A 57,671-nucleotide genomic window follows, 5' to 3' on the forward strand; every position below is an offset into this window, starting at 1 on the left:
ACCGTCAGCCACCCGCTCGTGACGGTCGCGGCGGCGTACCCGAGCTTGCGCGCGACCGTCTCCCAGGCGGAGCCGTCCACGACGCGCTGCACGAACACCCCCAGGTGCGTGCGCTCGGCCTCGGGACGCAGCCAGTCGAGCACCGCGATGCCGCCGACGACGAGCACGCCCGCGGCCCCCGCGAGGAGCAGCCGCACCCACGTGACCCGCACGCCCGCGACGCCGAGCACGACGACGAGCCCCGCGGGGACGAGCACGAGCCCGCCGCCGACGTCCGCGCCCAGCGCGGGCCACAGGTCGACGACGAGCGCGACGCCGCACACGGCCGCCGCCACGAGAGTGCCGAGCAGGCGCCGCCCGCGCCGCACGAGCGCGTACCCGCAGACGGCCGCCGTGACGAGCGCGGCGACCACGTAGAACGAGTACGTGGGGTTGCCGAACCCGTAGAACCGGCCGCCGAGCGTCACGGCCGGCCCCTGCGGGCTGCCGCGGTGCAGCGGCGTGCCGAGCACGGCGTCCAGCGTGAGCACGGCGAACGTGACGCCCGCGACGACGCCCGGGCCCGCGGTCAGCGGCCGGCGCGGGACGAGCGCCGCGACGCCGGCGACCACCGCGGTCGCCGCCCCGCACGCGAGCCACATCGTGCGGTCGGGGTCGGCGTAGCGCCACCACGAGGTCGTCGTCATGAGGAACAGCCCGACGGGCAGGGCCGCGAGCACGAGCAGGAGCGCGTCGGCGGTGCGGCGCAGCCGCTCCGCGAGCGCGGGCCGGCGCCGCGCGAGGCGGGGGCCCAGCACCGCCGCGGCGGCCACGACGAGCAGCGCGACGGCCAGGGGTGGCGAGGTCACGGGGGTCGACGTGCCGCGCAGCGCCTGGTCGCGCGTCGTGAGGTCGGCGAGCTGGCGCACGGTCGTCGCGACCGCCGCGGGGCGGTCCTCGCCCACGCGCACGGGCGACCCCGCGAAGTCGTCGGACACCCGCGCCCCCGCGTGGGACAGCAGCGCGACGGGCACGTCCAGCAGCCGGAACACGCCCACCCAGCGCGTCGACGCCGACCCGAGGTACCCCGAGCCCGTGCCCGGGTCCCCGATGCCGACGCCCAGCGCGGGCAGGGCACGCTGCCCCGGCCCGGTGCTCAGGACGAGCACGGTCGCGTCGTCGGGCACCGCGCGCAGCACGCGTGCGACGTCACGGTCGACCTGCCGCAGCGCGTCGGTCGCCGCGTCCTCGCCCAGCACGTCGAGGAGCACCGGGTCGACGGCCGAGGAGCCCGCGTCGACGAGCGTCGTCGGGCACGCGAACGCGTCGGCGGGGTCCGCGAGCGCCTCGTCGACCGTGCGGTAGCGCGCGACGGACCCGTCCGGCTCGGCGAGCGCAAGGGCCGCGCCCGGCCCGACGGCGGTCGCGCACGTGCCGACCGTCGCGAGCCCGGCGCCGAGCGCGCCGAGCCGCGGCCGGAACTCCGAGCGGGACTGCAGCGCGACGAGCTCGTCCCAGTGCTGCACGGTCGCGGAGCCGTCCGCGGGCGTCACGCCCCACGACGCGCACGACCACGTGCCGTGCTGCGTCGTCCCGGCGACGGGTGCACGGCCGGACGACAGCGCGAGCCACCCGCCGGACTCGCACCACGCGTTGCGCCCCGACGCCCCCGCGGTCACGCCGCCCGCGGGCGCGCCGTCGCGCAGCAGCCCCCACAGCGTGGGCGTGGTGGACCGGTCGACGTCGGACCAGTCGACCCCGGTGGTCCCGACGACGACGACGGGCGCGTCGTCGGGCGTCGCGGACGGCCCCGCCCCCACGGCCACGTCGCCCGCGACCGCCGCGGGCAGCGGCACGACGACGGTGGCGAGCAGCAGCGCCGCGAGCAGGCCGCCGCCGGTCGCGACGAGCACCGCGGGCATCCGGTGCAGCGGCGCTCGCACGGGCGCGGGCTCGACGGGCAGGTGCGCCCACCGGTGCTGCACGAGCGACGCGAGCAGCAGGCCGCCCGACAGCGCGAGCACGGTGGACGCGACCACGACGCCCGAGTCGTTGAGGAGGCTGCCGAGGACCGCGACGACGACGACCGCGAGCAGCAGCCGGCTCAGCCCGGGCCACGTGGCGTACAGGCGGCGCAGCGCCGCGGGCCGCCGGCGCTCCGGTCCGACGAGCACCACGCACACCGCGACGCACGCGAGCGCGGCGACGAACCCGACCGGTGGGGTCACGGTCGCCCACGCGCCGGCGGCCTTGCCCGCCACCACGCCGACCGCGTCGCCGTCGAGCACCCGCTGCACGAACTGCCCCAGGTGCGACGCGCGGCCGGGCCGAGCCCAGTCCACGACCGACACGAGCACGACGACGCCGATCGCCGCGGCCACGTACGCGAACGCGCGCCGCGCGCCGAACGTCCCGCCGCCGACCGCGACGACGAGCACCGCGAACGCCGGCACGAGCGCGAGCACCCCGCCGAAGTCCGCACCGAACGCGGGCCACCCGTCGACGACCACCGACACCGCGCCGACCGCCGCGGCGGCGAGCACCCCGACGTTGCGCCGCCCGCGCTCCACCGCGTACGCGGCGACGCCCGCCGCGAGTACCAGGGACGCCGCGGCGTACACGCCGAACGTCGTGTTGCCGAAGCCGTAGTACCGCGCCCCGAGCGTCGAGATGCCGAGCACCGAGCCCTGCTGCAGGACGGTCCCGGTCAGCCCGTCGACGGTCACGACGACCCACGTCACCCCGGCCGCCGCGGTCGCGAGCCGCCACCGGCTCGGCGGCAGCACCCGCGCCACGGCCCACACGACGAGCGCCGCACCGACGGTCGCGACGCCCCACCACCCGGCGGCGGCGAACAGCGGCGCGGGCGAGTCCCACCACCGCGACAGCGCCGCGAGCTGCGCGCCCACGGGCGTGCACACCCCGAGCAGCAGGACCGCGAGCGTCACGCGCCGCAGCGCGGGCGTCGGGCGGCGACCCCGGCGGCGCAGGAGCGCGACGGCGCCCACCGCGAGCGCCGCGGCCACGCCCACGACCGTGAGCAGCAGCGGCATGAGGTGCGGGCCGATGGTCGTCATCTCGGTCAGGTAGCGGCGGTTCTCGACGGTCCGGTCCGCGTTGGGGCGCCGTTCGGTGACCTGCAGGGGCGCGCCGTCGAGCTCGGCCGGGTCGGCGCCGGCCGCCTGCACGAGCGTGGCCGACAGGTCGGTGAGGGTCACGATGCCGGTGCGCCGGGTCGACTCCGACGTCAGCCACCCGGGCGACGACGAGCCCGCGCGCCACTGCAGCACGGCCTGCAGGCCCGTCTCCCCCGTGGGGCCGTCGGACGTCCCAGCGACGACGACGCGCGTTCCCGGGTCGACGACCGCCAGGACGCGGCGCAGGTCGTCGTCGAGCAGCGCGAGCGCGTCGCGCCGCGCGGTGCGGTCGGCGGGCAGCTCGCCCGCGTCCAGCACCGTGACCGCGCACGACGAGAGCGCCTCGTCGGGCACGTCGCCGAGGCGCAGCGCGTACCGGTCGAGCCGGCCCGTGGCGTCCGCGAGCGCGAGCGCCGCGCCCGGCCCGACCGCGGTGGTGCACTCGCCGGTGGGGGCGACGAGCGTCGCGACGGCCCCGGGCGTGCCGTAGCTGCCCGCGGGCACGTCGTCGGACGGCGGGTCGACCAGGTCGGTCCAGCCGGTGACGACCGCGGGGCCGGGTGCCGCGTCGCTCGCGCTGACGCCGGGCATGGGCGGGCAGTCGTCGATCGTCTCGTCCGCGCCGTCCTCGCCCTGCTCGGCGGGGGTGGAGTCGGCGCCGGGCACCGGGGGAACCCGGCGGCCGGCGGAGATGGTCAGCCAGCCACCGAGCCGGCACATCTGTGCCGAGGAGGTGTGCACCGAGATCGAGCCGACCGCACCCTCGTCGACCATCCGCCACAGCGTGGGCGTGCCCGACCGCTCGACGTCGTCCCAGTGCAGCCCGCCGACGCCGACGAGCACGACCGGCTCGACGGGTGCGGCGGGGTCGTCCGCGCGCGCCGGCGCGGCGCCGCCGACGAGGCCCGCACCACCGACGAGCAGGCCGAGCAGCAGCGCGGTGACCAGCGCGAACCCGCGCACGGGCACCGCCCGACGACGCGCGGGTGCACGGTCAGGGGTCAGCGCGGGCACCGGACCAGGGTAGGGGCCCGCGCCGGGAGCGGTCCGCCGGTGCCCGGTCAGCGGTGCGTCGGCGGCTGCTTGGCCGACACCGAGCGACGCACGGCACCCGCCGCGGCCCGCACGCGCCGCGCGTTCACCGCGAGCTGCACGTCGCGGTACTGCGCCGCGCGGTGCAGCTGGCCGCGCAGGTCGCCGCCCGACGGGCGGTGCCGCAGGTCGCACGGCACCTCGACGACGCGGAACCCCTGGCGCAGCAGGTCGATCGTCATGCCGGTCTCCACGCCCCAGCCGTGCGCGAGCGGCGTCGCGGCCTCGAACGCCTCGCGCGTGAGGCAGCGCATGCCGGACAGCGGCTGGTTCGGGGTCCAGCCCGTGAGGGACGCGATCGCGCGGCGCGCGGCGCCGACGACGATCCCGCGCCCGCCCGCTCCGGGCTGCGGCGGCAGGTTCGCGATCGCCAGGTCCGTGTGCCCCTCGAGGACGGGCGGCACGAGCGGCGCGGTGTTCACCGCGGTCTCCGCGAGGTCGCCGTCGATGAACAGCAGGACGCGTGCGGGGCGGTCCGGCGCGTCCCGCATCGCGACGACCGCGGCACCGGTCTCCATCGCGGCGGCCTTGCCGCGGTTGTGCGAGTGGCGCACGACGACCGCACCGGCCTCCCGCGCGACGTGCTGCGTGTTGTCCTCCGAGCCGTCGTCGACGACGAGCACGAGGTCGACGTGCGGGATCGCCTTGGCCGAGCGGACGGTCGCCGCGATCCGGCGCGACTCGTCCTTGGCGGGGATGATCACCGCGACCCGCTGACGGACCCGGCTGCCCCGCGCACGGGGCTTGGCGGTCTCCGCCTCGGGGCGCTCGGGGGTGTCGGTCGGGCCGGTCGCGGGCTTGTCGCCAGCGCGGTCGGCCGGGGCGGGGGGCGTCACGGCGCCCAGCCTACTGACGCGCGCGCCGCACGTCAGACCGGTGCGGCCACGCCTCAGAACAACGTGGCCGTGACCGCGGCCGACTCCAGGTCCAGCAGCGCGCGCTTGCGGTCCACGCCCGCCGCGAAGCCGGTGAGCGTGCCGTCCGCGCCGACCACCCGGTGGCACGGCACGACGATCGCGAGGCGGTTGGCCCCGTTCGCGGCGCCGACCGCGCGCGACGACGTGCGCGGGTCGAGCCCGACCGCGGCCGCGAGCGCGCCGTACGTCGTCGTGGTGCCGTACGGGATGCGCCGCAGCCCGTCCCACACCCGCAGCTGGAACGCCGAGCCCTGCGGGCGCAGGGGCAGGTCGAAGTCGCGCAGCCCGCCCGCGAGGTACGCCTCGAGCTGGCGGACCGCCTCGCGCAGGAGCGGGTGGTCGTCGGGCACGACGCGCGTGCCCGTGAGGTCCGCGAACGGGTCGGACGCGCGGTCGTCGGACCGGGTCATGCGCACGTGCGTGACCGCCGCGCCCTCGTCGTCGTCCACCACCCCCACGGACAGCGGTCCGATCGGGCTCGGCACGACCGTGTGCCACGTCATCCCCATCCGGGTCCCCATCCGGCTCACCTCCCGGCCCAGCATGGCCCGTGCCTCCGACACGCCGCGGCCCGGCGGTCTCCTGCGAGGAAGACGGCCGGGCCGGGGCGGACGTGAGGTGCGATCAGCGGAGCGTGACCTGGCGCGCGACGAGGCCCGCGCGGGCGCGGCGCTCGTTCGCGTCGAGCGGCTCGGTGCTCGCGAGGGCCGCCTCGAACGCGGGGGCGAACGCGGCGACGGGCTCCTCGAGCTCCTCCGCCTCGGTCCCGCGCGCGAGCTCCCACACCGGCACGACGAGCCCGCTCGAGCGGAAGTAGCCGATGAACTTGCCGCCGGCGAACCCGGACTCACGCTTGGCGTGCAGGCGGGCGAGGCCGTCCAGGACCGTCTGCTCGTCGTGCGGCTGCGCCCAGCGCAGGAACTCCTTGGCGCCCATCCGGCACCAGTAGGCCGACTCGACCGCCGCGACCTTGGCGGTGTCGATGATGCCCGCGTCGGCGTCCTCGATCGCGGCCTCGAGGTCCGCGGTGCGCTCGACGTCCGGCGCGAGCCAGTAGGAGAACGAGTCGTGGACCGTGACCTCGAACGGGACGGACAGGTCCAGCACGTCCTGCAGGCGCGGGCCGGCGTCGGGCAGGCCGGTCGTCTCGATCGCGGTGCCGGGCTCGACGTCGAGCGCCTCGAGCAGCGCGGCTGCGAGGTCGCGGCTCGCGTCGCCCGAGCTCGACGTGGTCTGCAGCGCCAGCAGGACGACGCCGTCGGAGCGGTGCAGCGCGGGCCAGGCCTGCGGCAGGATCGTCGTGACCAGGACGTCCTTGGCGCCGTGCTCCGCGGTGGTGCGGGCCGTCGCCGTCGCCGCGGGGACGACCTCCTTGAGCGCCACCCAGTCGGGCTCACCGGGGAGCCCCTCGAACGGACGCAGCACGAACTCCACAGATCCCTTGGCCATGCCCGCGAGCCTACCGGCCCACCCCCACCCCACCGCCCCTCACCCCGACCCCGCACCTGCTCCGGGTATGCACCCCCAGAGCCGGAGCAACCACGGGCTCGCGCAAGCGCACCCCGCCGAGCCCGCAGACGTGAACTCCGACGAGACCGCGACTGCTCCGGGTATACGCAGCCGCACCCGGAGCAACCACGGGGTCGCGGCCATGGCGTCCGACGAGACCGCGCTCGCTCCGGATATGCGCAGCCGGAGCCGGAGCAACCACGGGGTCGCGGACGTGGGGTCAGTCGAGTTCGCGGACGTGAACTCCGACGAGACCGCGGTTGCTCCGGGTATGCGCAGCCGGAGCCGGAGCAACCACGGGGTCGCGGACGTGGAGTCCGACGAGGCCGGGGACGTGGACTCCGACGAGGTCGCGGACGTGGAGATCGACGAGACCGCGGTTGATCCGGGTATGCGCAGGCGGAGCCGGAGCAACCACGGGGTCGCGGACGTGGGGTCCGACGAGGCCGCGGACATGGACTCCGACGAGGTCGCGGACGTGGAGATCGACGAGACCGCGGTTGCTCCGGGTATGCGGGGGCGGAGCCGGAGGAATCACGGGGTCGCGGGTTGGAGTCCGACGGGGGCGCGGGGGTGGAGTCCGACGGGGGTGGGGAGGTGGAGTGCGACGGGGGTGGGGGCGTGGCGTGCGACGTAGGGCGGGGGGTTCAGGGGGTGCGGACCCGGGCGCCGGCGAGGTTGGATGGGGGCATGCATCCCCGCGCCGGAACCCCCGCTCTGCCCGAGGACCTCATCGACGTCGACGCGCTCGTCGGCGCGTACTACGACCGCGTGCCGGACCCCACCGACCCGGACCAGCAGGTGGTGTTCGGCACCAGCGGGCACCGCGGCTCGTCGCTGCGGACCGCGTTCAACGAGGCGCACATCGTCGCGATCACGCAGGCGATCGTGGAGTACCGGCGCAGCCAGGGCACGGACGGGCCGCTGTTCATCGGCCGGGACACGCACGGCCTGTCGGAGCCGGCGCAGCGCACCGCGATCGAGGTGCTGGTCGCGAACGACGTCGAGGTGCACGTCGACGCGCGCGACTCGTTCACGCCGACGCCCGCGGTCTCGCTCGCGATCCTGCGGCACAACGGCGCGGGCACGGCCGCCGGCGTGCGCACGCAGGGCCCGGGGCTGGCCGACGGCATCGTCGTGACCCCCTCGCACAACCCGCCCGCGGACGGCGGCTTCAAGTACAACCCGCCGCACGGCGGCCCGGCGGGCGGTGAGGCGACCGGCCCGATCGCGGAGCGCGCGAACCAGCTGCTCGCGGACGGCTGGCGCAACGTCCCCCGCGTCCCCTACGAGCGCGCGGTCACCTCCCCGCTCGTGAAGCGGCACGACTACCTCACGGCGTACGTGGACGACCTGGCGAACGTGGTCGACCTGGACGCGATCCGGACGGCGGGCGTACGGATCGGCGCCGACCCGCTGGGCGGCGCGATGGCGGAGTACTGGGGCGTCATCGGGGAGCGGTACGGGCTGGACCTGACCGTCGTGAATCCCACCGTGGACCCGCGCTGGCCGTTCATGACGCTCGACTGGGACGGCAAGATCCGCATGGACTGCTCGTCGCCGTACGCGATGGCCTCGCTCGTGAACCGCATGACCGCGGGCGACGGGCCGGCTCCGTACGACATCGCGACGGGCAACGACGCGGACTCCGACCGGCACGGCATCGTCACGCCCGACGGCGGCCTGATGAACCCGAACCACTACCTCGCGGTGATGATCGACTACCTGTACGGCGGCGCGCGCCCCGGCTGGTCGCCGGACGCGGCGATCGGCAAGACGCTCGTCTCGTCGTCGCTGGTCGACCGGGTGGGCGCCCGGCTGCGGCGCCGCGTGGTCGAGGTGCCCGTGGGCTTCAAGTGGTTCGTGCCCGGGCTCATCGACGGGTCGGTCGGGTTCGGCGGCGAGGAGTCCGCCGGGGCGTCGTTCCTGCGCACCGACGGCACCGTGTGGACCACCGACAAGGACGGCCCGATCGCGTGCCTGCTGGCCTCGGAGATCCTCGCGACGACCGGGCGGTCGCCCTCGGAGCACCACCGCGCGCTCGTCGACGAGCTCGGCGAGTCCTGGTACGCGCGCATCGACGCGGCCGCGACGCGCGACGAGAAGGCCAGGCTCGCGGCCCTGTCGCCCGAGCAGGTGACCGCGACGACGCTCGCGGGCGGCGCGATCACCGCACGGCTGACGCAGGCACCGGGCAACGGGGCGTCGATCGGCGGGCTCAAGGTCGTCACCGACGACGCGTGGTTCGCCGCGCGCCCCTCGGGCACGGAGGACGTCTACAAGATCTACGCCGAGTCGTTCGTGTCCGCCGAGCACCTCGCGCAGGTGCAGGCCGAGGCGAAGGACGTGGTCTCGGCGGCGCTCGCGGACTGAGCGCGGCGGGTCAGGTGGACTCGCGCACGACGAGCGACGCGGGCAGCGTCACCGCGGCGGGCGTCTTGCCGTCGACGACCTCGAGCAGCAGCCGCACCATCTCGGCGCTGATCCGCTCGAACGGCTGACGCATCGTGGTCAGCGGCGGGTTCGTCGCGGCGGCGATGCCCGCGTCGTCGAACCCGGCGACGGCGACGTCGCCCGGCACGGACCGGCCCGCGTCCGCGAGCGCGAGCAGCGCGCCCGCGGCCATGGCGTCGTTCGCGGCGAACACGGCGTCGAGGTCGGGCCGGCGCTCGAGCAGCTCCTGCATCGCGCTCACCCCGGACGGGCGCAGGTAGTCACCGTGCGCGACCAGGGTCTCGTCGTACCGGTCCCCGAGCTCGAGGCGGAAGCCGTCGAGGCGCAGGCGACCGCCCGGGGTGTCCATGGGGCCGGTGATCATCGCGATGCGCTCGCGTCCGGACTCGATCAGGTGTCGGGTGATGACCCGTGCACCGCCCAGGTCGTCGGCCGCGACGTACCCGACGTCCTGCTCGAAGCCGAGCGGGATGCCGCACGCGATCGTGGGGATCTGGAGGGCGACGAGCTCGCGCAGCACGGGCGAGCCGGCGTGCGACGAGATGAGCAGCACGCCGTCGACGTGGCCGGCGCCGACGTACCCGAGCATCTGCTCCTGCTCGTCGGGCGTGCCCGCAACCATGAGCAGCAGGGGCATGCCGCGTGCGGCCAGCTCGGTCGCGGCGCCGCGCAGCAGGATCGAGAAGTTGGGGTCCTCGAACAGCAGGTGGCGCGGCTCGGTCAGCAGGAACGCGACCGAGTTGGACCGGCCGGTCACGAGGCTGCGCGCGTGCTGGTTGGTGGTGTAGCCGGTGGTGCGGATCGCCTCCTGCACCGCCTCGAGCGCCTCCTGGGAGACCCAGTGCCCGCCGTTGAGGACGCGCGAGACCGTCCCGCGCGACACCCCGGCCGCAGCCGCGACGTCGCGGATGGTGGGCCGTCGGCGCGGGTTCCCGGTGGTGTCCATCGGGTAGGCACTCTAGGGCCATGGCCGGGAACGGTCCCAGCCCCGGGGCCGGGTGTCGCAGATCGCGAGCACGGGAGGTGGGCGGCGGGTGCGACGATCGTGGGGTGTTCCGGCCGTACCTCGACCTCCTCTCCCGACCTGGAGCCCTCGCCTTCTCGGCCGCGGGCGTCCTCGCGCGCCTGCCGATCTCGATGGTGGGGATCGGCATCGTCCTCGCCGTCTCCGCGATCTACGACTCGTACGCGCTGGCCGGCCGGGTCTCGGCCGTCCTCGTCGTCACGTCCGCGCTGACGGCGCCGCTGATCGCGCGCCTCGTCGACCGGCACGGGCAGGCGCGCGTGATGTTCCCCGCGCTGCTGGTCAGCGGGGTGGGGCTCAGCGCGCTCGTCGCGGCCCTGTCGCTCGAGGCGCCCGAGCCGGTCCTGTACGCGACGGCGGTCGTCGCGGGCGTGACCGGCCAGTTCGGGTCGCTCGTGCGCGCCCGCTGGACGTACCTCCTGAAGCGCGACGCGGACGCGATCCACACCGCGTACTCCCTGGAGTCCGCGCTCGACGAGGTGGTGTTCATCGTCGGCCCCGCCGCCGCGACGCTGCTCGCGACGAGCGTCGACCCGACCGCGGGCATCGTCGTGCCCCTGGTCTCGGCGGTGCTCGGCGGGACGTGGTTCCTGCTGCAGCGGCGTACGGAACCGCCGCCGACCCCGCACCACGACTCGCCGGGCGGGTCGCTGATCCGCCTGCCCGGGATGCTCGTCGTCGTCCTCGTGTTCCTCGCGCTCGGCGCGATCTTCGGGGCCACCGACGTCTCGACCGTCGCGTTCGCCGAGGAGGCCGGGCGCACGTCCGCCGCGGGGTTCATCCTCGCGGTCTTCGCGGCCGGCTCGCTCGTGTCCGGGCTGCTGTACGGGGCGCGACGCTGGGCCCAGCCGCTGTGGGCGCGGTTCGGCGCCGGGATGGTCGCGCTCGCCGTCGGGGTGTCGCTGTTCGTGCTGGTGAACTCGTTGTGGGCGCTCGCGGCGGTCATGTTCGTCACCGGGTTCGCGATCGCGCCGACGCTCATCAACGGCAACGGGCTCGTGCAGGAGATCGTGCCGCGCGCGCGCCTGACCGAGGGGTTGACGTGGGTCGGGACGTCGCTCGGGGTGGGTGTGTCGATCGGGTCGTCGATCGCCGGGACCCGGATCGACGCGGACGGCTCGCACGGCGGGTTCCTCGTCGTGGTCGTCGCGGGCGTCGCCGCGCTCGTCGCCACGCTGTCCGCGCTGCGGCCCCTGCGCGCGGGGCACCGCGCCCGGCTGGCCGACGAGCTCGCGAGCGGCCGTCGCGAGGAGGCACCCGTCCGGGACACACTGGAACCGTGACGCCGCCCGCCGACCCGCGCCTGCGCGAGCTCGCGCAGCTGCGCCGCGTGCGTGACCGCATCGACCGGGAGTACGCGCAGCCGCTCGACGTCGAGGCACTCGCGCGCGGCATCAACGTCTCGTCGGGGCACCTCAGCCGCACGTTCCGCGCCGCGTACGGGGAGTCGCCGTACAGCTACCTGATGACGCGGCGCATCGAGCGCGCGATGCACCTGCTGCGGCTCGGCGACCTGAACGTGACGGACGTGTGCTTCGCGGTCGGCTGCCAGTCGTTGGGGACGTTCTCGACGAGGTTCTCCGAGCTGGTGGGGATGTCACCCAGCGAGTACCGCCGGCGCGTGGCGGCCGACCCGCACGCCGTGCCCGCGGGCATCCCGAGCTGCCAGGCGCGCCAGGTGCTGCGACCCGTGCGGCGCTCGACCCGCGAACCGGTCAGGAATCGAGAAGCACCCACCGCCCCGCTCTCCTAGCGTGGCTCGCATGACGCTCTTCGTGCACTCCACGTTCCTGCCCGCCGACGACCCGGAGGCCTCGCTCGCGTTCTACCGCGACGTGCTGGGCTTCGAGGTCCGGGGCGACGTCGGCCAGGGGTCGATGCGGTGGATCACCATCGGCTCGCCCGAGCAGCCCGACGTGTCGATCGTGCTGCACCCGCCGGCCGTGGACCCCGGCCTGACCGACGACGAGCGGCGCACGATCGTCGAGCTCATGGCCAAGGGCTCGTACGCGAGCCTGATCCTCGCGACGCACGACCTCGCGGGCACGTTCGAGAAGCTCGCGGCCGCCGGCGCGGAGGTCACGCAGGAGCCCACGGACCAGCCGTGGGGGCTGCGCGACGCCGCCGTGCGGGACCCCGCGGGCAACCACCTGCGCATCAACCAGCTCTGACGCACGCCGGGCGTCACCATCCCGACGACGAGTCGGGCAGGAGCTGCGGGCAGCGGTCCGCACCGTCCGGCATCGCCTCGAAGTGCCAGATCTCGTTGGCGTACACGCGGCACAACCCGTACTCCTGCCCGTGCTCACCGAGCCAGAGCGCACCCTCCGTCCGCCCGACGTCGATCGCCGTCCCCGCGACGTGCGCCGACCGGTCGGCCGGCAGGACCCACCGGCGCGCCTCGCGCTCGGAGCCGTACCGCTCGACGGCCTCGTCGAACAGCCGCCGCTGCTCGGCCGCGCTGCGCCGCCCCGAGGTGACGACGAGCTCGACGCCCTCGGCCGCCGCGGCGGCGTCGGCGCGCGCGTACCGCCGGGACAGCTCACGGTCGATCCCCGCGGCGGTCAGCTCGTCGACCACCCGGGTGAGCCGCGCCTCGAGGTCGTCGTCGGCCGGTGCGTGCCCGTCACGGCCCCCGTCACGGCCCCCGTCACGGCCCCCGTCACGCGCTCCGTCGTCCTGCCGACCGCCGTCCGGCGAGCCGTCCGCGGCGGTGTCGCCCGACGAGCGCCCGGGCACGGTCGCGGCCGACGGGTCCCCCTGCGACCCGGCGAACGCGTCCTCGGCCCACCGCACGCCGTACCAGGTGGCGACCGCGAGGACGACGACGAGCACCGCGCCGCGGCGACGCCTGCGCCGCGCACCCTCCTGCGCGACGGACGCTGCGAGCGGCCCCGGCACGGCCTGCGGCCGCCCGGACCGCCCCGAGCTCGCGGTCCTCGCAGCGCGCGCAGCGCCCGGTCCGGGAGTCGGGGTCGCGGGCCACTGCGGCCCGGTGCTCGTCGTCATGCCGCCAGCCTGACGGGCGCACCGGGGTGCGGACGTCGGGCCGTGGTGGGGTCGCGTGCCTGGTCAGAGCCCCTCCGAGGGTCGAGACGCCGCCCACCCTGCGGTCGGCGCGGCCGAGCGACCTCCACCCCAGGGTGGAGGTCGGGTCCGCCGCGAGTCTCGTGATCACCGCACCGCACGGCGCGTACGTTGACGGCATGTCCGCCGAGGTCCGTGCCGTCGCGTCCGGGCACCGCGCCGCGGGCGCGACGGGGTCGCCGGTGGCGCGCGCGCAGCGCCGCGAGGTGCGGCGCCAGGACCTGCAGGTGGCCGCCGCGGCGGGCGCGCTGTGGACCGCGGGGCTCGTCGTCGCCAGCCGGTGGGACTACTGGATCCCGGCGTCGTCGGAGGCGTGGTGGTGCGCGGGCGCCGGTCTGGTCGCCGCGCTGGCCGTACGCCGCTGGGCCGCACGCACCGGGTTCTGGGCCGTGTCCGGCGGGTACCTGGTGGCGTACTCGCTGGTGCTCGACGGCGGTCGCATGCCGTCGTTCGTCCACGTGATCCCGCTGCTCGTCACGACGTACGCGGTCACGCGCGCGGGCGCGGAGCCGCCCGTGCTCGCGGCGCTCGTGGCCGGCGCGCTCGGTGTGACGCTCCAGGCGGGCGTCGCCAACGCCGCGTGGGGCCTGTCCACGTGGGACTGGCACCCCGCGGTCGACCTGTCGTCGGCCGTGCAGCTCGTCGCGCTCGTCGTCGCGGCGGCGCTGCTCGGTGCGATGGTGCACCGGCTCGCCCGCACGTCCGCGTCCCTCGCGGAACGCAACGCGCAGCTCGTCGCGCTGCAGGAGGTCCGCGCGCGCGAGGCGGTCGCGGCGGAGCGCACGCGCATCGCACGCGAGCTGCACGACGTCGTGGCGCACCACGTCTCCGCGATCGTGGTGCGCGCGCAGGCCGCGGACCGCGTCGCGGACGCGCAGCCCGACGCGCCACGCGAGGCCGTGCGGTGGATCGCCCCGGCGGGCAAGGAGGCGCTCGACGCGATGCGCTCCGTGGTGCGGGTGCTGCGGGCCGCCGACGAAAAGGCCGCCCCGTACGCCCCGACCGCGGGGCTCGACGCGCTGCCCGGGGTGCTCGCGCGTGTGCGTGAGGCGGGCCTCGACGTGCGCGCCACGCTGCCCGACCCGCTCCCGGCGTGCGCGCCGCAGGTCGGGCTCGCGGTGGTGCGTGTCGCGCAGGAGGCGCTGACGAACGTGCTCGTGCACTCCGCCGCCCCGCACGCGACGGTGACCCTCACGCGGTCCGCGACGGACGTCGTCCTGGAGGTCACCGACCCCGGTCCCCCGCGCCCTCCGACCGCCGGGACCGGGCTCGGCGGCAACGGGCTGCTGCACATGCGCGAGCGCGCCGCGGCGGCGGGTGCCTCCGTGGTCGCGGGCGCCCTGCCGGGCGGCGGGTGGCGCGTGCGGCTCGTCGTCCCGCTGGACCGCCTGCCCGAGGACCCGGCGCGGCGAGCGCCCCGTCGAGAGGCCGCCGATGCCTGACGTGACCCGCGTGGTCGTCGTGGACGACCAACCCACGATCCGCCTGGGCCTGCGGATGATCCTCGACCACGAGCCGGACCTCGAGGTGGTCGGCGAGGCCGCCGACGGCGCCGCCGCGCTCGACGTGGTGCGCTCCGTGCGGCCCGACGTGGCGCTGCTCGACATCCGCATGCCCGGCACCGACGGCGTCGAGGCGACCCGCCTCATCCGCGCGGACCCCGCGCTCGCGGACGTGCGCGTCGTCGTGCTGACGACGTTCGACGACGAGGAGTACGTCACCGGTGCGCTGCGCGCCGGGGCGCACGCGTTCCTGCTCAAGGACGCCGAGCCCGCCGCGCTGGTCGACGCCGTGCACCGCGTGCGCGCGGGCGGTCAGGTGCTCGACCCGAAGGTGACCGGCGTGGTCGTCGAGCAGTGGCGCGCGGCCGCGTCCGCGGCGGCCGCACCCCAGGGCACCGGTGCGGCGGCGACGCTCGTCGCGACCCTCACGCAGCGCGAGCGGGACGTGCTGCTCGCCGTCGCGCGCGGCGGGACCAACCAGGACGTCGCCGACGCGCTCGGCGTGGGCGAGGCGACCGTGAAGGCGCACGTGCACGCGCTGCTGCGCAAGCTGGCATGCACCACCCGCACGCAGCTCGTCGTCGTCGCGTACGAGTCCGGGCTGGTGACGGTCGGCGGCTGAGCCGCGCCCTCAGGCCGGGACCGACATCACGCGACGCGCGTCGTACCGCCAGAACGTGCGCTGCGTGCGGACCAGCACCCACAGCGCCGCCACGCACGCCAGCCCGCCGATCACGACCGCCCACCCCTCGCCCACCGCGGACGACATCGACCCGATCACGACGTCCCCGAGCCGCGGGCCACCCGCGACCACGACGATGAACACGCCCTGCAGCCGGCCGCGCATGTCGTCGGGAGTCGCGGTCTGCAGGATGGTCTGCCGGAAGATCGCGCTCACCTCGTCGGACGCGCCCGCCGCGACGAGCGTCAGGCACGCGATCGCGAGCGCACCCCACAGCACGTGCCCGGGACGGTCCCGCCCCACGACGACGAGCACCAGCCCGAACGCGACGACGGACGCACCCCACCCGGTGATCGCCCACGTGATCACGCGGCCCTGCCACCGCACGCGCGCCAACCCGCCCGACAGCAGCCCGGACGTCACCGCCCCCACCGCGAGCGCCGCGGTGAGGATGCCGGTCGTCGTCTCGCCGCCGCCCAGGTACCAGATGCCGACCGCGGGGAACACGACGCGCGGCATCGCCAGGACCATCGCGCACAGGTCCACCAGGAACGTCATCCGCACGTCCGGCTGCGTGCCCAGGTAACGCAGCCCGTCGACCACCGAGCCGATCCCCACCCGCTGGCGCCGGTTCTCCGACGGCTCCGGCAGCACCGGCGGCAGCCGGAGCACCGCCCCCAGCGCGAACGTGAACAGCACCGCGTCCACGGTGTACGCCAGCCCGTAGTCGACCGCCGCGAGCACCGCACCCAGCAACGGCCCCACCGTCAGAGCCACCTGGAAGCCGATGGTCTGCAACGCGTTCGCCGCCGGCATCAGCCGCGGCTCCAGCAGCCGCGGGATGATCGCCGACCGCGCCGGCGAGTTCACCGCGTTCGCACCCGACTGCACCGCCGTCAGCCCGTACAGCAGTCCCACGTGCTCGTTGCCCGCCCAGCCCTGCACCGCGAGCACCATGATCGCCACCCACGACACCACCGAGGCGACCAGCGCGACCTTGCGCCGGTCGTAGTGGTCGACGATCGCACCGCCGTACAGCCCGAACACGACCAGCGGCACCAGCGCGAACATCCCCAGCACGCCGACCGACAGCGTCGAGCCCGTGATCCCGTACACCTGCAGCCCGACCGCGACGACCGTCAGCTGCGTCCCCAGGTTCGCCACCGACAGGCCCAGCCACAGACGCCGGAAGTCGGGACTGATCCGCAGGGGCGTCGTGTCGACGACGAGAGACCTCACCAACTCACTCTAGGCACCGACCCACCACCCACGCGGACACCGCCATCGCGCGTGCCCGGCCTCGCGGGCGGGCCGGCTCGTGCGGCGGTCGGTGTCGCCGCGCGCGGGACCGGTGCGGTGGTTAGGGTCGGATGGTTCGCGCGGCGCTCGGTCGCGGCGGCGGTCTTCAGGAGGTGGTCGTGTGAGCGGGAGGATCGGCACGTTCGTCGTCGGCGTCGGCTTCGGGTACCTGCTGGCAACACGCAAGGGCCGCGACCTGCTGGGCAAGGCGGGCGAGAAGGCCGGCGAGGCGTGGCGCCACCCGAAGGTGCAGGGCGTCGTCAAGGACGTCGAGGAGCAGGCGCTCGACTTCGCGAAGCAGCAGGGCGTCGCGCTGAAGGACAAGGCGGTCGACGCGGCACGGTCCGCGACGGGCCGCTCGGCCGACGAGCCGTCGGTGGTCGTCGAGCCGGAGACGCCGTACAGCATCTAGCCGTCCAGCATCCAGCCGTCCGGCGGCCGGCCGCCGAGCGTCCGACGGGCGCTCAGCTGGTGACGCGCGCGAGCCCGTAGACGTCGGACGCGGTCCCGGCGCGGACGTCGTGCAGGTCGTCGTGGCCCAGCGCGGCCTGCAGGGCCGCGTCGACCGCGACGCACGCGACCGCGGGCCCGCCGTGCAGGAGCGAGACGGGCCAGGCCGAGCCGAGCATGAGCCGGCGTGGTCCGAACAGCTCGAGCGCGACGTCGACGACCTCGCGCACCTGGTCGGCGTACTCGCGGCCGGGCACGCCGCGCGGGAAGAGCCCGGACAGCTTCGCGACGACGCCGGGGTGCTGCGCGACGGGTGCGAGCAGCGCGCGCCAGTGCGCGAGGGCGTCCGGGTCGCCGAGCGGCGGGCGGCCGAGGTGGTCGACGACGAAGCGCAGGCCCGGGTGCCGCTCGACCACCGCGGGCAGCTGTGCCAGGCCGTCGGGCGTCGTCACGAGGCACTCGTAGGCGAGGCCCAGGGCGTCGACCACCGCGAGGCCGGCGTCGGTCTCGGGGCGTGCGAGCCAGGCCGCGCCCTCGTCGCGGTGCTGCATGGTGCGCACCCCGACGATGCGCGTGCCGGCGTCCGCCGCGATCACACCGGCTCGCTCGACCTCGCCCTCGACGAGCTCGGGCCGGTCGACCGGCGCCCGCACGACGAGCCCGGCGACGCGCGGCTCGTCGGCGGCGACGTCGGCCATGACCTCGACGTCGCGCGGGTCGTCGGCGGCCTGCACGAGCACCGCACGCACGTGCTCGCCACGGTCGCAGGCCTCGAGCTCGTGCTCGTCGTCGAGGTGCGCGGCCAGGTCCGGGTAGCCGAACGTGCCGACGAGCGGGCCCATGCTCGGCCGCAGCCACGGGTACCGGACCCGGGCGGGATCCCACACGTGGGCGTGCGTGTCGACGATCACGTGATCACCTGGTCCTGTCCGTGCGGCTCGGCGTGCTGCCACGCACCGGCGGACGCGGGGTATGCGAGGCCTCGTCGCCCCGTCACCGCCCCTGACCGGTGAACGACTGGCGTGATCCTGACATACCGGACGGCCGGAGGGTAGTGCCGCGACGGCGCCCGTCGAAGCGCTTGCGGGGGCCGGCCGGCCCCCGGCGTCACTCGTGCAGCGTCGCGCGCCCCACCAGCACCGAGCACGGCGCGTGGTGCACCACGGCCTGCGCGGTCGAGCCGAGCACCGCCCGGCGCAGCCCACCCAGGCCCCGCGTGCCCACGACCACCAGGTCCGGCTCGATCTTGTCGATCATCCCGAGGATCGTCGGGCGCACGTCGAACGTCACCGTCATGGGCACCGCGCCGACGAGCAGCGTGCGGACCTCGCCGGCACCCGCCTCGCGCAGCACGTGCGCCGCCGCGGTCATCGCGTCGCTCTCGTGTGCCTCGAGCGTGTCCACACCGAGCACCGTGACGTGCGTGCCGTGCAGCAGCGGCAGCGCCGCGAGCGTGCGCACCGCGTCGGTCGCGTCCGGCGAGCCGTCCGCGCAGACCAGCACGTGCCGCACCGGCTCCGTGCCGCGCGCCACGAGCACCGGGGTCAGCGGGCGGTGCGAGGACACGAGCCACTCGGCCGTGCTGCCCAGCCCTAGCCGCTTGAGCAGCCCGCGCCCGCGCGGCCCCACGACGACGAGGTCGGCATCGTCGTACCCGTCGAGGACCACGCGCGGGTCCGCCTCCGCGACCAGGTGCTCGACGTGGTTGCCCGGTAGCTCGCGCGGCGGCTCCGGGCTCCACGCGTGCGGCAGCGCGCGCTCACCCGGCGCCTCGTCGGAACGCGGCCGCGCCGTCACGGCGGTCACCCGCCACCCCGGCCACGGCTGCGCCGCGACCCAGCCCCACAACGTCGCCGACGCCTCACCCCGGTCGTCACCGACGACGAGCCATCCGGGTCCGGGAGCGGCACCCGCCCGTGTCGAGTCGGCCTGGGACTGCGTCACCCTCTGCTCGGTGGTCATGGCCCCCACGTCCTCGTCGAACAGCCGCGCACCGGCAGTCGTCGGGCTGACGGCTCGGGGCCGACGCGCGGTGCTGCTCACCTCCGGCATACCACGGTCACGGCCCGAGCGCGTGGGTCCTTGATCCCGTTCGTCGGACCGCGTCCTGGCGCGGGGCCGACGACGACCGCCGGGACCTTCTGCGGCACTCGTCGACAGCCGCGCTCGTTAGCGTGGGGGACGACGAACCACGCCCCGCCCTGGAGGACCCGTGCCCGCCCCGCACCCCCACGAGCTGCAGACGCAGGTCGAGACCCGGCTGCGCGACCTGGCGGGCCGCACCGGGGTCACCGTCGACGCGGGCGAGGTGTTCGCCCGCCTGCGCGAGGTGGGCGACGAGTTCCAGCGGCTGCAGATGTACTACCAGTTCGGGATCGACGAGGTCTCGACGAAGATCGCGATCCTGCGTGACGAGTTCGCGACGATGTACGACTACAACCCGATCGAGCACGTCCGCTCGCGTCTGAAGTCCCCGGACAGCCTGCTCAGCAAGGCGCTGCGGCAGGGTGTGGACCTCACGGTCCCCGCGATCCGGGCGAGCATCCGGGACATCGCCGGCATCCGGATCACCTGCTCGTTCGTCTCCGACGTCTACTGGATCGCGCAGATGCTCAGCGCGCAGCCCGACCTCACCGTGCTCACGACGAAGGACTACATCGCCAACCCGAAGCCGAACGGGTACCGCTCGCTGCACCTCATCGTCCAGGTGCCGGTGTTCCTGTCCCGGCACACCGAGCACATCCCCGTCGAGCTGCAGATCCGCACGATCGCCATGGACTTCTGGGCGAGCATGGAGCACAAGCTCCGCTACAAGTACTCCGCGGACATGCCGGCCCACCTGCGCGCCGAGATCGACGACGCGGCCCGGGTGGCCGCCGACCTCGACGCACGCATGAGCCGCCTGCGCGACGAGGTCCGCCCGAACCCGACCGACGACCTCACCGACGGCGCACCCGGCGCGCCGGGCGACGCCGGCACGGCCGGGCACCTCGGCACCTACCTGGTCTGAGCCCCCGCCCCGACGTACCGGGCGAGGTGCTCGCCCGTCAGCGTCGAGGCGTCCGCGACGAGCGCGGCGGGCGTGCCCTCGAACACCACGCGACCACCGTCGTGGCCCGCGCCCGGGCCGAGGTCGATGATCCAGTCCGCGTGCGCCATGACCGCCTGGTGGTGCTCGATCACGACCACCGACTTGCCCGAGTCGACCAGCCGGTCCAGCAGCGCGAGCAGCTGCTCGACGTCCGCGAGGTGCAGCCCCGACGTGGGCTCGTCGAGCACGTAGACGCCCCCGTCGGTGCCCATGTGCGTCGCGAGCTTGAGGCGCTGACGCTCGCCGCCGGACAGGGTCGTCAGCGGCTGTCCCAGGCTCAGGTAGCCGAGCCCGACGTCGACGAGCCGGTCGAGGATCTTGTGCGCGGCGGGGGTGCGCGCGTCGCCCGCGGCGAAGAACTCCTCGGCCTCCGCGACCGGCATGTCGAGCACGTCGGCGATGTTCCGCCCGCCGAGGGTGTACTCGAGCACCGCGGCCTGGAACCGCCGCCCCTCGCACTCCTCGCACGGCGTGGTGACGCCGCCCATCATCGCGAGGTCCGTGTAGATCACGCCCGCGCCGTTGCACGCGGGGCACGCACCCTCGGAGTTCGCGCTGAACAGCGCGGGCTTGACCCCGTTGGCCTTCGCGAACGCCTTGCGGATCGACTCGAGCAGCCCCGTGTACGTCGCGGGGTTGCTGCGGCGCGAGCCGCGGATCGCCGACTGGTCGATCTCCACGACGTCGTCCCGCCGGCCGAGCGAGCCGTGGATGAGCGAGCTCTTGCCGGACCCGGCCACGCCCGTGACCACGACGAGCACGCCGAGCGGGACGTCCACGTCCACGTCCTGCAGGTTGTGCGTGCTCGCACCACGGATCTCGATCGCGCCCGTCGACGTGCGGACCTCGTCCTTGAGGCGCGCACGGTCGTCGAGGTGCCGCCCGGTGAGCGTCCCGGACCTGCGCAGCGCCTCGACCGTGCCCTCGAAGCACACCTGCCCGCCCGCCGAGCCGGCGCGCGGGCCCAGGTCGACCACGTGGTCCGCGATCTCGATCGACTCCGGCTTGTGCTCCACGACGAGCACGGTGTTGCCCTTGTCCCGCAGCTGGAGCAGGAGGTCGTTCATGCGCTGCACGTCGTGCGGGTGCAGGCCGATCGTCGGCTCGTCGAACACGTACGTCACGTCGGTGAGCGACGAGCCGAGGTGCCGGATCATCTTGGTGCGCTGCGCCTCGCCGCCGGACAACGTGCCCGCCGGCCGGTCGAGGCTGAGGTACCCGAGGCCGATGTCGACGAACGAGTCGAGCGTCTCGGTCAGCGACGTCAGCAGCGGTGCGAGGGACGGCTCGTCGATGCCGCGCACCCACTGCGCCAGGTCGCTGATCTGCATCGCGCACGCGTCGGCGATCGAGACGCCCCCGATGGTCGACGAGCGCGCGGTCTCGTTGAGCCGGGTGCCGTGGCACTCGGGGCACGTGGTGAACGTGACCGCACGGTCGACGAACGCGCGGATGTGCGGCTGCATCGCCTCGCGGTCCTTGGACAGGAACGACTTCTGGATGCGCGGGACCAGGCCCTCGTACGTGACGTTGATGCCCTCGACCTTGATCCGCACCGGCTCCTTGTAGAGCAGGTCGTCGAGCTCCTTCTTGCTGTACTCCCCGAGCGGCTTGTCGGGGTCGAAGAACCCGGACTCGCGGAAGATCCGGCCGTACCAGCCGTCCATCGTGTAGTTCGGGATCGTGAGGGCGCCCTCGTTGAGCGTCCTGCTCGCGTCGAACAGCGCCGTGAGGTCGAAGTCCGTGACCGAGCCCATCCCCTCGCAGCGCGGGCACATGCCGCCGAGCTGCGTGAACGAGCGCCGCTCGGTCTTCGCCCCGTGCGCGCCCTCGACCGTGACGGCACCGCCGCCGCGCACGGTCGGGATGTTGAACGCGAACGCCTGCGACGAGCCGATGTACGGCTGCCCGAGACGCGAGAACAGGATGCGCAGCTTCGCGTTGACGTCCGTCGCGGTGCCGACCGTCGAGCGCGAGTTCGCGCCCATGCGCTCCTGGTCGACGATGATCGCCGTGGTCAGCCCTTCCAGGACGTCCACGTCCGGGCGCGGCAGGTTCGGCATGAAGCCCTGCACGAACGCCGGGTAGGTCTCGTTGATCATGCGCTGCGACTCGGCCGCGATCGTGCCGAACACGAGCGAGCTCTTGCCCGAGCCGGACACGCCCGTGAACACCGTGAGCCGCCGCTTGGGCAGGTCGACGTCCACGTCCTTGAGGTTGTTCTCGCGCGCGCCGCGCACGCGGATGAGGTCGTGGCTGTCCGCCGCGTGGCGAGTCGCGTCGTCGGTGACGCCGTCCCGGGTGCTCGTCATGCGGTCACGCTAACGGGCGCGTCCCACACTCCTCGAGCGCGCGTCACAGGTACCAGTCGGGACCCATCGCCTCGTCGTGCCCCCGGTACTCGAACGACCGGACGGTCAGCGTCCCGCGCTCCGCGACCAGCCCGACCATGCGGCCCGTGAACCCGCCCGCGACCTCGGTGGACAGGTACCGTCCGTCGAGCCGGCCCAGCTCGCGGCGGCCCTGCGCGTCCTCGACCGCCGCGACGATCTCGTCCGGCCCACGCCGGATGTCGAACCGCCCCTTCGGGGACGGGCGCACCGCGACCTCCAGCAGCGCGTCGTCGTCGACCTGCGCCTCGCCGAGCACCGACGTGAGCGTGCCCACGCGTGCGACCGCGCGCACCCGCGAACCCTCGACCTCGAGCGTCACCGCGTGCTGCGGGTCCATCCGCACCTCGAGCCCGCCGACGACGCCGGGCCCCGCCTCGACACGGGCGTGCGCGACCACCGTCTCGTGCTCCTGCCGCCGCCCGACGAACGTGCGCCCCGCCGGCTGCGCCGACAGCTCCCACGCCTCGCCCGCGCGTCGCAGCACCTCGTCGGGGAACACGTGCGCCCCCACCCACGAGTCCGCGGGACCGTGCTCGCGCAGCGGCGCGACCTCGTCGGGCTCGATGGGCTCCCCCACGACCGGCCACCCGTCGACCCACGTCACCTCGACCGCGAACGTCTCGCGGCCCCGCACGTGGAACGCCGGGAAGTAGCCGCGCGGCCGCACCCCGAGGAACACCATCGCCCACGAGCCGTCCGGCCGCTGGACCAGGTCCGCGTGCCCGGTGCTGCGCACCACACCACCCGTGCTGCGCGCCGTCAGGACCGGGTTGCCGGGGTACGGCTCCCACGGGCCGGACGGCGAGGGGCCGCGCGCGATCGTCTCCATGTGCCCCGCGGCGGTGCCGCCCTCCGCGGCCATCAGGTACCACCGGCCGTCCACCCGGTACAGGTGCGGGCCCTCGACGTGCTCGCCGCCCGTGCCCTCCCACACCAGGCGCGGCTCGGTCAGCAGCTCGCCCGTCGCCGGGTCCAGCACCGCCTGGCGCAGGCCCTGGTCGCACCACGTGAAGTAGCACGTGCCGTCCTCGTCCCAGGCCAGGTCCGGGTCGATGCCGCCCGCACCCTCGATGCGGACCGGCGCGCTCCACGGCCCCGCGGGATCGTCCGCCGTGACCAGCAGGTGGCCCGGACCGTCCGAGACGTTCGTCGTGACCATCCAGAACCGGCCGTCGTGGTGCCGCAGCGTCGGGGCGTAGATGCCGCCCGACGGGTTCGCGTCCGCGACCTTCAGCTGTTCCGCGGTGTGCAGCGCGTGGCCGACCGGCGTCCAGGTCAGCAGGTCGTCGGAGGTGAAGATCGGCACCCCCGGCGCGTACTCGAAGCTCGAGCACGCGAGGTAGTAGGTGTCCCCCACCCGGCACACGGAGGGGTCGGGGTGGAAGCCCGGGATCACGGGACGCGACGGCAGCGGCACGGCGACCACCCTGCCACGGCAGCACGCGGACGTGGGTGGAGAAACGCTCACCTGGCAAGCGTTTCTCCACCCACTAACCTGGCCACGGGCGCGTGCGGGCCCCGGGGGCCCTCGTCGTGAACGAGCACGAGGTCGCGACAATCCTGGGCCGCGCGCTCGACTCCCCCGCCGCGGCAGGTCACGGGCTGCGCGAGACGTCCGCGCACGCGACGCGCGTCGCGGCATACTCGGTCGCCCGCCTCGGCGCGCAGCCGTCCTACCCCGGACCGGCCGACCCGCTACCCTGAGCCCACCGGAGACCGTCATGGACCTCGACGCGCAGCGCCGCCACATCCTCACGGGCGCGATGTACGACGACCTCACCCCCGAGCTCGTCGCCGCCCGTGAGCGGGCCGTGCTCGGCACCGACCGGTACAACGCCGCGTTCGGCCGCCCGCCGCACGAGCGCCTCGCGCTGCTGCGTGCGCTGCTCGGCTCGGCCGGCGAGGGTGCGCACCTCGAACCCACGTTCCGGTGCGAGTTCGGGTTCAACATCCGCGTCGGCCGGAACTTCTACGCGAACTTCGACTGCGTGATGCTCGACGGCGGCGGCATCACCATCGGCGACGACGTGCTGCTCGGCCCGCGCGTCGGCATCTTCACCTCCAACCACGCGCTCGACCCCGCCGAGCGCGCCGCGGGCGCCTGCTACGCGCGGCCCGTCACCATCGGCTCACGCGTGTGGGTCGGTGGGCACGTCACCATCAACCCGGGCGTGACCATCGGCGACGGCGCCGTGATCGGCTCGGGCAGCGTCGTCACCCGCGACGTCCCGCCGAGCACGGTCGCGGCCGGTGTCCCGGCCCGCGTCCTGCGCGCGATCACCGACGCCGACCGCACGGGCTACACCCCCACCCACCTCTGACCCAGGACGACGGGTGGAGAAGGTCGCGCCACGTCAGAGGTCCTCCGCCCGACGTGGCGCCGGCGCAAGCCGTGGAGACGGGCGCGACGCCCGTCCCCGGTCGCTACCGTTCGGGTGGGCGGCGTGGTGACGACGCCGGCGGTCGAGGGGGACGACGCACGTGAACCGAGCAGGACGAGCCGACGTGGACCGGCGGAGCATCGAGGACGGCGTCGAGCGACCGGCACGTCCGGGCGCTCAGGAACGGCGCGCGGTGCGAGGCGCCGTGGTCACGGCCGTGACCGGCGCGGCGCTGCTCGTGCTGCTGCCGCCGGCCGGGGCGCTGATCTCCCTGGTCGCTCTCGGCTACTGCGTCGGGCTGCTCGTCAGGAACCCGGCACTGCGAGGCAACCCGTGGCTGGGCGTCGCGACCGTCGTCGCCGCGTTGGCGGTGGCAGCGTCGGTGTACTGGTTCGTGTTCGCTCGCGGCACCCACACCGAGACCGTGCTGCACGACCCGGTGCCGTCTCCGGCGCCGTAGCGGGTCAGCTCGCCTCGGACCTGCCGTGGCGCCAGTAGCCCATGAACGCGACGGCCTTGCGGTCGATGCCGCGCTCGGTGACGAGGTGGCGGCGCAGGCCGCGAATGACCGCGGACTCACCGGCGAGCCACGCGTAGACGGGCGAGTCCTGACGCATCGGAGCGCCGGTCGCGGGGTCGACGGGCACCTCCCACAGCATGTCGTCGGTGTCGTACGCCCACGGCACGTCGTCGAGGTCGCCCGACGAGCCGCGGGGCAGCACGCGCGCGGCGGCCTCGCGGACCGCGGGGTCGAGCAGCGCGCCGTGCGGCGCGCCGTCACGCCCGAGCCAGTGGATGGTGACGCCGGCGGGGGCGTCGATCGACATCCGGTCGGCGGACAGCGGCATCTCGATCAGGGCCTCGCCGCGGGCGTCGCGGGGCAGGCGCTCGAGGATGTTCGCGATGGCGGGCAGAGCGGTCTCGTCGCCCGCGATGAGGAACGCCTCGGTGTGCAGGGGCGGGACGAAGTCGACGCCGCCGTGCGGGCCGGTCGCGTCCGCGTTGGGACCGAGCACGACGAGCTCGTCGCCGACCTGTGCGCTGGTGGCCCAGCGGGACGCGGGGCCGGCGTCGCCGTGCAGGACGATGTCGACGTCGAGCTCGCGCACGTCCTGGCGGACGCCACGCGCGGTGTAGGTGCGGATGGGGTGCCGCCGGTCGTCGGGCAGCGCGCGCCAGCGGCCGTACCAGTCGCCGCTCTGCGTGAGGTCGAGCAGGCCCTCGTAGCCGCAGTCGAGCGGCAGGAAGAACTTGATGCGCTGGTCGAAGCCGTTGTCGGCGAACCTGTCGAGGTCCTCGCCGGTGAACGTCACGCGCAGCAGGCTGGGGCAGACGCGCTCCAGCGCCCGGACCTGGACGTGGAACGTGCGGAACGGGGCGGGCGCCTCGGTCTGGGTCACGGTCTGGGTCACGGTCACGCGGCCACTGTAGGCAGGCAAGCCTTACCAAACAAGACGATGTCCGTCACACGTCCGCCGCAGGTCACCCGACGGTCGTGCCGAACGCGAGTCCGAGCAGGTACGTCACGGCCGCGGCACCCCACCCGATCGCAAGCTGGCGCAGCGCGCGCCGCGCGGGCGACGTGCCGGACAGCAGCCCGACCACCGCGCCCGTGACGAGCAGCGCGATCCCGACGAGCCCCGCGGACCACGCGACCGCGTGCCACCCCTCGGCACCCAGCAGGTACGGCACCACGGGCACCGCGGCGCCCGACGCGAAGAAGCAGAAGCTCGCGAGCGCGGCACCGACCGCGGTGCCGACGGTCTCGTGCTCGTCGACCTCGGGCGCACCCGCCGTCGCGTCCTCGGGCCCGGCGGCACCCTCGGGACCATCCGGGTCGACCGGCACGACGAGCGCGGCGCCCGACGCCTCGAGCGAACCGAGCACCTGCCGTGCGTGGGCGTCGGCGTCCTGCGGGGCCATGCCGCGTGCGCGGTAGACGAGCGCGAGCTCGTTGGCGTCGACGTCGAGGTGCGGCAGCGCCGCCCGCGCGTGCGGGCCGGGCCGCGACGCCTCCAACAGCTCGCGCTGCGAGCGCACCGAGACGTACTCGCCCGCCCCCATCGACAGCGCACCGGACAGCAGCCCGGCGAGTCCGGACAGCAGCACGGTCTGCTGCGAGACACCCGACGCGCCGATGCCCATGACGAGCGCGAGGTTCGACACCAGCCCGTCGTTCGCGCCGAACACCGCGGCGCGGAACGTGCCGGACATGCGGTTGCGCCCCCGCATCGCGAGCCCGCGCACGACCTCCTCGTGGATGCGCTCGTCGGCGGCCATCTGCGCGGTCGCGTCCGCGTCGTCGTCGTACGACGAGCGCGCCTCCGCCCGCTGCGCGAGCGCCAGGACGAACACGGACCCGAACCGGCGCGCCAGCCAGCCGAGCACGCGCGTACGCCAGTCGCCGCGCAGCGGCTTGCCGACCTCGTCACCCAGCAGGTCGAGCCAGTGCTGCTCGTGGCGGCGCTCGGCCTCGGCGAGCGCGAGCAGGATCTCGCGCTCCTCGCCGGTGCGGCGGGACGCCAGGTCGCGGTACGCCGCGGCCTCGGCGCGCTCGTCCGCGAGGTACTGGCGCCACCTGCGGACCTGGGCACGGGTGGGGGCAGTCGGGGAGGTCACGGCCTCCATGGTGGCAGGCGGGATACGGACATCACGGACTCGGGGCCGAGTTCGCAGAGCCGAATCCGCAGGTCCGGGCAGCCGCCCCGACGCCTGCTCCGGTCAGGACTCCCAGGGCGGGGTCTCGTCGAGCTTCGCGTAGTACTTGGCCAGGTGGCTCTTGATGCGGTCGACGTCCGTGGCGGGGACGTCCACGCCGCCGCGTGATCCCTGCATCACGGCCGCCGCTGCGAACACGCCACGCGGCACCGCCGTGAGCCGTCCGTCCACGACGTCCGCGATGAGCAGCTTGTAGGCGGTGAAGTTCTGCTTCGAGTCCGCGTCGTACCAGACGTGCGCGTCGCGGTACCGCTCGTTCGGCCCGTCCTGGGCCTTCGCCCACTCCCGCACCCGCTTCTCGGCGGCCGCGCCGTCCCACTCACGGTCGCGGTCGGCCAGGGGAAGATCCCCGAACGCGGTGACAGCCATCGCACCTCCCGGCAGGTCGCGGTCGTCGCCCGACGACCGGCCCTCCCTCGACGCTCGCACCGGCTCGCGGATCGCGCATCCGGACGTTCAGGCCCAGTGCGGCACCGGGAGCGTGACGGCCTGGCCGGTCTCGGCGGCCTCGCCGATCGCCAGGCCGAGCCGGTGGTCGTGGATGCCGTCCGCGAGCGGGTAGGGCTGCGGGCCGTCGTCGTGCAGCCACGACGCGCACGCCGCGAGCAGGTGGGCGACCGCCAGCTCGTCGTCGGCGAACCGTGTCCCGACGAACGGGTTCCGGTACAGCACGCGCTCCCCCAGGCTCAGGTGCGTGAGGTCGAAGCCGTCGAGGTCCTGCTCGACGCCGCTCGTACGCCGGTCGATGCGGCTGGTCAGGACGGTCCGGTCGCCGCCCCACCACGTGACGGCGTCGTCGACGACCTCCCCGTGCGAGCCGCGCACGACCACCCGGTTGGTGCGCAGCGGGTTGTGCCACTGGTTGTCGGTGAAGTCGTACAGGCCGCTGCGCCCACCGCCCAGGTCGAGCGTCGCGAGCACGGTGCCCGCGGGCGTCGGCTGCGTGGCGTCGGTCCAGCCGTCGCGCGCGACCGGGTCCAGCAGGGGCGCGGTGAAGCGCTGCGCCCGCACCGTCGCGGGTCCGCGGCCCACGCCCAGCAGGAACCGGATCAGGCCGACCGCGTGGTACAGGTGCGTGGACGAGACCTGCACGCTCGTCGGCTCGCCGATCAGCCCGGCCTCGACGACCGCGCGCCGCGCCTGGTGCGCGGGCATGAACGGGCTGTGCTCGGCGACCTGCACCAGCCCCGACGCCCCGACGTCCGCCCACAGGCTCTCGAGCCCGGCGACGTCGGGTGCGGGCGGCGTCTCGGCCAGCACCGGGACGCCGGCGGCGACGAGCTCGCGGGTCACCTCGGGCGTCACGGGCCAGGGCACGGACACGACGACGAGCTCGGGCCGGTCGGGCGCCGCGAGCAGGTCCGCCACTGTGCGCACCGTCGGCACGCCCCACTCCCGCTCGACCTGCGCACCACGCTCCGCCGACCGCGTCACCACCCCCGTGACGGCGAACCGCTCCGGCAGCGCGCGCGCCGCCCGCGCGAAGAACTGGGCACGCCAGCCGCTCCCGACGATCCCGAACCGCAGCGCCGCCATGCGTCCTCCTGAAGGTCGTGGCCCACCGGTACGAACGCACCGAACCCTACGAACCCCCACCGACAGGGGCACGACGAGCGGCGCGGCGCGGTGCGCGCGCCCGGCGTGCGGTGGCACGCTGACGTCCGCGTCGGCGCCGGTGCCGACCGCCGCCGACCAGGAGCCGCCCAGGAGGTCACGTGGACGTCGTCGTCGCGCTGTTCCGGTTCTTCGTCGTGTACCTCGCGCTCATGGGGACGCGCGACATCTGGCTGCACGGTGAGCTCGACGGCCTGCTGTACTTCACCAACCAGTCCGGCTTCCTGCTGGCCGTCGTGATGACGTGGGCGGGGATCTCGTCGCTGCGCGGCGCGCCGCAGCCGCCGGGGTGGCTCAAGGGCGGCGTGACGCTCTTCCTGGCGATCACCGGCCTCGTCGCGACGTTCGTGCTGGAGCCCGAGGCGGCAGGCGCGCCGGCGCTCACGCTCGGGCTCACCGCCGGGCAGATCGAGCACCAGCTCAACCCCGACCCGCACCGCCGCATGCGTTGGCGGTACGCGTGGTGGTGGCTGACGTACCTGGTCGCGTACGTCGTGGTCACGACCGTGCGCGGCACCGTGTGGGACCTCGGCTACCCGTACGGCTTCATCGACCTCGGCGAGCTCGGGTGGGGCGGCCTGCTGCTCAACGTGCTCGTGTACGGCGTGGGCTTCGCGGCGCTGGGGCTCGTCATCATCCTGCTCGACCGCCGCCTGCCGAAGCGCGCGCTCGTCGGCTCCCCGGTCACGACACGCACCTGACCCCACGCGGACCGGTACGAACCGTTTGCGGGGCGGGACGCCCAGACACCTCCCAGCCGAGTCGCGTACCGTTCGTGGGTCGTCGCCGTTGCGGCGGCTCCCCGACCCCCGGAGCTCACCGTGCGCCGCACGCCCCACCGCCGCCTGGCCGCCGCCGCGATCGCGGCGTCGCTCGCCCTCACGCTCGCCGCGTGCAGCGACGACGACAACGGACCGGACGCCACGCCCACCGCGACGACCACCGCGGACACCGACGCGACCGCTGCGCCGACCGCCCCCGCGACCGCCTCCGCCGAGGACGTCGCCGCGCTCGAGAAGGTCGAGGTCGAGGGCGAGCCCGGCAGCGAGCCCACCATCACCCTGCCCAGCACGCCGTTCTCCGTCTCGGCGGCCGTCGCACGCGTCGCGACACCCGGCGACGGCGAGGCGATCGCGGCGGGCGACACGCTCGAGATCCAGCTGACCGCCGTGAACGGCGAGGACGGCGAGAAGCTCGGCAGCACCTACCAGGACAAGGCCACGGGCACGTGGAGCGTCGCCGAGGACGGCAGCGGCATCCCCGCGCTCGACGAGGTGCTGGTCGGCGAGAAGCTCGGCGCGCAGGTCGTGTTCGCGCTCGTCTCGGGCGACGTGACGCAGGTGTACGTGCTCGAGCCGGTGCAGAAGATCGGCTCGCGCGCGCAGGGCGAGGCCGTCGCACCGGTCGAGGGCCTGCCGACCGTCGAGCTCGCGGACGACGGCGCCCCGACGCTCACTGCCGCGACCGCCGACGCCCCGACCGAGCTCGTCGTGCAGCCCCTCATCAAGGGCACCGGCAAGGAGGTCGAGGAGGGCGACAACATCCTCGTCCAGTACCACGGCGCGCTCTGGGACGGCACGGTCTTCGATTCCAGCTGGGCCAACGGCCAGCCGTTCCCCGTCTCCTCGATCGGCAACGCGCAGGTCATCGACGGCTGGAACCAGGGCCTCGTCGGCACGCACGTCGGCGACCAGGTGCTGCTCGTCGTCCCGCCGGACCTCGGCTACGGGGACAAGGAGAACGGCAAGATCCCCGCGAACTCGACGCTGGTGTTCGTCGTCGACGTCCTGTGGGCCTCCTGACCGACCGCCGCACTCCGTACGCACGCACCCCCGGCGCCCAGGGACCGACGTCCTGACGGCACCGGGGGTGCGTCGTTATCGTGGGCCCAGGTCGCCGACGATCACCGTGGGAACCGCCCTCGCACCCGCCTGGCGGCCGGGGAGACGAGCATGGACCAGGCAACGACGCCCAGGATCCGCACCGTGGCCCTGGTGGGAGCCTCGGGCGCGGGCAAGACGACCCTCACCGAGGCGCTCCTGCACCGCGCCGGCGTGATCCCGAGGCCCGGGAGGGTCGAGGACGGCTCGACGGTCAGCGACCACGAGCCCGAGGAGATCGCGCGCGGCATCTCCCTGACGCTGTCCTCGCTGCCGTTCACGTGGACCACGCCGGACGGCGCGCTGCACGACGTGACGCTGCTCGACACCCCCGGCTCGGCGGACTTCGTGGGCGCGGTGGACGCGGCGCTCGCGGTCGCGGACCTCGCGCTCGTCGTCGTCTCCGCGGTCGACGGCGTGCAGCCGGGGACGCACGTCGCCTGGCGGCTCGCCGAGGCCGCGGGCGTGCCGCGCATGGTCGTCGTGACCAAGGAGGACAAGGCGCGCGCGGACTTCCACCACGTGCTGGAGGACCTGCGCGCGGCGTTCGGTGACGGCTTCGTGCCCGTCGAGCTGCCGCTCGGCGAGGAGCAGGCGTTCCACGGCGTCGCGGACGTGCTCGCGCAGGAGGGGCTCGAGTACACGCCCGACGGCCGGCACTCGACGGGTCCCGTCCCGGACGACGTGGCCGACGAGGAGCACCGCCTGCACGACGAGGTCACCGAGGAGATCGTGTCGCACGACGACGACGCGCTCGAGCGATACCTCAGCGGCGAGGAGCCGTCGGCCGACGAGCTCGAGCGCACGCTCGCGCACGAGGTGCGCGACGGCGAGGCGTTCCCCGTGCTCGTCGTCTCGGGCGTCACGCAGGTGGGCGTCGACCGGCTCGCTGACCTGCTGTGCGAGCTCGGACCCGCACCCAGCGACCGGCCCGCGCACGTGCTCGCGGGCGACACGCCCGTCGAGGTTCAGGTCGACCCGGTCGGCCCGGTGCTCGTGCACGCGTTCCGCACGGTCGCCGACCCGTTCGTCGGGCAGGTCACGCTGCTGCGCGTGCTGTCCGGCACGCTGCGCGCGGGCGACCGGCTCGTCAACACCACGACCCGCACCGAGGAGCGCGTCCCCGGGGTGTTCCGCCTGCGCGGCAAGGAGCACCTGCCCGTCGAGGAGGCGCAGGCGGGCCACGTGGTCGCGGTGGCGAAGCTCACCGGGACGCCCAGCGGCTCGCTGCTGGCCGACCGCAACGGACCGGGCGCCGCGATGTCGGCGCCCGCGGTGCGTCCGCGGCAGGGGGTGTACGGGCTCGTGCTCGAGCCCGTGACCCAGTCCGACGACGACCGCCTGTCCGCCGCGCTGACCCGGCTCGTGGCGGAGGACCCGACGCTCCTCGTCGACCGCTCGTCGGACCGCACGGTGCTGCGCGGGCTCGGCGACACGCACCTCGCCGTCGCGCTCGAGCGTCTGGCGCGCGTGTTCGGCGTGCACGTGTCGACGTCGCCCGTGCCCGTGGCGTACCGGGAGACGATCCGCCGCCCGGTCGAGGCCGAGGGCAAGATCAAGAAGCAGTCCGGCGGGCACGGGCAGTTCGCCGTCGCGCACCTGCGGGTCTCCCCCGCGCCGCACGGTGCCGGCCTCGAGTTCGTCGACTCGGTGGTCGGCGGGGCGATCCCGCGCAACTACCTCCCGGCGGTGGAGCGCGGGGTGGTCGAGGCGATGGCGCACGGCGGTCCGCACGGCTACCCCGTGGTGGACCTGCGCGTCGAGGTGTACGACGGCAAGGCGCACTCGGTGGACTCGTCCGACATGGCGTTCCGCACGGCCGCCGCGAACGGCCTGCGCGACGCGCTCGCCGCCGCGGGCACGGTGGTCCTCGAGCCGATCGACCACGTCAGCGTGACCGTCCCGCCGTCGGTGCAGGGCGACGTCATGGGCGACCTGTCCGGCCGGCGCGGCCGCATCACGACCACGACGACGCTCGACGACGGGCGCGTGGTGATCGAGGCGGACGTGCCGCAGTCCGAGCTCACGCGGTACGTGCTCGACCTGCGCTCTCTGACCGGCGGCCGTGCCGAGCTCACCGTCGCGCCCGGGACGTACGAGGTCTGCCCGGACCACCTGGTCACGGCCTGACGCGGGCGGGGTGCGGCGAACCGCCCCGGGGCGGTGCAGGCGGCCGCTGGTACGTTCGGGCGAACCCGGCGGGCACGAAGTGCACGAACCGTGCGATCAGGGCAGCGTGGTGCACCAGTTGCCACGCGAAACGGTTGCAAGGAGGCACCCATGCCGCAGCAGCAGCACCACCAGGACGATCACACCGAGACGCTCCTCACCCCCGCCGAGGTGGCGTCCTACTTCCGGGTGGACCCGAAGACGGTGACGCGGTGGGCGCGCGCCGGCAAGCTCTCCGCGGTGCGCACGCTCGGCGGGCACCGGCGCTACCGCGAGGCCGAGGTGCTGGCGCTCCGCGAACCACCCACGCAGGCCTCGTCCGACGAGTAGCCCGCACCCGTCACCGGGTGCGAGCCGGGTCGCGGCGCACGCTGCGCACGCCACGACCCGGCTCGGTGCGCGTCACTCGGAGGCGATCGCCTCGAGCGCGCGCATGCGGGCCGCGCGCGTCGCGGGCCACAGCGCCGCGACGACCCCCACGACCACGGCCAGCACGACCATCGTCACGAGCCCGCCCCACGGGACGACGAGCTGGTCGAGCCCGTCCTCCGCGTAGACCGTGGGCAGCGCGGCCGCGAGCCCGACGCCGACGACGAGGCCGACGACCGTCCCGAACACCGCGGTGAGCACCGACTCCACGGTCACCGTCCCCGCGAGCTGCAGCCGCCCGAGCCCCACGGCCCGCAGCAGCCCGATCTCCCGGGTCCGCTCGATGACCGACAGCGCGAGCGTGTTCACGATGCCCAGCACCGCGATGACGAGCGACAGGCCCAGCAGCGCGTACAGGATCACCAGCAGCTGGTCGACCTGCGCGGCCATCTGGTCCACGAACTCGTCGCGGTCTTGCACGGACACCACGACGTACGGCGCGACCGCGTCGGTCACCGCGGCACGCAGCGCGTCCGGCGAGACGCCGGCCGCCGCGTCCACGAACACCGTGTCGATCTGCTGCGCCTCGCCGGGCGCGAGCTCGTCGAGCACGGCCGGCGTGACGACCACCGACGAGCCGACGACCTGGCTGGAGAACAGCGCACCGACCCGCAGGTCCCGCGACCCGGCGGCCGTGCTCACCGTGACGGTGTCGCCCACCGACCAGCCGTCGCCCGCGAAGTCCGTGTTCAGCAGCGCGGTGTCGTCCGCGAGCGCCGCGGTGTCACCCGCGGCCACGTCGACCTTGAGCGTCGAGCCGAGCACGCCCTCCCCGAGCGCGACCACGCCGCCCGCGTCCTGCGGCGTCGGCGTGACACCCGGGCCCGGCGAGACACCGGCGAGGGTGAACGCGACGACGGCCGTGCGCCCCACCTCGGGCAGGTCCGCGACGTCGTCGGCGGCGCCCTCGGGGATCACGAACGTCGCCGAGCGCAGCACGAGGTCCGCGTCCGTGGAGCTCTCGACGACGCTCGCGAGCGACGCCTGCGCGGACGCGGCGATCACCGACACGGCACCCACGAGCGCCATGCCGATCGTCAGCGCACCGGCCGTGTTCGCGGTGCGGCGCGGGTTGCGCACCACGTTGCCGCGGGCGAGCCGCCCCACGGGCCGCAGCAGCGCGACGAACGGCGCGGCGAGGACCCGCATCGACGCGCGGGCGAGCGTCGGGGACGCCACCAGCACGCCGACGAGGACGAGCGCCGCACCCGTGCCGAGCAGCGCGTCGGCCGCCTCCGACGCGGGCCGCAGCACCGCGGCGACGACCGCCGCGGCACCCGCGGCGACGACCGCCGTACCGAGCACGGCGCGCAGGCGCAGCGAGCGCTCGTGCACCGTGATGTCGCCACGCATCGCCTCGACGGGCGCGACGAGCGCAGCCGTGCGGGCCGGGAACGCCGACGCGACCGCGGACACCACGGTGCCGAGCACCAGGCAGCCCACCACGTTCGACGTGGACAGCGGGATGTCCGCCGTGAGGTCCATGCCCATCTGCGCGAACACCACGCGCAGCGCCGAGACCAGACCCAGCCCGCCGAGCACACCGAGCGCCGCCCCGACGAGGCCGACGATCGCGGCCTGCCCGACGACCACCGTGAACACCTGACCGGGCGACGCACCCACGGCACGCAGCAGCGCGAACTCGCGCACCCGCTGGCGCACCGACATCGCGAACGTGTTGGCGATGATGAACGCGCCGACGAACAGCGCGATCACCGCGAAGATCAGCAGGAACGTCGTGACGAAGCCGAGCATCTCGTCGATGTCCGACTGCAGCGCGTCGCGCAGCTCGGTGCCCGTCACGACCCGCGCGTCGTCGCCGCCCGCGAGCGTGGGCAGCGCGTCCGCGACGGCGGCGGTGAGCGCCGCCTCGTCGTACCCGGGCTCGGCGTGCAGCGCGATCTGCGCGACCGTGCCGTCCGGCGCGTACGCGGCCTCCGCGGTCGCCGGGTCGAGCAGCACGATCGTCGCGCCCGCCATGGGACCGCCCAGGTCCACCTGGCCGACGACCGTCACCTCGCGCACCCCGCCGTCGATCACGACGCGCGTCGTGTCACCGATCGCCAGACCCGACGACTCGAGCGTCGCCGACTCGAGCGCGACCTCGTCGGCCCCCTGCGGCACCGCACCCGCGACCAGGTCGAGGTACGGGTCGCGGTCGTCGAACGCGACGCCGAACGACGGAGCCTGCGTGGACTGCACGGCCGTACCGTCCGCACCGACCAGCACGATCGAGCCCGCGACGTCCGGCAGCGCATAGCGCACCCCGTCGACCTGGGCGAGCTCGTCGGCCAGCGCGAGCGGCACGGGCGTGCGCGTCTCCCCGACGCTGAACCCCGCCTCACCACCAGCGACCTGCGTCGCGCCCTGCACGTACGCGTCCGCGGGGGCGGACGCCTCGACGATCCCGTCGAAGGTGCTCGACATCATCGTGCGCAGGCTGAACGTGCCCGCGACGAACGCGACCCCGAGGGCCACGGCCAGCACCGAGAGCAGGAACCGGACGGCGTGCGCCCGGACCCCGCGCAGCGTGACGCGCAGCATCACACCACCTCGGCGGGCGCGGACTGACGCGTGAGCCGGCCCAGGCGCTCCAGCACCGAGTCCGGCGTGGGCGCCAGCAGCTCGTCGACGATCCGGCCGTCGGCGAGGAACAGCACACGGTCCGCGTACGACGCGGCGACCGGGTCGTGCGTCACCATGACGACCGACTGGCCCAGGTCGTCCACGCTGCGGCGCAGGAAGCCCAGCACGTCACGCGCGGACGTCGAGTCGAGGTTGCCCGTGGGCTCGTCGGCGAACACGACCGCCGGACGCGTCACGAGCGCACGCGCGCACGCCACCCGCTGCTGCTGACCGCCCGACAGCTCGGCGGGCTTGTGGCCGAGGCGGTCCTGCAGACCCACCGCGCGCACCACCGCGTCGAGGTGGTCGGGGTCCACCGGGCGGCGGGCGATGTCGAGGGGCAGCACGATGTTCTCGAGCGCGGTCAGCGTCGGGACCAGGTTGAACGCCTGGAAGACGAAGCCGAGGCGGTCGCGACGCAGCCTGGTCAGGCGCCGCTCCGACATCGAGGACACCGCCTCGCCGTCGACCGTCACGGTCCCGTCCGTGGGCTTGTCGAGGCCGGCCATGCAGTGCATGAGCGTCGACTTGCCGGAGCCCGACGGGCCCATCGTCGCGGTCAGCCGACCGCGCTCGAAGTCGACGTCGATCCCGGCGAGGGCGTGCACCGCGGTGTCGCCGCGGCCGTACGTCTTGACCAGGCCGCGCGCGGACGCGATCACCGTGGCGGGGTCAGGGGGAAGCATGTCAGTGGTCACGACGACGATCCTCGTCCCCGGGTGCCCCCGGGTCGATGGGGTTTTCCCCCGGATGCACCCCTGAGTCACCCCACGGGCCGCTCAGGGTTCCCCCGGTCCGACGAAGGTCCTGGTCAGGGCCTCGGCAGCCGTCCGGCTCGACCGGCGTGCCATCCCGCCCGGGACTACGGTGGGCACCATGGCCCGGTACCTCGACGTGCACCCCGACGACCCGCAGCCGCGCCTCGTCGCGCAGGCGGTCGACGTCCTGCGCGGCGGGGGCGTGATCGCCTACCCCACGGACTCCTGCTACGCGCTCGGCACGACGATGGGCTCGGCGCAGGGCGCCGAACGCATCCGCCGGCTGCGGCACCTCGACGACAAGCATCACTTCACGCTCGTGTGCGCCGACTTCGCGCAGCTCGGCCAGCTCGTGCACCTGCCCAACAGCGCGTTCCGCGCGATCAAGGCCGCCACCCCCGGCCCGTACACGTTCATCCTGCAGGCCACGCCCGAGGTCCCCCGCCGCCTCGCGCACGCCAAGAAGCGGTCGGTGGGCGTGCGCATCCCCGATCACGCCGTCGCGCAGGCGATCGTCCGCGCGCTCGGCGAGCCGATCCTGTCGTCGTCCCTGCTCATGCCCGGCCACGACTGGCCCATGACCGAGGGGTGGCAGATCAAGGAGGAGCTCGACCACGAGCTCGACGCCGTCGTCGACGCGGGCGACTGCGGCACCACGCCCACCACCGTCGTCGACTGGACCTCCGACTCCCCCGAGGTCGTCCGCGAGGGTGCCGGGGACCCCGACCGGTTCCGGTGACCGCGCCACCCGTCCCACCGGGCGACCCGGACGCGGCCCGCTCCCCCGCGCTGGCCGACCTCGACGCCGACGTGGTCGTCTGCCGGCGCTGCCCCCGGCTCGTGGCGTGGCGGGAGCAGGTCGGCCGCGAGCGCCGCGCCGCGTTCCGCGACCAGGAGTACTGGGCCCGGCCCGTCCCCGGGTTCGGCGACGCGCACGCCCGCATCCTCGTCGTCGGCCTCGCACCCGCCGCGCACGGCGCCAACCGCACCGGCCGCATGTTCACCGGCGACCGCTCGGGCGACTTCCTGTTCGCCGCCATGCACCGGGTCGGCATGGCGAACCAGCCGACGTCCGTGAGCGCCGACGACGGCCTGCGGCTCACCGGCGTGCGGACCACCGCACCCGTGCGCTGCGCACCGCCCGCCAACGCGCCCACGTCCGACGAGCGCCGCGCGTGCGCACCGTTCCTCGCACGCGAGCTGTCGGCCGTCGACCCGCGCGTCGTCGTGGTGCTCGGCGCGTTCGGCTGGGCGGCCCTGCTCGACACGTTGCGCGACCTCGGCTGGGCCGTCCCCCGGCCCGCGCCGCGGTTCGCGCACGGCGGCGAGGTCGTCGTGACCCGTGGCGAGCAGGCGCTCACGCTGCTCGGGTGCTTCCACGTGAGCCAGCAGAACACGTTCACCGGCCGGCTCACCCCGCCCATGCTCGACGCCGTGCTGCTGCGCGCGCGCGACCTCGCAGCCACCTGAGCCGGCGGACCAGCTGACCAGCGGGCCGGCTGACGGACGGTCCGGGCGCCGCGCGGGTCACGCGTCGCGCAGCACCTCGGCCACGAACCGCGCCGAACGCTCACGCAGCCCCGCGACCCGAGCAGCGACGATCAGCTCGCGGCGCTCCTGCGCGTCGTCGCCCGCCTCCGTGCGCGTCGGCGGACGCCGCACGTTGCGCGAGCACGCGAAGTGCGTGCAGATGAGCGTGCCGATCGTGTTGCCGCGGCGGCCCGCCGCACCCGCTCGTCGGGCCACGTACAGGCTCACGTCGTCGGTCACGACGACGTCCTCGCACCACGCGCACACCGCGCGGCGGCGGATGCGCTCCTTGGCGTCGGTCGAGCGCAGCAGCACCCCGACGGGTGTGCCGTCCACCGGCACCACCGCGTACGCGACGAGCGGCGCCTTGCGGTCACGCCAGCCCAGGTAGTCGAGGCGGTCCCAGTCGAGCTCGTCGAGCACGGGCAGCACGGCCTGGGCCGCCTCCCGGCGCGAGGCGTTCACGAAGGACGCGCGGATCTGCTTGTCGGTCAGGGGTTCCATGGGATCTCCGGTCAGGGTCCCGCCGGGCGCGCGACGGCGCGGGTGTGCGGCGGTGGTGGGCACGACGACGGTGCGCCGCCCTGGTCCCGACCGGCCGGCTCGTGCGACGGGTCAGGCGGGGGCGACGCGCGGGGCGCCGTGGCCCGAGCAGGCCGCAGCGGCCACCTCGCAGCCTGCGATGCCGTGCATCCGCGTCCCTCTCGTCCCTGCTCGTGCGTGCTCGTGCGCCGTGCTCGTGCCGTCCGGGCGCGCCCGCAGCCGTCCCTGCCTGCCGTCGCCATTGTGCACCCCGGCGCCGGCGAACCCACCAGGAATACCCGCGGCGCGCGCGGTCGTTGCCGCTGGCATGCCGCTGACCGGAGAGTACGAGCCCAGCACGTCGCAGCGCACGCGCGAGCAGGTCGAGCTGTACGAGACGAGCGGGGGGACGCAGGGCACCACGCTGAACGGCAAGCCCGTCGTCGTCCTCACGACCGTGGGCGCCTCGTCGGGCAAGCTGCGCAAGAACGCCCTCATGCGCGTCGAGCACGACGGGCGCTACGCCGTCGTCGCGTCGATGGGCGGCGCACCGCAGCACCCCGCCTGGTACCACAACGTCGTCGCGAACCCGCTGGTCGAGCTGCAGGACGGGCCCGTCCGCAAGGACTACGTCGCGCACGAGGCGACCGGCGAGGAGCGCGACGCGTGGTGGGCGCGCGCCGTCGAGGTGTGGCCCGACTACGACGCGTACGTCACGCGGACCTCGCGCACCATCCCCCTGCTCGTGCTCGAGCCCGTCGACTGACGGTCAGCCGAGCAGCAGCTTCCAGCCGCCCACGCCGACGAGCCCCGCGAGCATCGGCGCCACGACCGGCACCCAGCCGTAGCGCCAGTCCGAGCTGCCCTTGTGCTTCAGCGGGAGCAGCGCGTGCACGATGCGCGGGCCCAGGTCACGCGCCGGGTTGAGCGCCGGACCCGTCGGGCCGCCGAGCCCCGCGACGAGACCCCAGACCAGGAAGCCCAGCGCGAGGTGCGCGAGCCCCGGCTCGTCCCTCGTGAGCGGCGAGTGCACGATCGCGAGCGCGCACGAGAACAGCACCACCGAGCCGAGCAGCTCGTTCGCGAAGCCGTTGAGCCGCGAGCGCGCCGCGTTGACCGTGGAGAACGTCGCGAGGATGTCGTCCGGGTCGTCGGTCAGGTCGTAGTACGGCTTGTGGGTCGCGACGATCGCGAGCTGCCCCGCCATCGCGCCCAGCAGCTGCGCGATCACGTACGGCGCGACCTGCGCCCACGGGAACAGGCCCCACGCCGCGAGGCCGACCGTGAACGCCGGGTTGATGTGGTTGCCGCTGACCCCGCCGAACATGAGCGCCGGGATCATCACGCCGAACCCGTAGCCCATCGCGATCAGCGACCAGCCGCCGCGGTACCCCTTCGAGCCCTTGAGGTGGACGTTCGCGACCGTCCCGTTGCCGAGGATGATGAGGATCGCGGTGCCGATGAACTCGCAGGCCACGCGCGTCATGAGGTCGTAAGAGGGGTCCACGTGCCCAGCGTGGCAGGCCGAGCGCCGTGCCGCGACGAGGCACGACGTGCGTGTCCCGCCGCGACCCGACCCCAGCCCCCCGGGTCGTCGTGGTCCTCCACCGGTCGCCGCGCCCGCCGCCCGCGCCTACCCGCACACCGCGAGGCTGCTGCCCGTGCGCGGTGGCTGGCCCTGGTGGACCGGGTGGACGGTGGTCCTCGTGCTCGCGCTCGTCGTCGGGCTCGGTGTGCCCGTGCTGCTGCGCGAGCGCGCCGCCGCACGCTGGCCCGTCACCGCCGCGGACCTCGCCGACGGCCGCACCGCGCTCGCCGCGCTCGTCGTCGGGACCCCACGGCGCGTCCCCCCGTACGACCGCGCGCGGTTCGGCACCGCGTGGGCGGACGTCGACCGCAACGGGTGTTCCACGCGCGACGACGTGCTGCGCCGCGACCTGACCGCCGTGCGGCTCGACACCGACGGGTGCACCGTCCTGACCGGTGTGCTCGACGACCCGTACACCGCGCAGGTCGTCGAGTTCCGGCGCGGCCCGGGCTCCGCCGACGTGCAGGTGGACCACGTCGTCGCGCTCGCCGACGCGTGGGCCGCCGGTGCCGACGCTTGGGACCCGCCCGCGCGCGAGCGGTTCGCCAACGACCCCGCCAACCTGCTCGCCGTCGACGGTCGGGCCAACCAGGACAAGGGCGCCGCCGACGCGTCCGACTGGCTGCCCCCCGACCCCGGCTACGCATGCGTCTACGCGCTGCGTCAGATCCGCGTGAAGTCCGCCTACGCCCTGCGCGTCACCCCACCCGAGCGCGACGCCCTGTCCCAAGCCCTCACCACCTGCCACACCACCCCCTGACCTCCCGCCGACGACCCCGCCATCGCTCGCGGTATCCGTCCGCATACCGCGAGCAACCACGGGGTCACTCGGGATCCCAGCGACGAGACCGCCATCGCTCGCGCCATCCGACCCGAGACCCGGAGCAACCACGGGCTCGGCCCCCGCCGACGAGACCGCCATCGCTCGCGGTATCCAGTTCCATACCCGGAGCAACCCCGGGGTCGCGCGGGTGCCGGCGACGGGACCGCCATCGCTCGCGCAATCCGACCCGAGACCCGGAGCAACCACGGGCTCGCGACCCCCGCCGACGAGACCGTCATCGCTCGCGGAATCCAGCCCCATACTCGGAACAACCCCGGGCTCGCGCGGGATCCCATCGACGAGACCGTCATTGCTCGCGGTGTCCGGTCCCATACCCGGAGCAACCGCGGGGTCGCGCGGGATGCCTTTGACGAGACCGTCATGGCTCGCGGTATCGGGCGTCGGAGCCGGAGGAAGGGCGGGGTCAGGGGACAGGGAGTCAGCGGGTCAGGAATGGAGGGTCAGGGGGTCAGGAATGGAGGGTCAGGGAGGGTGGGGGGATCGTGACGTCGGTGCCGGACGCGGTGATGCGCAGGCCGGCGGGGTCGACGACGGCGTCGGTGAGCACGAGCCCTTCGGGGAGGCCTTCGAGCGGGACCTCGAGGCCCGTGAGCCGGCCTGACACGTCCTGCGGCAGCAGCGTCGGGTCGAGCTCGACGCCGCCGACCGACACGCTCCCGAGGTCGACGAGCAGCCTGCCGTCGACCACGCGCGGCGTGAGCGTCGCGACGAGCGGCAGCCCCAGCGCCGTGCCCCGCAGCTCGAGCTCGTCCCCCTGGACGCCGACCTCGACGTCGAGCTCGGTGCGCTGCGTGACGAGGTCCTGCACGGACGCGGCCGGGACGATCGCGTGCACGTCGACGTGGTCCATCCGCTGCGGGCCGGTGGTGGACACCCCGCGCGCGGCGATGGCCAGGTCCGTCATCGCGACGCCGCCGAGCGTCGCACCGTCGAGCCGGATGTCGACGTCGTCGATCCGGCCCGCGGCGAGCTGGGTGAGCACGGGGAACCCGCCGACCTCGACGCGGGGCTCCCCCACGGGGTCCTCGACGCGCGCGGTGAACCCGTCGGCGACCGCCTGCTCCACGCGTGCGGCAGCGATGCGGTCGACCACGACGAGCGCGAGGACCACGACGAGCAGGCCGACCACCGCGACCGCCCACCGGGCCCTCCGTCTCGCACGCATGCGCTCCACGCTAGGTGCAGTCCCCGGCAACCCGCCCGGCGGCGCTCGTCCGCGGATGCAGCGCGTCCAGTCGGGTCACGGCGGGGCCGGGCGCACGTCGGGCATCTCGCTCGGACCGCCCACCGCGCCTGTCACCAGCGTCTTCGCGCGCCGGGCGCGGACCGTGCGGCTCCCTGACACACGCTGTGGGCCCCCGCCGCCAGGTGCGTGATTTGTGTGGCGCACGTCACGTCCCGCACCTAGCCTGGATGCCGAAGGACCATGACGAAGGACGCCCGATGATGTGGGTTCTGCTGCTGATCAGCGTTCTGCTCCCGGCGGTCCTCTTCGGGACGATGATGTCGCTGTTCCCCGGGGAGGACGAGCCGCCGCGATGGCGCACGGCACTGGCCCGGGTGTTCGAGCGGTGGGCTCGGGCGCTGCGTCGGCCGGAGCCGCTCGAGCCGCCCGCCGACCCGTTCGACGCGCTGTGGGTGCAGGACCGTCTGACGAAGGTCGCGGACCACGTGCGGCGGCTCGAGCTCGACACGCGGGGGTACGCGCGGGCGGAGCGGATCATCGCCTCGCAGCTCGCGTACGACCAGCTGCTGGCGAAGGCGTGCACGCTCGCCGGTGTCCAGGTCGAGGAGAGCCCGCTCGGCGACCCGGCCGAACGCTTCCGCGAGGAGGTCGAGCTCACGTCGCGCGGCTGGTCGTGGTGAGCCCCGGGCGGCCGGTCAGCCCGCCCGGACGGTGAGGGTGCTGGGCCCGGTGGCGGTGCGCCGCACCTCGACGCGGTCCGCGATGGTCTGCTTGAGCGCGTCGACGTGCGACACCACGCCGACGACCCGCCCGCCCGCGCGCAGCCGGTCGAGCTCGGCGAGCACCTGGTCGAGCGTGTGCGGGTCGAGCGAGCCGAACCCCTCGTCGACGAACAGCGTGCCCAGGTCGATGCCGCCCGCCTCGGCCGTGACCACGTCGGCCATGCCGAGCGCGAGGCACAGCGACACGTAGAACGTCTCGCCGCCGGACAGGGTCCGCGGGTCGCGCTGCTGCTCGGTGTGGTGGTCGAGCACGCGCATCGCGAGGCCGCGGCGACGCGAGCTCACGTCCTCCTTGGCGTCGCTGCGCACGAGCTCGTACCGGCCGTCGGACATCGCACCGAGCCGCGCGTTGGCCGCGGCGACGACGTCCTCGAACCGCCGGACGAGCACGTACGTGGCGAGCGACAGCGCGTGGTCGTTGTCCGATCCCGTGCCCGACGCGAGCCCCGCGAGCCGAAGCACGGGCGCGGCGTCGCCGAGGCACCGCACGTGCTCGGCGAGCGCGCTGAGCACGCCGTGCGCGGCGTGCTGCGCGGCGTCGGCGCGGGAGGCGGAGACCCCGGCGCGCGCGGTGGCCGCCTGGGCGACCTCGGCGGCGGCCCGCTCGGCCTGCAGCACCGGCTCGACGTCGGGCACCGTGCCCTCGGCCACGTCCGCGAGCAGCGGCTCGTCGGCGAGCTCGGCGAGGCCCGTCCGCACGCGGGCGAGTGCGGCCTCGTGCTGCCGGACCAGCCGGTCCAGCGCGTCGGCCTGGTCGTCCGCCAAGTCGGCGGCGCGGGCCGCGTCGGCATCCGCGAAACCGTGCTCGGCGAGCGCGGACTCGAGCTCACGCGTGCGGCGCACGAGGTCCCCGCCGGTGGCGGCGACGGCCTCGAGCGCCCGGCGCAGGTCCGCCGCCGTGGCGGCCCGCTCGACGAGCGCGGCGTGCCGCGCGGCGACGGTCGGGTGCTCGCCCCGCGCGAGCGCGACCCCGGCCTCCGCCGCGGCGAGCTCGCCGGTCCGCACGTCCAGCAGCACCGCGGCGCTGTCCCGCCCGGCGACCGCGAGCGCCCGTGCGCGGCGGCGGACCTCGGTCTCCTCGTCGTGGGCCGCGAGCCGTGCGGCGAGCCGGTCGGCCTCGACGACGGCCGCGCGCGCCTCGCCGAGGGCGCGGCCGGCCCGCACCAGCGCTTCCCGCGCCTCGTCCGGTGTGGTGCCGTCGGTCGCCTCGCGAGTGGCCGCTGCCTCCGCCTGGACGCGCACGAGCACCTCGCGCGCGGCGACGAGCGCCGCCTCGGCCTGCCGCGCGTCGGCCTCCGCGGCGGCGACCTCGTCGGCCGTCACGTGGTCCGCGCCCAGTGCGGCGGGCCGCGGGTGCTCGGCGCTGCCGCACACCGGGCAGTCCTCGCCCGGGACCAGGGCGTCCGCGAGCTCGCCCGCGAGCCCGGCGATGCGCGCCAGCCGCGCGCTCGCCGCCGCGTGCACGGCCGCCTGCGCGCCGCGCCCGGCGTGCGCGACCTGCGCCTGAGCCGTCTCCTCGCGGGCCAGCAGCGCCGCGAGCTGCTCGTGGGCCTGCGCGCGCAGCCGCGCGGCCTCGACCGCGACCGCCGCGTCCGCCTCGGACGTGCCCTGCGCGCGCGCCGCGGCGAGCTCCTCGCCGAGGGCCGCCGCCTCGGTGGGGCGCTGGGCGAGCCACGCGTCGTGCGCGGCGATCTCCGTCTCGCGGTCCTCGACTGCGCCACGTGCCTGCGTCACGGCCGCGCGCAGCGCCTGCAGCGACGCCTCGGTCGCCACGTCCCGCTCGAGCCCTGCTGCCGTGCGCACGGCCTCGTCGTGCGCGGCCACGAGCCGCTCGACCCCGGGGCCGTCCGCCCCGGGCACCGGGTCGCCGCCGTCGACGAGCCCCGCGAGGTCCGTCGGTGCGACGCCCCGCGCGGCGACGAACGCCTTGGCCGCGGCGTCCCACGCCGACGACGCGAGCCCGACCGCCCGCAGCAGGGGCCGCACGGCGCGCGCGGCCCGGGCCGACGCCAGCCGGCAGGCCGCCTCCCGCTGCGCGTCCTGCGCCCCGACCAGCGCCGCGAGCTCGGCGCGCAGCCGGTCGCGCTGCTCGGCGAGCCGCACGGTGCGCCGCCCGGCCTCCGCCGCGGTGCGCGCGGCCTCGAGCGCGGCCGCCGCCTGGTCGGCCTCCGCCCGGTCACGCTCGGCCTGCGCCACGAGTGCGGCCAGCGGCACGGCGAGCGCCCGCTCGGCGTCGTCCACGGCCCCGCGTCCGGCGAGGACCCCCGTGACCGCGTCGCGCGCCTGCGTGAGCTCGTCGTCCAGCCCCGCGGCACCCGCGAGCTGCGCGACACGCTCCTGCACGGTGCGTCGCGTCGCGTCCGTCGCACGGTCGGCCTCGCGACGCATCTCGGCGAGCCGCGCCTGCATCCGCTCGTACACCTCGGTGCCGAAGATCTTCTGCAGCAGGCTGCGCCGGTCCTCGGGGTCCGCGCGCAGGAAACGCGCGAACTCGCCCTGCGGCAGCACGATCGTCTGGACGAACTGCGCCCGGTCCAGCCCGACGAGCCGCTGGATCTCGGCACCCACCTCGTCGAGCCGGGTCGAGAGCATCTCGCCCGCGGGCTCGTCGTCGACCCCGGCCGCACCGCTGTCCCCCGTCAGCCGCCACAGCCGCACCGACGCCTGCTGCCGCACGGTGCCGGTGCCGCGCCTCTTGGCCCGGTCGAACGCGGGCGTCCGGCGCACGCGGTACCGCCCGGCCGCGACCTCGAAGACGAGGTCGACGAACGTCTCGGTGTCGTCGTCCGCGTACGCCGAGCGCACCCGGTCACCGCTCGCGTCGGCGGAGGCGACCTTGCCGTACAGCGCGAACACGACCGCGTCGATGAGGGTCGACTTGCCCGCACCCGTCGGGCCCTCGAGCAGGAACAGCCCCGACGAGCCGAGCGCCGCGAAGTCCACGGTGTGCCGGTCCGCGAACGGCCCGACGGCCTGCAGGGTCAACGACAGCAGACGCATCAGGCGCTCCGCTCCGCGGCGGCCGCGTGCTCGTACGCGGCGCGCAGCACCGCGAGCTCGTCGGCGTCCGGGCGCGCGCCGCTCACGTGCGCCACGAAGTCGCACGCGACCTCGACCGGGTCGGCCGCGGCCGTCACCGCCCGCAGCACGGTGCCCTGCGAGGTCTGCGGGGGCCGGTGCTGCACGACGAGCGCGTGCGGGAACCGGGCGCGCACCCGCGCGTACAGGTCGTCGGGCCGCCGCTCGTCGGTCACGACGACCCGCACCCAGTCGCCCACGTGCGGCTCACCCGCGGCGCCCAGCAGGTCCGCGAGCTCGCCGGTGACGTCCGCGAGCCGCCGCGGCACGGGCGCGGGCACCAGCTCGGTACGCACCTCGTCGGACGACAGGTCGACGAGCACGCTCGACTTGGTGTGCCGCTGCTCGGAGAACGAGTACGCCAGCGGCGAGCCGCTGTAGCGCATCGTCGTCCCCGGGGGCCCGGTCACCACCTGCGGCCCGTGCAGGTGCCCGAGCGCGACGTAGTCCACACCGCCCAGGACGTGCGACGGCACGTGGTCGACCCCGCCCACCCGGATGTCCCGCTCGGACTCGCTCGCGACCCCGCCGACGACGAACGCGTGCGCGGCCACCACGCTGCGCGGCCGCACGGATCCCGACGGACGCCCGGCCAGGTCGGCGCGCACGCGCGCCATCGCGGCGGCGGTGACGGCCTCGTGCGAGCGCGCGAGGGGCGCCGCACCCGGCTCGGCCAGCTCGGTGCGGACCGAGTCCGGGTCGAGGTACGGCAACCCGTACACGAGCAGCGCACGCCCCTCGTCGTCGACCACCTCGACGGGGCGGGCGAGCGACGCGACGCGGGTGCGCAGCTGCACGCGCTCGCGCATCAGCGCGGCACCGAACCCCAGGCGCGTCGCGGAGTCGTGGTTGCCGGAGGTGAGGACCACGGTCGTGGAGCCGGCGAGCCGGGCGAGCGTCTCGGACAGCAGCGTCACGGCCTCCACGGGCGGGATCGCACGGTCGTACACGTCCCCCGCGACGACGACCGCGTCGACGGCCTCGGAGCGCACCACGTCGACCAGGTGGTCCAGGTACGCCGCCTGGTGGTCGAGCAGGTCGACCCCGTGCAGCGACCGGCCCAGGTGCCAGTCGGAGGTGTGCAGGATCCGCATGTCCCGGACCGTATCCGCCGCCGCCGACACTCCCGCGGGGACAGGCCGGGGACGCGGCCGCACGTTTTCGCCCCCGGCCGGACGGACCGCGGTCCCCACCCCAGGGCGGGGTCGGCGCGCGCGTCCGACCTGCACATCCGCTCGCGCGCAGGAGGTTGTCGGCCTCTGGGGGGATTCGTCGGGTCACTCCGTTCGAGAAGTTCATCCCCCAGGGGGACCTCACGGCGACCCGCGCTTCGGCAAGGTGTGCCCTGCGTGCCGCGGGAATCCAGGTCGACCGGGCCAGGGGCGGCGCACGACCCAGACAGGGGGTTTTCTCGTATGCACACTCGACCTCGTGTGTCCGCGTTCGCGGCGCTCGTCGTCGCGGTCGCCCTCGCAGGATCCACGACCGCGGCCCAGGCCGCCGAGCCCACCGCCGCCACACCGGACGCCGTGACCGTCCCCGACCAGACCGACCCGGCCGAGGCGGCCCGCGTCGACTCCGTCGTCGCGGACATCGACTGGTTCGACTGTTCCAACGTCGTCGACAAGGGTGTGCAGTGCGGCACCGTCGACCTCCCGCTCGACTACGACGAGCCCGAGGGGCCGACGACGAGCGTCGCGCTCGTCCGCGTCCCCGCGACGAAGCCGACCGCCAAGCTCGGCACGCTGTTCCTCAACCCGGGCGGCCCCGGCGGCTCGGGCGTGAACATCGCGATCAACGCCCCGTACTTCCTGCCGAAGGACATCGTCCAGCGGTTCGACCTGGTGGGCATCGACCCCCGCGGCACGAACTTCTCGGACAACGTCGCCTGCTTCCGCAACATCGGCGAGCAGACCGACACGCTGCTGCCCACGTGGGAGGCCGCCTACCCGCGGACCACCGCGCAGCGCACCGACTTCGTGAACTCCGCGAAGAAGTACGGCCAGGCCTGCTCCACGCTCGGCAAGCCGATGTCGGCGTCCATGTCCACCGCGAACGTCGCGCGTGACATGGACGTGATCCGCCGCACCCTCGGCGACTCGAAGCTCACCTACCTGGGCTTCTCCTACGGCACCTACCTCGGCAACGTGTACGCGAACATCTTCCCGGACCGCGTCCGCGCCATCGTGATCGACGGCGTCCTCGACCCCGAGGGCTGGGCCGGTACCGCGGCGAACCAGAGCACCCCGCAGACGCAGCGCATCGCGTCGGGCGACGGTGCGTGGAAGGCCCTGCGGTCGATCCTCACGCGGTGCGGGCAGAAGGGCCCCGACTACTGCTACCTCGCCAAGCGCAGCTCGAACCCGGCGAGGAAGTTCGACAAGTTCGCGAAGGCGATCAAGGCGAATCCGATCGTCATCGACGAGTCGTTCGAGGTGGACTACGGCCTCGTGATGTCGTTCCTGATGTCGGACCTGTACCAGCTCGAGGCGGCCGCGTGGGTCGACATGGACCTCGACATGTTCATGGAGCTGCAGGAGACGCCGACGAGCGCCGCCGAGCGCAAGCAGTGGAACGCGGCGGCGAAGAAGCTCACGTCCCGCATGAAGGAGTACAAGCAGCTCTCCGCAGCGCAGGACGCGGCGAAGCAGGAGCTGGCCGCCAAGGTCCCCGGCTTCGCGTTCCCGTACGACAACGGGCCGGAGGCGTACCAGTCGGTCATGTGCACCGACAGCCTGAACCCGGGCAACGCGGCGAGCTGGGTCGCGGCGGGCACCACGGCCGCCAAGACCGGTAACGCGTTCGGCCAGATGTGGACCTGGGCCTCGGCGCCGTGCGCGTCGTGGACCTGGACCGCCAAGGACGAGGACGCCTACCGCGGCACGTTCGACCACGTGACGTCCGCGCCGGTGCTCGTCGTCGGCAACTGGTGGGACCCGGCGACCAACTACAACGGTGCCAAGGCCGCGGCGGCGCTCCTGCCGAACTCGTCGTTCATCTCGAGCAACAGCTGGGGTCACACCGCGTTCGGCTCGTCGACGTGCGTCGACAACGCGATCACGAACTACCTGCTGACGGGCAAGGCCGTCAAGGGTGCGACGCGCAGATGTGTCGGGGCGCAGCCCTTCGCCCAGAAGCTCGAGTCGTACGAGTCGCTGTCGCTGACGCCGAAGAAGGGCCGCGCGCCCGTCTCGATCCCGGTCCCGGGCACGGCCCCCGCGCTGTGACCTGACCGCACGGCACCCCACGGGTGCCCGCACGACCCGACGGGGGTCGCGACCGAGCGTCGCGGCCCCCGTCGCCGCGTCCCGGCGTCGTGTGGTGAGGTGGGGCCATGGGATCGGTGGACGGTGAGCGGCGCGCGACCGCCGCGCTCGAGGCGTCGGGGCTCGACTTCGTCGTGACGCGGCACGGCCGCGTCGGCTCGCTCGAGGAGGCGGCCGCGGCGCGCGGCGTCACACCGGCGGACGTCGTGAAGTCGCTCGTCGTGCGGCGCGGCGACGACGACTACCTGTTCGTGCTCGTCACGGGCGACCGCGCGATCTCGTGGCCCAAGCTGCGCGCCCTGCTGGGCGTGTCCCGGCTGTCGCTGCCGGACGCCGGCACCGCGTTGGACGTGACCGGGTACGAGCGGGGGACGATCACGCCGTTCGGCTCGCTCACGGCGTGGCCCGTGGTCGCCGACGAGCGCGTGCTCGGGCGGCGGGTGTCGATCGGGGCGGGCGCGCACGGGGTCGCCGCGACCGTCGACGGCGACGCCCTGGTCACCGCGCTCGACGCGACGGTCGCGGACGTCACGCAGGACGCGTCCGGACGCTGAGGCCCCGACCTGCGTCCGGAATGAGCGCGCCACCCCGCGGGCGGACCTGGGAGGATGGGACGCCGTGACCACCGACCAGCGCGACGAGCGCCGCCAGCGCCGCCGTCGCCCTGAGCCGAACGGCGAGGCCCGGCGCGCTCGAGCGGCCGCGGCGCGCGAGGAGGCGGTGCTGCCGCCGATCACCTACCCCCCGGAGCTGCCGGTCAGCGCGCGGCGGGCGGACATCGCGGCCGCCATCCGGGACCACCAGGTCGTCGTCGTCGCCGGTGAGACCGGGTCGGGCAAGACGACGCAGCTGCCCAAGATCGCGCTCGAGCTCGGCCGGGGCCGGGCGGGGCAGATCGGCCACACGCAGCCTCGGCGCATCGCGGCACGGTCGGTCGCGGAGCGCATCGCGCAGGAGATCGGCACGCCGCTCGGCGAGCTCGTCGGGTACCAGGTGCGGTTCACGGACACCTCCAGCGAGCACACGCTCGTGAAGGTCATGACGGACGGGATCCTGCTCGCGGCGATCCAGCGCGACCCGCTGCTGCGGCAGTACGACACGCTCATCATCGACGAGGCGCACGAGCGGTCCCTCAACATCGACTTCCTGCTCGGCTACCTCACGCGCCTGCTGCCGCGCCGCCCGGACCTCAAGCTCGTCATCACGTCCGCGACGATCGACTCCCACCGCTTCGCCCGGCACTTCGCGAGCGCCCCCACCCCCGAGCACCCCGACGGTGTCCCCGCGCCGGTCGTCGAGGTCACCGGCCGCACCTACCCCGTCGAGATCCGGTACCGGCCGTTGTCGCCCGACGCGCTGGGCGTGCAGGACGACGAGCTCGACGACGACGCGCCGCCGCGCCGCACACCGCCCCCGGCCCGCCCGCCCGTGCGGGAGCGCGACCTCATGACCGGCATCACGGAGGCGGTCGACGAGCTGTGCGCCGAGGGACCCGGCGACGTGCTCGTGTTCCTGTCCGGGGAGCGTGAGATCCGCGACGCGACGGACGCGCTGCGCGCGTCGTTCGGCACGCGCGTGACCGACCCGCGCCACCCGCAGGCGGTCGAGCTGCTGCCGCTGTACTCGCGCCTGTCGGCCGCCGAGCAGCACCGCGTGTTCTCGTCGCACCCCGGGCGGCGCATCGTGCTCGCGACGAACGTCGCGGAGACGTCGCTGACCGTGCCGGGCATCCGGTACGTCGTCGACCCGGGTACGGCGCGCATCAGCCGGTGGTCGAAGGCGACGAAGGTGCAGCGGCTGCCGATCGAGCCGATCAGCCAGGCGTCCGCCAACCAGCGCTCGGGGCGGTGCGGCCGCGTGGCCGACGGCATCGCGATCCGCCTGTACTCGCAGGACGACTTCGAGCGACGCGAGCGGTTCACCGAGCCGGAGATCCTGCGCACGTCGCTCGCGTCGGTGATCCTGCAGATGATCGCCGTGGGCGTCGCGGCCTCGCCGCAGGACGTGGTCGACTTCCCGTTCGTCGACCCGCCCGACGTGCGCGCGGTGCGCGACGGCGTGCAGCTGCTCACCGAGCTCGGCGCGATCGAGACCGGGCCGGACGGGACCCGGCTCACCGAGACGGGGCGTGCGCTCGCGCAGCTCCCGGTCGACCCGCGGCTCGCCCGCATGGTGGTCGAGGCCTCGCGCCACGGGGTGCTGCGCGAGGTCGTCGTCGTCGCGGCCGCGCTGTCCATCCAGGACCCGCGCGAGCGTCCCGCCGAGGAGCGCGAGAAGGCCGACGCGCTGCACGCGCGGTTCGCCGACCCCACCTCCGACCTGCTGTCCTACCTGAACCTGTGGGCCTACCTGCGCGAGCAGCGGCGCGAGCTGTCCGGCAACGCGTTCCGCCGCGCGTGCCGCGCCGAGCACCTGAACTACCTGCGGGTCCGCGAGTGGCAGGACGTCGTCACCCAGCTGCGGGACCTCGCCAAGGGTCTGCCCGCGGGGCGCCGTCGCGGTCCCGACGAGGCGTCCGGCGGCGGTGGGGAGGGCGGGTGGCCAGCGCTCGCGGACGGTCCCGACGAGGGTGCGGGTGCCGGCGGCCCGCGGCGCGGCGAGCTGCGCCGCGACTGGGACGCCGACGCGATCCACCGCTGCGTGCTGTCCGGGCTGCTGTCGCACGTGGGGATGCAGGAGGCCACCGAGGTCGCCGCACCCGCTCGTCGGGGGGACAAGCGCCCGGCCCGGCCCGACCGGCGCGGGCGCAACGAGTACCTCGGCGCGCGCGGCGCGCGGTTCGCGATCTTCCCCGGCTCGGGGCTCGCCCGGAAGCCGCCCGCGTGGGTCATGGCCGCCGAGCTCGTCGAGACGTCCCGGCTGTGGGCGCGCGACGCGGCCCGCATCGACCCCGCGTGGGCCGAGGAGCTCGGCGCGCACCTGGTCAAGCGCACCTACTCCGACCCGGCGTGGTCCACCAAGCAGGGTGCGGCCATGTGCACCGAACGCGTCCTGCTGTACGGGCTGCCCGTCGTGGCCGGCCGCCGGGTGCTCTACGCGACGGTCGACCCGGAGGCCGCGCGCGAGCTGTTCCTGCGGCACGCGCTCGTGCAGGGTGAGTGGACCACGCACCACCAGTTCTTCCACGAGAACCGGCGGCTGCTCGCGGAGGCCTCCGAGCTGGCGGCGCGCGCCCGCCGCGCGGACCTGCTGGCCGACGAGGACGCCCTGTTCGACTTCTACGACGAGCGGGTCCCCGCGGACGTCGTCTCCGCCCGGCACTTCGACCAGTGGTGGAAGACCGCGCGGCGCCGCGACCCCGACCTGCTGACGTACTCCCGTGAGCTGCTCGTCTCGTCCGACGCGGACGCGATCGACGAGTCCTCGTTCCCGTCGCGCTGGCCGCAGGGCGACCTGTCGCTCCCGCTGACCTACCAGTTCGAGCCCGGCACCGAGGCCGACGGCGTCACCGTGCACATCCCGCTCCCCCAGCTGCCGCGCCTGACGCCCGACGGCTTCGGCTGGATGGTGCCGGGGCTGCTCGACGAGCTCGTCGTCGCGACGATCCGCGCGCTGCCCAAGCCAGTGCGCGTGCAGCTCGTCCCCGCACCCGACGTCGGCCGCGCGGTGGCCGCCTGGCTGCGCGAGAACACCGCGACCTGGGCCGACACCGTGCGCGCGGGCGACGCCGCGCCGTCGTTCCACGACGCGTTCCGCTCCGCCGTCCGGGCCGTGCGCGACGTGGACGTCCCCGCCGACGCGTTCGACGACGACCGCCTGCCCGCGCACCTGCGCATGACGTTCCGCGTGGTCGGGGACCGTGGCGGAGTGGTCGACGAGGGCAAGGACCTCGCGGCGCTGCAGCACCGGCTCGCGGACCGCGCGCAGGACGCGGTCGACACCGCCGTGAAGGCCGCGCTGCGGCAGGCCATGCGGGAGGCGGGGCTGGCGGCCGACGAGCCCGCGCGGCCTGGTCCGCGCGCGCGCCCGGACCGCGGCGATGCCCGCTGGTCGGACGCGGGTGCCTCCGAGTCGCGGCACGCGAGGGACGGCTCGTCGGGGCCGGTCGCCGAGTCCGTGTCGCGCGCGGGCCTGACGACGTGGCCCGCCGACCTCACGCTCCCCGAGGTCGTCGAGGTGCGCTCGGGCGCGACCGTCGTGCGCGCCTACCCGACCCTGGTCGACGAGCGCACGAGCGTCTCGGTGCGCACGCTCGCCGACGCGTCCGCGCGCCCCGCCGCCGCGCGCGCAGGCCTGCGCCGGCTGCTGCTGCTCGACGTCGGGCTCGCCCCGGCCCGCGTGACGTCCCGCTGGACGGGTGCCCAGGCGCTCGCGCTGGCCGCCAACCCGTACCCGAGCCGCGAGGCGCTCGTCGAGGACGTGCAGCTCGCCGCGGTCGACGCGCTCGTCGACGAGCACCTGCGCACGCGCCCCGCCGAGGCGGGCCGCACCCCCGCGGACATCCGGACGCCCGAGGACTACGCCGCGCTGCGCGCGTTCCTGCGCGACCGGCTCGAGGACCGGGTGCACGCGCTCGTCGGCGTGCTCGTCCAGGTGCTCACCGCGTGGCGCGAGCTCGAGGTAGAGCTCAAGGGGACCTCGAGCCTCGCGCTGCTGGCCACCGCGTCCGACGTGCGCGAGCAGTCGGCGCGACTGGTCCACGCGGGATTCGTCGTCGAGACCGGCGCGGACCGCCTGATGCACCTGGTGCGCTACCTGCGTGCTGCGCGGTACCGGCTGGGCAAGGCCGCCGAGAACCCCGCGCGCGACGCCGACCTGGCGTGGCAGGTGCACGACCTGGAGAACGCGCTCGCGGCTGCGTCCGGGGCGGACCGCGCGCAGGTCGCGATGGTCCGCTGGCAGCTCGAGGAGCTGCGCGTGAGCCTGTTCGCGCAGCAGCTCGGCACCCCGACCCCGATCTCGGCCCAGCGCGTCCGCAAACAGCTCACCACCCTGACCTAACCCCAGCGGATCACGAGAACCCGCCGATCGGAGCTGGACGCGGTGATCGCGGACAGGGCGTCAAGGTCGTCGTCCCCGAGAAGCGCCGACGCCGCGGTGGGCGCCCACACCCCACGACCAGATCTTCTCGCTCCCTCCGAGACAACCTCGGAATCAGCGTGTCCACCTCACGGGGTCAAGCCCCCTCGGCGAACCCACTCCCGCCCACCCCGTGGTTGCTCCGGGTTCGCGCGCGCATACCGCGAGCAACCACGGTCTCGACCCAGCCACCGCGTGTCTCCTGGCTCGGGGATCTCGACAGCGACCAGCCCGGCACATGGCCGAGGTGGCCGGTCGTCGCCCCCGCGGATGCTACGGGAACGGCGCGTCTGAGCCGTAGCACCCACGACGTCGGGGTTGCGGAGCGGGACCGGGCCGACGGGGGGGAACGGGGTTCGGCTGACGGCCTGGCGTCCACAGTGGGCGCGCGAGGTCTGCCGCGCGTGGGCGGGAGACGGCAGACTCAACCGCATGGACGACACCGTGACGGCCGACACCCCGCTGGCGGCCGTGACCGCTCCGGCGCCCGTGACCGCTCCGGCGCCCGTGACGGGGCGGTGCTTCGGGGACGGGGACCCGCTGTACGAGCGCTACCACGACGAGGAGTGGGGTGTCCCGGTACACGGCGAGGAGGCGCTGTTCGAGCGGATCGCGCTCGAGGGCTTCCAGTCGGGGCTCTCGTGGATCACCGTGCTGCGCAAGCGCGAGTCGTTCCGTGCGGCGTTCGCGGGGTTCGACCCGCGGGTGGTCGCGGAGTACGACGAGCACGACGTCGAGCGGCTCCTCGCGGACGCGGGGATCGTGCGCAACCGCCAGAAGATCGAGGCGACCGTCGCCAACGCGCGCGCCCTGCTCGCGCTGCACGCCTCCGGCCGCACGCTCGACGCGTTGTTCTGGTCGTTCGCGCCGGACCGCACGCAGCACGTGCGCCCGGCCTCGTGGGCGGACGTGCCGGCGGTGACGCCCGAGTCCCGCGCGCTCGCGCGCGAGCTCAAGTCGCTCGGCTTCCGGTTCGTCGGACCGACGACGGCGTACGCGGCGATGCAGGCGTGCGGGCTCGTCGACGACCACCTGGCGACCTGCCCGTCGGTGCGTGGGTGAAGTCCCCGGCGGCTGCGGAGACGGATGCGGTGGGTCGTGGCGTTCGGGTGACCCGGCGCGAGAGCAGATCCGCAGGTCAGCGCACGTCGGCCGGGACGGGTCACGCGATTACCCGCGGCGTCCGGCCGTCCCGGTGCCGCCCGCTCGGATGAACCCGGGACGTGCTCTTCTCGGGTGATCCGGCTGTGGGGACTTCGCCTGATCGTGCACGGCGGTTACAGTCCTGCGCATGACCGAGATGCCCGACCACGACGGCGGCCTGGACGCCGTCCGCGGTGCGCGGGAGGCGCTGGGCGGGTCGGTCCCGCCGGACGCGCAGGTCCTGCAAGCGGTCGAGGCCGGTCTGCTGTCGACGGTGACGGGCACCCAGCCGTGGGGCGAGATCCCGCACCAGCGCCCGCGTCCGCTGGCCTGACCCGCGGAGCGTCCTTCCGCCTGATCTGCGACTCTCCGGCGACGCGTCCGCTGGGCGGCCCGCCCGTCTCGCAACGTGAGAAGTCGTGGTCAGCATGTGGGCTCCCGGCCTACGATCACGCCAACCATCCAGAGCGGCCGAGAGACCTGGCTCGTCGACGCCGCAGCAACCCCCCTCCGCGACGAGGGTGTGGGTGCTTCCGCCAGGACCGATGGAGTGGACATGTCGCAGACCCAGTGTCTGAACGGCCCGCCGGCGTGAGCGCGGCGACCGTGAACCCGCCCGCGGCGCAGCCGCGGCTCGACGACGCGCGCGCCGACGGTGCGAGCAGCGCGACGCGCCCCGGCGTCCCGACCGGCGCGCACGTGGCCGCCGACCCGCGGCCGCTCGGCACGCTCGACCGCCCGACGCTCTCGTTCGAGTTCTTCCCGCCGCGCAACCCGCAGGCCGCGCCGCGCCTGTGGGAGACCGTGCGCCAGCTCGAGGCCGTGCACCCGGACTTCGTCTCGGTCACGTACGGCGCGTCGGGCAAGACGCGCGAGACGTCGCGCGCGTTCGTCTCGCGGCTGCTGCGCGAGACGTCGCTGTCCCCGATCGCGCACCTCACGTGCGTGGGCACGAGCCGCGAGGAGATCACGACGATCGTCGAGGAGTTCCTCGACGAGGGCGTGCGCTCGTTCCTGGCGCTGCGCGGCGACCCCCCCGCGGGCCAGGCCGACTGGCAGGCCCACCCGGACGGCCTGGAGACCGCGAGCGCGCTCGTCGGTCTGCTGCGGGACATCGAGTCCCGCCGCTGCGGTGCGAGCCCGGCGCAGGCCGTGCGTGCGCGGGTGCGGCCGCTGTCGGTCGCGGTCGCGGCGTTCCCGCGCGGCAACGCGGCGACGGGCGGCACGCGCGCGCAGGACGTCGCGTCGCTGCTCGCCAAGCAGGAGGCGGGTGCGGACTTCGCGATCACGCAGGTGTTCTACGACGCCGAGTCGTACCTGGGCCTGGTGGCCGAGGCGCGCGCGGCGGGCGTGGTCATCCCGATCATCCCCGGGATCATCCCGTTGACCGACCCGGCCCGGCTGCTGCGCACGCAGGAGCTCACGGGTGTCCCGGTGCCGCGCGACCTGCTCGACGCGCTCGGCTCCGCGGACGACGCGTCGGCGGCGCACCGCATCGGCACCCGCGCGGGTGTCGACCTCGT

At 74.9% G+C, this 57,671-nt stretch carries 49 protein-coding genes and 1 riboswitch (2 of these 50 running past the window's edge); of the genes, 27 read left to right on the plus strand and 22 right to left on the minus strand.

The genetic code is table 11. From position 1 onward, the window contains the following. The 4 genes from ACT17Q_RS15090 to ACT17Q_RS15105 all read right to left on the minus strand — a co-directional run. Positions 1–4,130, minus strand: partial view of a hypothetical protein gene (locus ACT17Q_RS15090; protein ID WP_444663444.1) — the 5' portion only. The gene continues 301 nt to the left of window position 1, outside the view; 4,130 of the gene's 4,431 nt are visible here — the first part of the coding sequence; the start codon lies at positions 4,128–4,130; the stop codon falls past the left edge of the window. 47 nt (positions 4,131–4,177) lie between these two features. Beyond that, positions 4,178–5,044, minus strand: coding sequence for a glycosyltransferase family 2 protein (locus ACT17Q_RS15095; RefSeq protein ID WP_371860783.1), 867 nt, complete (start codon positions 5,042–5,044; stop codon positions 4,178–4,180). A gap of 53 nt (positions 5,045–5,097) precedes the next feature. Then, entirely contained in the window at positions 5,098–5,646 is a 549-nt protein-coding gene (locus tag ACT17Q_RS15100) for a methylated-DNA--[protein]-cysteine S-methyltransferase (RefSeq protein WP_444663446.1), read from the minus strand. 103 nt (positions 5,647–5,749) lie between these two features. Then, positions 5,750–6,574 carry a DUF5926 family protein gene (locus ACT17Q_RS15105; RefSeq protein ID WP_094181643.1) on the minus strand — a complete coding sequence of 275 codons (825 nt, stop codon included), beginning with the start codon at positions 6,572–6,574 and terminating at the stop codon, positions 5,750–5,752. Positions 6,575–6,776: 202 nt separating this feature from the next. Between ACT17Q_RS15105 and ACT17Q_RS15110 the strand changes: the two genes are divergently transcribed. Together ACT17Q_RS15110 and pgm are read left to right on the plus strand one after the other, a co-directional pair. Next, on the plus strand, positions 6,777–7,271 hold the full coding sequence (locus tag ACT17Q_RS15110) for a hypothetical protein (RefSeq protein ID WP_444663448.1): 495 nt from the start codon (positions 6,777–6,779) through the stop codon (positions 7,269–7,271). Positions 7,272–7,324: 53 nt separating this feature from the next. Continuing rightward, positions 7,325–9,007, plus strand: coding sequence for a phosphoglucomutase (alpha-D-glucose-1,6-bisphosphate-dependent) (pgm, locus tag ACT17Q_RS15115; protein WP_268534060.1), 1,683 nt, complete (start codon positions 7,325–7,327; stop codon positions 9,005–9,007). Positions 9,008–9,017: 10 nt separating this feature from the next. On the opposite strand, the gene ACT17Q_RS15120 is transcribed toward pgm, so the two are convergent. Then, positions 9,018–10,034 (minus strand): LacI family DNA-binding transcriptional regulator, encoded by a 1,017-nt coding sequence (locus ACT17Q_RS15120; protein WP_094181642.1) that lies wholly within the window; start codon positions 10,032–10,034, stop codon positions 9,018–9,020. A gap of 104 nt (positions 10,035–10,138) precedes the next feature. On the opposite strand from ACT17Q_RS15120, the gene ACT17Q_RS15125 reads away from it, so the two are divergent. The 3 genes from ACT17Q_RS15125 to ACT17Q_RS15135 are packed head-to-tail and all read left to right on the plus strand — an operon-like array spanning position 10,139 to position 12,283. Beyond that, complete coding sequence (locus ACT17Q_RS15125; protein WP_444663451.1) at positions 10,139–11,395, plus strand: MFS transporter; 1,257 nt, start codon at positions 10,139–10,141, stop codon at positions 11,393–11,395. Beyond that, positions 11,392–11,865, plus strand: a complete 474-nt coding sequence (locus tag ACT17Q_RS15130; protein WP_444663453.1) for a helix-turn-helix transcriptional regulator — start codon at positions 11,392–11,394, stop codon at positions 11,863–11,865. Before ACT17Q_RS15125 ends, ACT17Q_RS15130 begins: the two co-directional genes overlap by 4 nt. 10 nt (positions 11,866–11,875) lie before the next feature. Next, entirely contained in the window at positions 11,876–12,283 is a 408-nt protein-coding gene (locus ACT17Q_RS15135) for a VOC family protein (protein ID WP_094182427.1), read from the plus strand. Positions 12,284–12,296: 13 nt separating this feature from the next. Here ACT17Q_RS15135 and ACT17Q_RS15140 read toward each other — a convergent pair whose 3' ends face one another. Next, positions 12,297–13,121 carry a M15 family metallopeptidase gene (locus ACT17Q_RS15140; RefSeq protein ID WP_444663455.1) on the minus strand — a complete coding sequence of 275 codons (825 nt, stop codon included), beginning with the start codon at positions 13,119–13,121 and terminating at the stop codon, positions 12,297–12,299. 197 nt (positions 13,122–13,318) lie between these two features. Between ACT17Q_RS15140 and ACT17Q_RS15145 the strand changes: the two genes are divergently transcribed. Both ACT17Q_RS15145 and ACT17Q_RS15150 read left to right on the plus strand, forming a co-directional pair. Then, complete coding sequence (locus ACT17Q_RS15145) at positions 13,319–14,641, plus strand: sensor histidine kinase (protein WP_444663457.1); 1,323 nt, start codon at positions 13,319–13,321, stop codon at positions 14,639–14,641. Beyond that, positions 14,634–15,323 carry a response regulator gene (locus ACT17Q_RS15150; RefSeq protein ID WP_444663459.1) on the plus strand — a complete coding sequence of 230 codons (690 nt, stop codon included), beginning with the start codon at positions 14,634–14,636 and terminating at the stop codon, positions 15,321–15,323. The genes ACT17Q_RS15145 and ACT17Q_RS15150 overlap by 8 nt, the downstream gene beginning before the upstream one ends. 9 nt (positions 15,324–15,332) lie before the next feature. Here the strand turns inward: ACT17Q_RS15150 and ACT17Q_RS15155 are convergent, their stop codons facing one another. Next, positions 15,333–16,622 carry an MFS transporter gene (locus ACT17Q_RS15155; RefSeq protein ID WP_268531418.1) on the minus strand — a complete coding sequence of 430 codons (1,290 nt, stop codon included), beginning with the start codon at positions 16,620–16,622 and terminating at the stop codon, positions 15,333–15,335. Positions 16,623–16,803: 181 nt separating this feature from the next. On the opposite strand from ACT17Q_RS15155, the gene ACT17Q_RS15160 reads away from it, so the two are divergent. Next, a complete protein-coding gene (locus ACT17Q_RS15160; protein ID WP_094181635.1) occupies positions 16,804–17,094 on the plus strand; it encodes a YtxH domain-containing protein in 291 nt (96 codons plus the stop codon). Between the two features lie 52 nt (positions 17,095–17,146). On the opposite strand, the gene ACT17Q_RS15165 is transcribed toward ACT17Q_RS15160, so the two are convergent. Together ACT17Q_RS15165 and ACT17Q_RS15170 are read right to left on the minus strand one after the other, a co-directional pair. Then, positions 17,147–18,043: an amidohydrolase family protein gene (locus tag ACT17Q_RS15165; RefSeq protein WP_444663462.1), complete on the minus strand. Its 897-nt coding sequence runs from the start codon at positions 18,041–18,043 to the stop codon at positions 17,147–17,149. 196 nt (positions 18,044–18,239) lie between these two features. Beyond that, positions 18,240–19,094 carry a universal stress protein gene (locus ACT17Q_RS15170; RefSeq protein WP_444663464.1) on the minus strand — a complete coding sequence of 285 codons (855 nt, stop codon included), beginning with the start codon at positions 19,092–19,094 and terminating at the stop codon, positions 18,240–18,242. A gap of 250 nt (positions 19,095–19,344) precedes the next feature. On the opposite strand from ACT17Q_RS15170, the gene ACT17Q_RS15175 reads away from it, so the two are divergent. Beyond that, positions 19,345–20,142 carry a GTP pyrophosphokinase gene (locus ACT17Q_RS15175; RefSeq protein ID WP_307722677.1) on the plus strand — a complete coding sequence of 266 codons (798 nt, stop codon included), beginning with the start codon at positions 19,345–19,347 and terminating at the stop codon, positions 20,140–20,142. Here ACT17Q_RS15175 and ACT17Q_RS15180 read toward each other — a convergent pair. Beyond that, positions 20,130–22,535: an ATP-binding cassette domain-containing protein gene (locus ACT17Q_RS15180; protein WP_444663466.1), complete on the minus strand. Its 2,406-nt coding sequence runs from the start codon at positions 22,533–22,535 to the stop codon at positions 20,130–20,132. The genes ACT17Q_RS15175 and ACT17Q_RS15180 overlap by 13 nt on opposite strands. Before the next feature lie 43 nt (positions 22,536–22,578). Further along, entirely contained in the window at positions 22,579–24,033 is a 1,455-nt protein-coding gene (locus tag ACT17Q_RS15185) for a family 43 glycosylhydrolase (protein ID WP_444663468.1), read from the minus strand. Between the two features lie 116 nt (positions 24,034–24,149). Here ACT17Q_RS15185 and ACT17Q_RS15190 point away from each other — a divergent pair, with 116 nt between their 5' ends. The 3 genes from ACT17Q_RS15190 (at position 24,150) to ACT17Q_RS15200 (ending at position 25,457) form a co-directional block, all read left to right on the plus strand. Further along, a complete protein-coding gene (locus ACT17Q_RS15190) occupies positions 24,150–24,320 on the plus strand; it encodes a hypothetical protein (RefSeq protein WP_444663470.1) in 171 nt (56 codons plus the stop codon). A gap of 17 nt (positions 24,321–24,337) precedes the next feature. Further along, positions 24,338–24,937, plus strand: coding sequence for a sugar O-acetyltransferase (locus ACT17Q_RS15195; RefSeq protein ID WP_444663472.1), 600 nt, complete (start codon positions 24,338–24,340; stop codon positions 24,935–24,937). Positions 24,938–25,121: 184 nt separating this feature from the next. Continuing rightward, positions 25,122–25,457, plus strand: a complete 336-nt coding sequence (locus ACT17Q_RS15200) for a hypothetical protein (RefSeq protein ID WP_444663474.1) — start codon at positions 25,122–25,124, stop codon at positions 25,455–25,457. Between the two features lie 4 nt (positions 25,458–25,461). Here the strand turns inward: ACT17Q_RS15200 and ACT17Q_RS15205 are convergent, their stop codons facing one another. The 4 genes from ACT17Q_RS15205 to ACT17Q_RS15220 all read right to left on the minus strand — a co-directional run bounded on the left by ACT17Q_RS15205 (position 25,462) and on the right by ACT17Q_RS15220 (position 29,251). Beyond that, entirely contained in the window at positions 25,462–26,415 is a 954-nt protein-coding gene (locus ACT17Q_RS15205) for a siderophore-interacting protein (RefSeq protein WP_444663476.1), read from the minus strand. A gap of 64 nt (positions 26,416–26,479) precedes the next feature. Continuing rightward, a complete protein-coding gene (locus tag ACT17Q_RS15210; RefSeq protein WP_444663478.1) occupies positions 26,480–27,625 on the minus strand; it encodes a VIT1/CCC1 transporter family protein in 1,146 nt (381 codons plus the stop codon). A 93-nt stretch (positions 27,626–27,718) separates the two neighbouring features. Next, positions 27,719–28,084 carry a hypothetical protein gene (locus ACT17Q_RS15215; protein ID WP_444663480.1) on the minus strand — a complete coding sequence of 122 codons (366 nt, stop codon included), beginning with the start codon at positions 28,082–28,084 and terminating at the stop codon, positions 27,719–27,721. 87 nt (positions 28,085–28,171) lie between these two features. After that, positions 28,172–29,251 carry a Gfo/Idh/MocA family protein gene (locus ACT17Q_RS15220; protein WP_444663482.1) on the minus strand — a complete coding sequence of 360 codons (1,080 nt, stop codon included), beginning with the start codon at positions 29,249–29,251 and terminating at the stop codon, positions 28,172–28,174. Between the two features lie 179 nt (positions 29,252–29,430). Here ACT17Q_RS15220 and ACT17Q_RS15225 point away from each other — a divergent pair, with 179 nt between their 5' ends. From ACT17Q_RS15225 to ACT17Q_RS15240, 4 genes are all read left to right on the plus strand, one after another. After that, entirely contained in the window at positions 29,431–30,030 is a 600-nt protein-coding gene (locus ACT17Q_RS15225) for a Pr6Pr family membrane protein (protein ID WP_444663484.1), read from the plus strand. A 120-nt stretch (positions 30,031–30,150) separates the two neighbouring features. After that, entirely contained in the window at positions 30,151–31,131 is a 981-nt protein-coding gene (locus tag ACT17Q_RS15230) for an FKBP-type peptidyl-prolyl cis-trans isomerase (protein ID WP_444663486.1), read from the plus strand. Between the two features lie 150 nt (positions 31,132–31,281). Beyond that, positions 31,282–33,339: an elongation factor G gene (locus tag ACT17Q_RS15235; RefSeq protein ID WP_444663488.1), complete on the plus strand. Its 2,058-nt coding sequence runs from the start codon at positions 31,282–31,284 to the stop codon at positions 33,337–33,339. A 150-nt stretch (positions 33,340–33,489) separates the two neighbouring features. Continuing rightward, a complete protein-coding gene (locus ACT17Q_RS15240; RefSeq protein WP_094181599.1) occupies positions 33,490–33,708 on the plus strand; it encodes a BldC family transcriptional regulator in 219 nt (72 codons plus the stop codon). Between the two features lie 72 nt (positions 33,709–33,780). Here the strand turns inward: ACT17Q_RS15240 and ACT17Q_RS15245 are convergent, their stop codons facing one another. Both ACT17Q_RS15245 and ACT17Q_RS15250 read right to left on the minus strand, forming a co-directional pair. Further along, positions 33,781–36,351 (minus strand): ABC transporter permease, encoded by a 2,571-nt coding sequence (locus ACT17Q_RS15245; protein WP_444663490.1) that lies wholly within the window; start codon positions 36,349–36,351, stop codon positions 33,781–33,783. After that, positions 36,351–37,118, minus strand: coding sequence for an ABC transporter ATP-binding protein (locus ACT17Q_RS15250; protein ID WP_094181597.1), 768 nt, complete (start codon positions 37,116–37,118; stop codon positions 36,351–36,353). The genes ACT17Q_RS15245 and ACT17Q_RS15250 overlap by 1 nt, the downstream gene beginning before the upstream one ends. Before the next feature lie 190 nt (positions 37,119–37,308). Between ACT17Q_RS15250 and ACT17Q_RS15255 the strand changes: the two genes are divergently transcribed. Both ACT17Q_RS15255 and ACT17Q_RS15260 read left to right on the plus strand, forming a co-directional pair. Next, positions 37,309–37,929 (plus strand): L-threonylcarbamoyladenylate synthase, encoded by a 621-nt coding sequence (locus ACT17Q_RS15255; RefSeq protein ID WP_268531446.1) that lies wholly within the window; start codon positions 37,309–37,311, stop codon positions 37,927–37,929. Then, entirely contained in the window at positions 37,926–38,660 is a 735-nt protein-coding gene (locus ACT17Q_RS15260; protein WP_094181596.1) for a uracil-DNA glycosylase, read from the plus strand. Before ACT17Q_RS15255 ends, ACT17Q_RS15260 begins: the two co-directional genes overlap by 4 nt. A 57-nt stretch (positions 38,661–38,717) precedes the next feature. On the opposite strand, the gene ACT17Q_RS15265 is transcribed toward ACT17Q_RS15260, so the two are convergent. Further along, positions 38,718–39,224, minus strand: coding sequence for an FBP domain-containing protein (locus tag ACT17Q_RS15265; protein ID WP_141319670.1), 507 nt, complete (start codon positions 39,222–39,224; stop codon positions 38,718–38,720). Between the two features lie 346 nt (positions 39,225–39,570). On the opposite strand from ACT17Q_RS15265, the gene ACT17Q_RS15270 reads away from it, so the two are divergent. After that, a complete protein-coding gene (locus tag ACT17Q_RS15270; protein ID WP_094181594.1) occupies positions 39,571–40,008 on the plus strand; it encodes a nitroreductase family deazaflavin-dependent oxidoreductase in 438 nt (145 codons plus the stop codon). A gap of 3 nt (positions 40,009–40,011) precedes the next feature. On the opposite strand, the gene ACT17Q_RS15275 is transcribed toward ACT17Q_RS15270, so the two are convergent. Further along, the gene (locus tag ACT17Q_RS15275; protein ID WP_444663493.1) at positions 40,012–40,749 is read right to left on the minus strand and encodes an MIP/aquaporin family protein; all 738 of its coding nucleotides are present in this window, start codon (positions 40,747–40,749) and stop codon (positions 40,012–40,014) included. Between the two features lie 154 nt (positions 40,750–40,903). On the opposite strand from ACT17Q_RS15275, the gene ACT17Q_RS15280 reads away from it, so the two are divergent. Then, a complete protein-coding gene (locus ACT17Q_RS15280) occupies positions 40,904–41,590 on the plus strand; it encodes an HNH endonuclease family protein (protein ID WP_444663495.1) in 687 nt (228 codons plus the stop codon). Positions 41,591–42,122: 532 nt separating this feature from the next. Here ACT17Q_RS15280 and ACT17Q_RS15285 read toward each other — a convergent pair. Beyond that, positions 42,123–42,839: an LmeA family phospholipid-binding protein gene (locus tag ACT17Q_RS15285; protein ID WP_444663497.1), complete on the minus strand. Its 717-nt coding sequence runs from the start codon at positions 42,837–42,839 to the stop codon at positions 42,123–42,125. Between the two features lie 278 nt (positions 42,840–43,117). Here ACT17Q_RS15285 and ACT17Q_RS15290 point away from each other — a divergent pair, with 278 nt between their 5' ends. After that, complete coding sequence (locus ACT17Q_RS15290; RefSeq protein ID WP_094181590.1) at positions 43,118–43,540, plus strand: hypothetical protein; 423 nt, start codon at positions 43,118–43,120, stop codon at positions 43,538–43,540. A 15-nt stretch (positions 43,541–43,555) separates the two neighbouring features. Here the strand turns inward: ACT17Q_RS15290 and ACT17Q_RS15295 are convergent, their stop codons facing one another. Then, the gene (locus ACT17Q_RS15295; RefSeq protein WP_444663499.1) at positions 43,556–46,642 is read right to left on the minus strand and encodes an AAA family ATPase; all 3,087 of its coding nucleotides are present in this window, start codon (positions 46,640–46,642) and stop codon (positions 43,556–43,558) included. Next, positions 46,642–47,814 carry an exonuclease SbcCD subunit D gene (locus ACT17Q_RS15300; protein ID WP_444663501.1) on the minus strand — a complete coding sequence of 391 codons (1,173 nt, stop codon included), beginning with the start codon at positions 47,812–47,814 and terminating at the stop codon, positions 46,642–46,644. Before ACT17Q_RS15300 ends, ACT17Q_RS15295 begins: the two co-directional genes overlap by 1 nt. 339 nt (positions 47,815–48,153) lie before the next feature. Between ACT17Q_RS15300 and ACT17Q_RS15305 the strand changes: the two genes are divergently transcribed. The 6 genes from ACT17Q_RS15305 to ACT17Q_RS15330 form a co-directional block, all read left to right on the plus strand. Beyond that, on the plus strand, positions 48,154–49,947 hold the full coding sequence (locus ACT17Q_RS15305) for an alpha/beta hydrolase (protein WP_444663503.1): 1,794 nt from the start codon (positions 48,154–48,156) through the stop codon (positions 49,945–49,947). A 107-nt stretch (positions 49,948–50,054) separates the two neighbouring features. Next, on the plus strand, positions 50,055–50,540 hold the full coding sequence (locus ACT17Q_RS15310; protein ID WP_094181587.1) for an aminoacyl-tRNA deacylase: 486 nt from the start codon (positions 50,055–50,057) through the stop codon (positions 50,538–50,540). A 64-nt stretch (positions 50,541–50,604) separates the two neighbouring features. Then, entirely contained in the window at positions 50,605–54,927 is a 4,323-nt protein-coding gene (hrpA, locus tag ACT17Q_RS15315; RefSeq protein WP_444663505.1) for an ATP-dependent RNA helicase HrpA, read from the plus strand. A 510-nt stretch (positions 54,928–55,437) separates the two neighbouring features. Further along, complete coding sequence (locus tag ACT17Q_RS15320; RefSeq protein WP_444663507.1) at positions 55,438–56,067, plus strand: DNA-3-methyladenine glycosylase I; 630 nt, start codon at positions 55,438–55,440, stop codon at positions 56,065–56,067. Between the two features lie 229 nt (positions 56,068–56,296). Further along, positions 56,297–56,482 carry a hypothetical protein gene (locus ACT17Q_RS15325; RefSeq protein WP_141319688.1) on the plus strand — a complete coding sequence of 62 codons (186 nt, stop codon included), beginning with the start codon at positions 56,297–56,299 and terminating at the stop codon, positions 56,480–56,482. A 121-nt stretch (positions 56,483–56,603) separates the two neighbouring features. Further along, positions 56,604–56,700, plus strand: a riboswitch (SAM riboswitch). A 39-nt stretch (positions 56,701–56,739) separates the two neighbouring features. Then, on the plus strand, positions 56,740–57,671 hold the 5' portion of the coding sequence (locus ACT17Q_RS15330) for a methylenetetrahydrofolate reductase (RefSeq protein ID WP_444663509.1). The gene runs 112 nt beyond the window's last position; the window shows 932 of its 1,044 coding nt (coding positions 1–932); the start codon lies at positions 56,740–56,742; its stop codon lies off the right edge, out of view.

The organism is Cellulomonas sp. CW35 (assembly GCF_052378485.1).
Lineage (GTDB): Bacteria > Actinomycetota > Actinomycetes > Actinomycetales > Cellulomonadaceae > Cellulomonas > Cellulomonas uda.

Bases quoted from the DNA above. Each gene is read 5' to 3' on its own strand.
- ACT17Q_RS15300 (WP_444663501.1), bottom strand. From the start codon at position 47,814: ATGCGGATCCTGCACACCTCCGACTGGCACCTGGGCCGGTCGCTGCAC.
- ACT17Q_RS15140 (WP_444663455.1), bottom strand. From the start codon at position 13,121: ATGACGACGAGCACCGGGCCGCAGTGGCCCGCGACCCCGACTCCCGGA.
- ACT17Q_RS15285 (WP_444663497.1), bottom strand. From the start codon at position 42,839: ATGCGTGCGAGACGGAGGGCCCGGTGGGCGGTCGCGGTGGTCGGCCTG.
- pgm (WP_268534060.1), top strand. From the start codon at position 7,325: ATGCATCCCCGCGCCGGAACCCCCGCTCTGCCCGAGGACCTCATCGAC.
- ACT17Q_RS15255 (WP_268531446.1), top strand. From the start codon at position 37,309: ATGGCCCGGTACCTCGACGTGCACCCCGACGACCCGCAGCCGCGCCTC.
- ACT17Q_RS15210 (WP_444663478.1), bottom strand. From the start codon at position 27,625: ATGGAGGCCGTGACCTCCCCGACTGCCCCCACCCGTGCCCAGGTCCGC.
- ACT17Q_RS15150 (WP_444663459.1), top strand. From the start codon at position 14,634: ATGCCTGACGTGACCCGCGTGGTCGTCGTGGACGACCAACCCACGATC.
- ACT17Q_RS15320 (WP_444663507.1), top strand. From the start codon at position 55,438: ATGGACGACACCGTGACGGCCGACACCCCGCTGGCGGCCGTGACCGCT.
- ACT17Q_RS15180 (WP_444663466.1), bottom strand. From the start codon at position 22,535: ATGACGAGCACCCGGGACGGCGTCACCGACGACGCGACTCGCCACGCG.
- ACT17Q_RS15105 (WP_094181643.1), bottom strand. From the start codon at position 6,574: ATGGCCAAGGGATCTGTGGAGTTCGTGCTGCGTCCGTTCGAGGGGCTC.
- ACT17Q_RS15325 (WP_141319688.1), top strand. From the start codon at position 56,297: ATGACCGAGATGCCCGACCACGACGGCGGCCTGGACGCCGTCCGCGGT.
- ACT17Q_RS15235 (WP_444663488.1), top strand. From the start codon at position 31,282: ATGGACCAGGCAACGACGCCCAGGATCCGCACCGTGGCCCTGGTGGGA.
- ACT17Q_RS15290 (WP_094181590.1), top strand. From the start codon at position 43,118: ATGATGTGGGTTCTGCTGCTGATCAGCGTTCTGCTCCCGGCGGTCCTC.
- ACT17Q_RS15100 (WP_444663446.1), bottom strand. From the start codon at position 5,646: ATGGGGACCCGGATGGGGATGACGTGGCACACGGTCGTGCCGAGCCCG.
- ACT17Q_RS15110 (WP_444663448.1), top strand. From the start codon at position 6,777: ATGGCGTCCGACGAGACCGCGCTCGCTCCGGATATGCGCAGCCGGAGC.
- ACT17Q_RS15245 (WP_444663490.1), bottom strand. From the start codon at position 36,351: ATGCTGCGCGTCACGCTGCGCGGGGTCCGGGCGCACGCCGTCCGGTTC.
- ACT17Q_RS15215 (WP_444663480.1), bottom strand. From the start codon at position 28,084: ATGGCTGTCACCGCGTTCGGGGATCTTCCCCTGGCCGACCGCGACCGT.
- ACT17Q_RS15220 (WP_444663482.1), bottom strand. From the start codon at position 29,251: ATGGCGGCGCTGCGGTTCGGGATCGTCGGGAGCGGCTGGCGTGCCCAG.
- ACT17Q_RS15135 (WP_094182427.1), top strand. From the start codon at position 11,876: ATGACGCTCTTCGTGCACTCCACGTTCCTGCCCGCCGACGACCCGGAG.
- ACT17Q_RS15195 (WP_444663472.1), top strand. From the start codon at position 24,338: ATGGACCTCGACGCGCAGCGCCGCCACATCCTCACGGGCGCGATGTAC.
- ACT17Q_RS15310 (WP_094181587.1), top strand. From the start codon at position 50,055: ATGGGATCGGTGGACGGTGAGCGGCGCGCGACCGCCGCGCTCGAGGCG.
- ACT17Q_RS15265 (WP_141319670.1), bottom strand. From the start codon at position 39,224: ATGGAACCCCTGACCGACAAGCAGATCCGCGCGTCCTTCGTGAACGCC.
- ACT17Q_RS15240 (WP_094181599.1), top strand. From the start codon at position 33,490: ATGCCGCAGCAGCAGCACCACCAGGACGATCACACCGAGACGCTCCTC.
- ACT17Q_RS15170 (WP_444663464.1), bottom strand. From the start codon at position 19,094: ATGACCACCGAGCAGAGGGTGACGCAGTCCCAGGCCGACTCGACACGG.
- ACT17Q_RS15145 (WP_444663457.1), top strand. From the start codon at position 13,319: ATGTCCGCCGAGGTCCGTGCCGTCGCGTCCGGGCACCGCGCCGCGGGC.
- ACT17Q_RS15250 (WP_094181597.1), bottom strand. From the start codon at position 37,118: ATGCTTCCCCCTGACCCCGCCACGGTGATCGCGTCCGCGCGCGGCCTG.
- ACT17Q_RS15120 (WP_094181642.1), bottom strand. From the start codon at position 10,034: ATGGACACCACCGGGAACCCGCGCCGACGGCCCACCATCCGCGACGTC.
- ACT17Q_RS15270 (WP_094181594.1), top strand. From the start codon at position 39,571: ATGCCGCTGACCGGAGAGTACGAGCCCAGCACGTCGCAGCGCACGCGC.
- ACT17Q_RS15295 (WP_444663499.1), bottom strand. From the start codon at position 46,642: ATGCGTCTGCTGTCGTTGACCCTGCAGGCCGTCGGGCCGTTCGCGGAC.